The organism is Rhizobium sp. NPDC092011 (assembly GCF_044756305.1).
GTDB lineage: Bacteria > Pseudomonadota > Alphaproteobacteria > Rhizobiales > Rhizobiaceae > Rhizobium.
This window is the reverse complement of record NZ_JBIVSO010000001.1, coordinates 1,141,558-1,199,228: the sequence shown is the minus strand read 5'-3', so window position 1 is coordinate 1,199,228 and position 57,671 is coordinate 1,141,558. Positions and strand designations below refer to the sequence as shown.

The following is a 57,671-nucleotide window of genomic DNA, read 5'->3' as shown; positions in this document are numbered from 1 at the left end:
GTATCGAGATGGATTTTCGTGAAACCGGCACGCACGAAGGCGTCCATCATCACTTCGGAGCGCTGCATCGCCTCTTCTGCCGGCAGATGCTTCCACGGGTTAGGGCCGAGATGATCACCACCAAGGATCAGCCGGCGCGTGTCAAAACCGACGCGCTCCGCGATTTCTTCCACGAAGCGGCGGAAGTCGGCAGGCGTCATGCCGGTATAGCCGCCCTCCTGGTTGACCTGATTGCAGGTGGCTTCGATCAGCACATCCGTCTCGGTCGCGAGTCCCTCCAGGAAAGCGGCTTCGATGACCAGCGGATGGGCCGAGCAAATGGAAGCAATGCCGCGCCGTTCACCCGCCGCATAGCGGGCAGGAAGTGTGCTGAGGGTCTTGGTGCTGCTCATGACGATACTCCGGAAAGATTGCGGGCGGCGAGGAAGGCTTCGATCTCGGCCATGCTGGACGTGCCTTCCATCGGGCCTTTGACGCCGACGGCGCGTGCGCCGGTGGCATTGGCAATAACGAGTGCTTTGTCGGCGGCCATACCGCGCAACCAGCAGGTGACGAAAGCCGCACCAAAACTGTCGCCGGCGCCGGTCGGGTCAACCTCCTCAACCTTGAAGGCCGGGGCCATGGTCTCGCCAGAGGCATCGAAATAGCTGGCGCCTTCGGCACCGCGCTTAATCACGACGGCCTTGATGCCCCGCGCCAGCAATTCCGCGACAGCAGCCTTTTCTTCCGTTGCCTGGGTAAAGAGGAAGATCTCCGCACCACTCGGCATGAAGAGATCGGTGTTTTCAAGCGCATGGCCAAGCGCCTCGCGCATGCCCGGCAGCTCCAGCATTTCCTTGCGGATATTGGGATCGAAGGAGACCGTGCCGCCCTTCGCCTTGATACGCCTGGTCGCCTCGTGAATGGCTTCGACGATGCCGTCGGAGAAGAGCGCCGAGCCCATGATATGCAGATGATCGGCGGTCTCGACCAGCGCTTCGGCTTGTGGCGTCAAGCCTATGGCCGAGCAGGCGCTGTGCTTGATGTTGAAGATGAAATCGCGATTGCCGTCCTGCCGGTAGCGCACGAAGGCGCTGCCGGTTGCTGCAGTCGGATGCACCGTGATGGCAGAAACATCCGCGCCGTCGTTGCGCAATCGCTCGACATTAAGCACGCCGAAATCATCGTTGCCGACGGCGCTGACGATGCCGCAGGGCTGGCCGAGCTTGGCCGCCTGGTCGATGAAAATTGCCGGGGCGCCCGAAGCGAATGGCCCGATCAGCGGGATTGCGGACAGGAAGCCGTTGCCCGTTTCGACCGCCATGATCTCGACGACGATCTCGCCGATGGTGATGATCTTCTTCATGCTCACGTCCGCACCGCCTTGCTGCGCACGTCGAGCCAGACGGCGATGAGAATGACCAGGCCCTTGACGATGAGCTGGTAGAAATAGGGCACCGACAGCATGTTCATGCCATTGTTGATGACGCCGATGATCAAGGCGCCGAGAATGGTGCCGACCATCGTGCCGACGCCGCCGGCAAGTGAGGTGCCGCCGAGCACCACAGCCGCAATGGCGTCAAGCTCGTAGCCCATGCCGGAATTGGTCTGTGCCGAGGACAGGCGCGAAGAGAGCAGAATGCCGCTGATCGCCGCCATCACGCCCGAAATCATGAAAACGATGATCTTGATGCGATCGACGCGGATGCCGGAATAAACGGCCGCCTCGCGGTTGCCACCGGAAAGATAGACCTGCCGACCGAAGATCGACTTCGACAGGACGATGTGATTGATCGCGAAAAGTACGGCCATGATCCAGATGATGATCGGGAGCCCGAGGAAACTCTCCGAGCCGATAGCGAGCCATGCATCGTTGTCGATCATGGCCGGTGCGCCATTGGTCGGCAGGCTGACGACGCCGCGATAGATCCCCATGCTCGCAACAGTCACGATGAAGGAAGGAAGCATCAGCTTTGCAGACAGTGCTCCGTTCAACCCTCCCATGATGGCGCCCGCCACCAGCGTCAGAAGAACAGTCGGCAAGAAACCGAAGCCCATGGCGAAAGCCTGCGCCGCCACCATGCCGGCAACCGCAATGATCGAGCCGATCGAAAGATCGATCTCGCCAAGCAGGATGACATAGGTCATGCCGTAAGCGGCAACAGCAACCACCGCCACCTGCTGCATGATATTCATGAAGTTGTTGAAGGCTAGGAAGCGCGGGCTCAGCACCGAGAAAACAATGCAGAGCACAGCGAGCGAGATGATGATGCCACCATACTGGCGCACCATCGGCGAACGGAAGAACGACTGGCGGACCTGCGCGTCCGCGCCCCTCCCCTGTGTTGTCTGAAGATTGCTCATGCGTGCATCCCCGCTGCATAGGTCATAACGGTTTCGGGTGTCAGGCCTTCGGCATCGAGCACGGCTGCCAGGCCTCTGTTGTGCATCACGACGACACGATCGCTGAGGCCGAGTACCTCGGGCAGTTCCGAGGAAACCATCAGGATCGCCGCGCCTTCGGCCGCAAGCTCGCGGATGATGCGATAGATCTCGAACTTTGCGCCGACGTCGACGCCGCGCGTCGGTTCGTCGAGGATCAGGACGCGCGGCCTGATCTGCAGCCATTTGGCCAGCACGATCTTCTGCTGGTTGCCGCCGCTGAGCGAACCGGCTGTGGTGTCGATCGAAGCCGCTTTGATCGCGAGGCGCAGCACTTCCGTCTTGGCGGCTGCGCGCTCGGCGCTGCCGCGCATCAAGCCGAACGGGCCGGCAAGCTGCTTAAGCGCCACCATATTGACGTTGCGCTCGACGCTGTGCGCCAGAACCAGGCCCTCTTCCTTGCGATTTTCGGTCACGAAGGCGATGCCATTGCGGATCGCCTCGGAGGGCGAGGCAAGTGTCAGCGGCTTACCGTCGAGGAAGATCTGCCCTTCCGGGCGCTCCATGCCGAAGAGCGCCTTCATGATGTCGGACCGCCCGGAACCGATCAGACCGAAGAGGCCGACGACTTCGCCGGGCTTCACATCGATGGAGACATCGTGGAACTTTCCCGGAACCGTGAGGTTTTTCGTCGCCAGGACGGGTGCAATACTCTCGGCCGGACGCGGCGCCACGCGCGGCGGGTAAATGTCCTGCATTTCGCGGCCCACCATCAGCGCGATCAGCTTGTCGATGCTGGTCTCGCTCTTTTCCGTCGTGGTGACATATTCGCCGTCGCGAATGACGGTAATATCGTCGGAAAGCCGCATGATTTCTTCCATGCGGTGCGAGATGTAGATGATCGCCTTGCCGCGCGCCTTCAGCCGCTCGATGATCGAGAACAGGATTTCCGCCTCGCTATCGGAAAGCGACGATGTCGGCTCGTCGAGGATGACCACGTCCGCAGGCAGGCTGAGGCCCTTGGCGATCTCGACGAGTTGGCGCTGCGCGATGGAGAGGTCGCCCACCTTGGCATGCACATTGACCGGAAGGCCGAGATCCGCGATCAGCGCTTCGGCCTTGGCGACGAGCACACGATCGCGAACGAAGCCAAATCGGCTCGGCTCGTGGCTGGCAAAAATGTTCTGCGCGACCGAGAGATTTCGGCAGAGGCTAAGTTCCTGGAAAACGATGGAAATACCGTGCGCGCGGGCATCGCGCGGATTCTGCGGCTGATATGCCTTGCCGGCAAGCAGGATTTCGCCCGAAGTCGGCTTATAGACCCCGGCAAGGATCTTCATCAGCGTGGATTTGCCGGCACCGTTTTCGCCGAGCAGCGTATGCACGCGACCGCGGCGGACCTGAAGGTTCATGCGCTTCAACGCCTGCACGGCGCCAAAGGACTTGGCGACATCGCGGATTTCCAGCACCGTTCCCGTGCCTCGCGACGCTTCTTCCTGTGTGGCTACATTGCTTTGTGTCACGCACGCTCCTCCCTGGCCGCCCGCATCGGCAGCAGCAAGCACGGCCATTGGCGAATGAACGAATAAGATGGACTACGGTCCAGGCCGCAGACAACAGATAGCCGCCCGGGCTAGATGATCGCGGCGGCCGGAGGCCGCCGCGAAACATATTTTACTTGGTTTCGCCGTCCTTGGTCACGACGCCAGGCACGATCGGCTGCTTGGCCGGAACGGTTTCGCCCTTGATGACCTTGACGGCAGTCTCGACGGCAACCTTGCCCATCTGATCCGGATACTGGGCGATAACACCGACCATCACCGGATCGTTCTTCACGGCGTTGCGCGCCTCTTCCATGCCATCGAAGCCGATGACCTTGACCTGGCTCTCCAACTTGGCGGCCTTGACGGCAGAGGCAGCAGCAAGTGCGGCGTCGTCGCCGAAGCCGAAGATGCCGACGATATCGGGATTAGCCTGCAGCATGTTCTGCGCAGCAGCCAGCGCTTCCGGACGAGTGATGCCCGTCTGAATGGCGGCAATCTTCACGTCCGGATACTTTTCAAGACCTTTCTTGAAGCCTTCGACGCGGTCGACGACCGACTGAACCGTCGGATAGTCGATGACGGCGACCTTGCCCTTGCCGCCGATGGACTTCGCCATCAGCTCGGCAGCCTTCTCGCCGCCGGCAAAATTGTCCGTGCCGACGAAGGAGGTGACGTCAGCGTCGATAGCCGGAACGTCGACGGTAATGACCTTGATCCCAGCCTTCTCGGCCTTCTTGATCGCCGCGCGCACGCCCTTGCTGTCGACGGGCGAAATGACGATGACGTCGACGCCCTTGGTGATGAAATCCTCGACGTCAGCAAGCTGCTTGGACAGATCCTGGTTGGCAATCGCCACTTCCAGCGGCACCTTTTCCGCCTCGGCTTCCTTCTTCATCGCGTTGGCAAGCGAGATGTAGAACGGATGCTGCTGCGTCAGGAGCGACGCGCCAATGCCAGCTGCGGATGCGACACTTGCCATAAGGGCAAGGGCAGCGCCGGAAAGAAGAATGCGACCGAGCGTTTTGCGAAGCATGATTTCCTCCAATTGCCGGCCTCGCCGGCTGATTAAGAACTTGTGAAGCTGCCCTGTCAGCTGGCGGCGGCAGCCGCCTTTCCTCTCCTGCGCAGGACATATCCACCCATATCGGGCGAGGTTCCTATCGCATCGATTGGATATCGCGTCAATCAATTTATTTACACGTGAAAAAAACTTTACCGTGCTAAATTCTGTTTGTAACGGCTGGTTTGGCGGCTATACATGTGACGAACAGTTGCGGAGGTCTGTAAAACCAGCATCATCCCTCTGATAGGCCTAAAGATTTATTTTTACGCATGCTAAATGAGCGCGAGAGCGCACCGAACCGCTACGAACCTCGAAAGCGACCATGAGCGAGAGCAAAATCCGGACGATGGAAGAGTTCGCTGCGGCAAGCGGGCTTTCCCGCCCGACCGTTTCGAAATATTTCGACAACCCCGAGAGCGTAAAACCCTCAACCCGTGCCCGCATCGAAAAGGCACTGAAGGACTATGATTATCGACCGAATATCTTCGCGGTCAGCCTCAATCGCAAGAACCCGAAGAATATTGGGTTGATCGTCCCGCACATTTCAGATCCGTTCTATGCCGAGATCGTGCGCCAGATCGAGATGCGCTGTTTTGCGGAAGGCTATTGGACGATCGTTCTATCCTCTCACGGCGAACGGAAGCTGGAGGCGCGAGCCATGCGCACGCTCTTGTCGCTGAACATCGCCGGTGTCCTGATGGCGCCGCTCGGCTTCGAGACCGATGCAAGGCTGCTCGAGAACCTCGCCGATGCAATACCCACTGTCTTCCTCGACAACAGTATCGGCGACCGTCCCTTTGTCGGCACCGACAACCGCCAGAGCATCGGCAACATTACCGAATATCTCTGCCGGACCGGCGAACATCCGTGCTTCCTGGAGATGCCCGCCGTCAACCAGAACGCTCTCGAACGGCGCAACGCTTATATTGCAACGATGGAGCGGCTGGGGTTGGAGCCGGTTACATTGGCAATCCCGCCCAAGGATTGGAACTTCGAACAATTGGGTTATGAGGCCGCCGGGCGCCTGCTTGACGGATCCGGCTTTCCGACGCGCACGGTCCTTTGCGCCAACGACCGCCTCGCCTTCGGCGTCATCGCAGCTGCTTTCGAAAGGCGGATGCGCGTTGGCCATGACAGCGATTGCGACCTGCGCGTCGCCGGCCACGACGACCATCCGCTCAGCCGCTTCACCTGCCCGCCGCTGACCACCATGGCGCAAGACTACCGAGGCATCGCCGCGGCAGGAATCGACATGCTGTTTGATACGATTGGCGGAGCGCCGGACCAATCAAAAGGCCAAGGACGTATGACGCATCTCGAAGCACGGCTCATCATGCGACAGTCTGCGTGAACGAGCTCACCTCAAGCATTTCCTGGAAAAATCGCAGGGGATCCCATCCGGGCGGCGACGTGTTCACGCCAGCCGCACCCAATCCATCGCCTCAAGCACGTATGGAGCGAACAGGAAATCCCTGATCTCGACAATTCGACCTTCCGACCATTCGACCTGGACGAAATGGGCCGGCCGCTCCATCGACTCGGTGCCATCGAAAACAAGCATGGCTGGCTGCCCCTCGACCGCACCGAGCGCAAATCGCCATTTCGCCACCTCGGCATAGCGCGTGAAATAGGGAGCGATCTTGTCGCGGCCCTGCCACTTGAGGCGGTTGACCAGTTCCAGTTTCACATCATCGGCGAGCATCGCCCGGATCGCGTCGAAATCACCACTTCGGAACATATCGACATAGGTTGCGATTTTCCGGCGGTCCGCTTCGGACATCAACGGCAGCCTTGCATCTTCGCCCTCCTGGGCAAGCAATCTAAGTGCCACGCGCCCGCGCTGGAGTGCAGATTTTGCGGCTGCGGGAGAGCAATCTGCGATGCCGGCTATTTCCTCTATCGAATGTCCCAGGACATCCTTGAGGATCACCGCGCAGCGCTGCAGCTCCGGTAACCGCAGAAATGTCTGAAAGCCGATTGCGACAATGTCCGCTTCGGGAATGGGATCGGCCTTGATATCGTCCGTGAGCGGCACAACGGTATTTCGAGAGTTGCTGCGCAGGAAGTCGAGGCTTGTGTTGTGGGCGATGCGAAACAGCCAACCCTCGAGATTATCCACCTCGGCCCCTTGGTTTCGTGCGTGTAACGCCTTGACCAAGGTGTCCTGCAGGACGTCCTCGCCCTGAATGGCCGATCCTGTCATGCGCGCGCAATATCGATGAAGGCGCGGTCGCAAGGCTTGCAGTCGATCTTCGAAAGCATCCGAGGTCATGGTCGTATCGTCCTTTCACTTTCTGCTTACCCTTGATCGGGCACGGTTGTCGATCAATCCCCGAGTGGGCCTTAGATAGGACATTGAAACAATGCCAGCACCGGCAGCCATTCAACTGCCGGCTTCGCCTGCCCGCTCACCCGAACGAAAAAGGGGGAGTTTTCAAAGCGCCCAACTTTCGAAAAGATACATCTGAACACCGGAGTCGTCGGGCGCATAGATTCGGCGATCAGCGGCAGCTGCCTGACCTTCCGGGCTTGCGAAGGCCGTCTTGATGGCCGCGAGGTCGTCGAAATGCAACGTTCCGATCCGATAGACATCGGGAGCACCTATCGGCGCCGCGATGGGGCCATGATTGACATGGTAGCTCCTGAGTCCCGGAAGCTTCTTGGCAAGCGGCACGTGGATATCGAAATAATGCCGATCGAATGCCTCCGGGTCCTTAGGGGTCCGATAGATCACGACCATCTGGGCCGCTCGAGCGCCTGGCAGCGAGCCGTGTGAGGGGGATTTGGCGTGATGTTCGTGTGTGGCGGTCGCCACCGCCGAGCCCACGATCGTTTCCAGGCTTGCCAGTGCGGCGATCCTCGGGAAATAGGCTCTCATACGCGGATCCTCGCGCATTGCTGCGACTGCGGCAGGCGTCTCCCATTCCGATTGAATGACGACCCCGGTGCCGTCTTCTGCCGCGATCAACCGGGTCATCCCCCAGCCGGGAAGGGTGCGGATGACGGTCTCTATGTTCTCTTGCAGGAGTGCGATCAACGCCTCCTGCATCCCCGGTTCGCATCTCAAGAAATTGATCAAGGTGGTGGGTTCGTTGGACATGGCATATCTCCTTCTGTTTCGGATATGCCAAGGACGATCCAAAGGCTGCAAACGGATCGCAGCCCAGAAGATTTTTCCAAACCCACTACAACAGGCCCAGATAGCGCTGCTCGCCCCTACCCGGCGCGGTTCAACACATGTTCAGGCGATGCCATTCCGCCGACCTAGACGACCGTTTCGCCACCATCGACGACGAGGATTTGTCCCGTCATGTAGGAGGAGCGGTCAGAAACGAGGAAGAGAATTGGCTCGGCGATTTCCGAAACGTCAGCCCAGCGTCCGAGCGGCACCTTTTCGGCAATATAGCCTTCAATAGCATCGCGTCCGCCCATCTGCGCGATGAACGGCGCATTGAACGGCGTGTCGACCCAACCAGGGCAAAGCGCGTTCACCCTTATGCCGAACCGGGCATAGTCGCCCGCCATCTGCCGGGTCATCGCGATGACCGCATGTTTGGACGTGGTGTAGGCAATCATCTCGCGGTCGTAGAGGACGCCTGACGAAGACGAAGTGTTGAGAATGACACCCTTGCCGGCCTTCTTCATGATCGGCATGACAAAGCGCGCGGCCATGAAATGCGCCCGGACATTCAGGTTCCAGGAGGCGTCGAAGCCAGATATCGCGACGTCTTCCAGATTGCCCGCGACCTGGGCGCCCGCATGATTGTGCAGGATGTCGATACGGCCATGCCGCGCCGCAATCTTTGCGATGCCAGCCTCAAGGGCGCGATCATCCATAACGTCGACAACCATGCTTTCGGCTCTGCCGCCTGCGCCGGCAATCTGGCTTACAGTCTCCTCGGCATTTGCCAAATCGATATCGGCGACAATCACATGCGCGCCCTCGCGCGCCATGATGAGCGCGCCGGCGCGGCCGATCCCGGAGCCGGCTCCGGTGACGATTGCGACCCGATCCTTGAGTATCATGATTTTTCCCTGGTCAGTTTGTCGTTGTCTTTTCGCGCATCAAAAAGCGCGCGATGAGAATGAGGACGAGCGACGCGATCAGCACCATCGTTGCGATCGCATTGATCTCCGGCGTGACGCCGCGTCGGATGGAGGCGAAGACATAGATCGGCAAAGTCGTGTTCGATCCCGCGACGAAGAAAGCGATGATGAAATCGTCGAAGGAAAAGGTGAAGGCGAGCAGAAAGCCTGCCAGGATCGACGGCATGATCTGCGGCAGGACAATCTGGCGAAACGTCGTCAATGGCGTGGCGTAGAGATCGCTCGATGCCTCGACAATGTCGCGACCGAGGCTTGCAATACGCGCCTTCACGATCATCGTCACCAGCGCCATGGTGAAGAGCCCGTGCGCAGCGATGATCGAGCCGTAGCCGAGCGCGAACTTCGGTGGCTGATCGCCGGGCCAGACCGCTGCGATCAGCGGATTGACGATGCCGAAGACTTCGACAAGTGCCACCAGCGTCGCAATGCCGATGACCACACCCGGGACGACGATCGCTGCGGCAAACAACCCGTCGAAGATGGCACGCGTGCCAGGGCCGAGCCGCTCCAGGCCAATCGCCGCCATCGTGCCGAAGATCGCGGCCAGCCCTGCACTGGTAAAGGCGATGATCAAACTGTTTTGCAGCGCTTCCATGAGGAAAGTGTTCGACAGCGCCCGCCCGTACCATTGGGTCGAAAAGCCGGTGAACTCGCTCGCATTGCGGCCGGCATTGAAAGAGAACAGAACGACGAGCGCGATCGGCGTATAAAGGAAGAGATAGACGAAAGTGACGAGTGCGCGCATCAGACGAGATCCACCTGGCGGGTGCCTGCAACGCGCCAGGCGATACGCATGGCAACAAGCAATATAATGACGACGACAGCCACCAGCGTCACAGCGATCGCCGATCCGAACGGCCAGTTGCGCGACTGCAGGAAGAGATCGACGAGCGCATTGCCGATGAAGAAGACCTTGCCGCCACCCAGCAACTGCGGGATCAGATACTCGCCAAGCAGCAGGATGGTTACGAGGGCAACGCCGGTCATGACACCCGGCAGTGATAGCGGCAGCGTAATGGAAAAGAAGGTCGAGATAGGCTTGGCGCCGAGATCGGCCGATGCCTCCAACAGTCGCCGATCGAGCTTTTCGAGGCTGACATAGATCGGCATGATCATCAGCGGCAGATAACCGTAGACGATGCCGAGCAGCACCGCACCAGGCGTATTGATGAGCCTGATATTCTCGATCCCGACATATTCGAGCAGATGCGGAATGCCGCGTGCGCCAAGCAGGTACATCCAGGCATAGGTTCGCACGAGAAGGCTCGTCCAGAAGGGCACGACGACAAGCGAGACGAGCAGCAGCCGGCGCTGCGGGCTCGCCTTAACGGCGAGATAATAGGCGACCGGATAAGCAACCAGCAGGCAGGCTGCAGCGCCGATCGGCGCAAGGGTCAGCGTGTTGACGAAGGCTGCCGAGCGCGAGCCGAGATTGGCGAATTGCGCGAAGGTGAAGGCAGCCTGATAGCCGCCTTCCGGCGCTCGCTCGCCAAAAGCAAAGACGATGATGGCGATGAAGGGCAGCACCAGAAAGACGAACAGCCAGATGCTTGCCGGGCCGACGAGGGCAGCGGTGACAAGGCGCCGTTTGGTGGCAGAGGTAAGGGGCATCGATGGGTTTCTTTATCCGCCGGTTCGGAATGCGAGCCCGGCCCCTTCACGTAATGACGCTAGGGACCGGGGTGGGGCAAGGACGATCAGGCCGACTTGAAGCGGGCCATCAACTCGGCACGGCTCGGATCGGTGAGAGTGACGGCGGCGCCGAATTCCAGCGGGGTCAGCGCGGCCTCGTCGGGATAGACGATCTTGTTCGAGGTGATGTCCTTCGGCAGAAGGGCGATCACGCGACTGTCTGTGGTCGGAGCACCGTTGGCGATATGCTCCTTCACCGCGTTCTTCGGATCCATGAGATAGTTGAGCAGAGCGTAGCCGGCTGCCTTGTTCGGAGCATCCTTCGGGATCGCGTAATAGTCGGTCCAGATTTCGCCGCCGTCCTTGCCCAACACATAGGCAAGTTCAGGCATGTCGCGGTTGAGCTGCGCGCCGTCATTGGTCCAGCACATCGTGAGCCAGGCATCCGTCGAACGCATGGACGGCTGGTAATCGGAGTTAATCGCAAAGAGATGCGGCTTGACCTTGATCAGCAGTTCTTCGGCCTTGGCGAGCTCTTCCGCCTTGATCGAGTTGAAATCATAGCCGAGGGAAACGAGTGCGCTGCCGATGGTCGTCAGCTGATAGTCGTGCACCATGGCGCGCCCATCGGCCTCGGTCTGCGCAATCTCGAAGAAGTCTTTCCAGCTTGCGAGCTTCGTCTTGATCTTCTTGGTGTTCACAGAAAAGCCGGTCGTGCCCCAGTTCTTCGGCACGGCATAGGTCTTGCCGTCGATCTGCCCTTCCTTGGTGAATCGCGGGCTCTCGGTGGTCTGGCTGAAGTTCGGAACCTTGGATAGATCGAGCTCTTCGACGAGGCCGAGCTTGTGATAGGTCGAAATCGTATAATTGGTCGGCACGTAGAGGGACCAGCCGGAGGCGCCGGCCTGGAGCTTGGCGAGCATTTCCTCGTTCGAACCGAAGACATTGACCTCGACGGCGACGCCGGTCGCCGCCTTGAAGTTCTCGAAGGTCTGGGGATCGTGATAGTTCGGCCAGGTTGCGATCGACATCTGCGTGCCAAGTTCGCCTGCCGCATAGGCCGGCGTCGAAAGCGCGCCCGGAAAGCGCGACAGAACCGCTGTCGCAAGGCCGAGACCGGTGATGCCGAGGAAATGACGGCGGCTGACGGAGCCGCGCTTCAGGCGCATGAATTCGTCCATGAAGCCTTCGGCTGATATAGGGAGATTGTCCTTATAATCCTTGCTCATGATGCTGTTCCCTTGTTTTGGTTTATGCATTCGATGCTGGAAAGACATGTAAGGCTTTAGGGTCGAAGCCGAGGAAAACCTGCTCGCCCGGCCCCACGAGATCACTCTCGTTCATGCTGCCGCGATCTGACGTGATCAGGAAGTCGCCGAGACCGGGAACAGTGACCGCATATTCCGCGGATGAGCCCAGGAAGATGCGGTGCGTCACTATACCTTTGAAAGATCTGCCTGATGCCGCCATCTCGCGGCTCAGATGAATAGCCTCCGGGCGCAATGCCGCAATCGCAGCTCCGGGCGCGACCCGCTTGCCGGCCGAAAATGCCGAGCCGTCTGCAAGGCGGAGCGTTTCGCCATCAGCTTCCATCGTCGCTTCGATACGGTTCGTCTTGCCGACGAAATCGGCGACGAAGAGATCGGCTGGGCGGTCGTAGACCTCCTGCGGCGTGCCGAGCTGCCGGATGCGGCCGGCGCTCATCACGCAGACGATATCGGCCATCGACAATGCTTCCTCCTGGTCATGGGTGACGAGAACGAAGGTTATGCCGAGTTCGCGCTGCAACGTCTGCAGCTCGATCTGCATGGCCGAGCGCAGCTTCTTGTCGAGGGCAGCAAGCGGCTCGTCGAGCAGGAGCACGGAGGGCCGATTGACGATGGCGCGAGCGAGTGCCACACGCTGCTGCTGCCCGCCCGACATTTCGTGAATACGGCGCTTGGCGAAGCCGCCGAGGCGGACCATCTCGAGCGCTTCGGCGACACGCCGGTCGATCTCGGCGGCACCGACCTTCGGGCGCATCTGCTTCAGGCCGTAGGCAACATTCTGCGCGACGTTGAAATGCGGAAACAGCGCATAATGCTGGAACACCATGTTCACAGGCCGGCGGTAGGCCGGAACGCCGTTCATCTCGCGCCCGTCGATCAACACGGTGCCTTCGCTTGGCTGCTCGAAGCCGCCGATCATGCGCAGACACGTGGTTTTGCCGCAGCCGGAAGGCCCGAGAAGCGCCAGGAATGCGCCCTTGGGCACATTGAGGTTTATGTCCGTTACGGCGGTCACGGCGCCATAGGCTTTTGTGACCGAACGGAATTCGATGTCGTTCGTTGAAGCGGATGCCACGTCTGTTCCCTGCGGTTGGTCGGCAGTCTTTATCTGCCTTATTGCCACCGTCGTTAAGGAAAGAGTAAGCCTGAGCTTCCTGCGAGGTATATACCCCGAAAGAGGTATTTTCGATCAAACTGCTTCGTGGGAGGTGTATATAGGGGCTGCGCTTGATAGTGCAGGGCGGCAGAGGGGATCCGTCATATGAGCACCGACCTTGAAGGGCTTTTTGCCGCTTTCAACACCACGATCGGCAGATCGGCGATGGCCGATTTGGAATTCGGGGAGACGTTCCGCCAGATGATGGCGGCGCTGGTGCGGTTCGACTACGTCGTTGTCTTCGCCTATCGCGGCAAGGAGCGGCCAATCGATCTCTACAGCACCTTCGATCCTGAGGAGCATATCGTCTTCGTGACGCTCTATCAGGCCGGACCCTACTTGCTGGATCCGTTCTACCACACGGCGCATGGCCGCCGCGAAGGCGTGCTCAGAATGCGGGAACTGGCGCCGGATCGCTTCTTTTCGAGTGAGTATTACCGAACCTACTATGTGCAGACCGGTCTTGCCGAAGAGATCGGTTTCTTCGTCAATGCCGATGAGGATGTCACCGTCGTCCTGTCACTGATGCGGCGCGAAAAGACCGGCGTTTTTCCGCCAGCCGAATTCCTGACGCTTAAGAAAGTCGAGCCGCTCGTTGCAAACATGGTGAGACACTATTGGTCCGGCCTCGCTCCACGCTTCGATGCGCAACTGGCAGCCGGTGGCAGGAGCCGCCGCCGCCAGGGCCAGAATGGGTCCCTCGCACCGGCCGAAGCGGTCTGGCGGGATCTCAATCTGACAAGCCGCGAGACCGCTATCGTCGAACTCGTCTTGCAGGGACATTCGTCTGAATCGATCGGGTTGAAGCTCAATATCTCGACGGGCACGGTGAAGGTCCATCGGCGCAACGTTTACCGCAAGCTCGGCATTTCGTCCCAGACCCAACTGCTTTCGTTATATCTCAAGAACCTCGCATAGGGGGTATTTTGGTCTTCCCAAATTTGCTTGGCGGCAAGATTTGCAAAGCTGTGCGCGCAAAACCGAACGACATGCATAGAGGCCAGTCCGCCTCTATGACGCTAGCCCGTCGGCGCCGATAGAAATTACCGCGACATTGCCCATAAGAGAAGACCGGCTTGGCTATGCAACGATGCGCAAGGCACGTTCCTCCCCGAAAGGCCTTGGTGTCATTAGCGCCTGAAGCGTTTCCGCTTTTCTTTGTATCGCGGAAACGCTTAATCTTCTTGCGTTCTTACGCACTACGAACGGAAGGGCTCTAAGCTGCCTTCAGCGCCAAAGTCGCGATGAACGTCGGCAGGAATTTGTCTATGAGAAAGCGCGGCGTGGGTTGCCGGTCTTCCAGAAAGCCGGCGATGTGGAAACCCGCCTCGATCTGTCCTGCAATCTGATCGGACAAACTATGCCCCGACACCAGGGCTTCGCCCCGCGCCAGTTTCGCTTCCAGCGTGGCCGCGTCGAGATCCGTCACATCGGCATAAGGTATCGTGAAGACAGGCCGGATAAGCCCCTCCTTCATCAGGGCCGGATCGCGATCTCCGATAAAGACGACGGGGTTATAGAAGCTGCTCAGCAAACGTCCCTGCGGCTTCAGCACGCGATGGCATTCGCGCCAAATGGGCCTGATATCGGGAACGTAGAGATTGGAAATCGGATTGAAGACGATATCGAAGGTCTCATCGGCAAAGCGGGAGAGATCGCGCATATCCCCCTGAATTGCTGTCAGTTTCAACCCATCGCGCGCCGCAACGCTGCGATCCAGATCAAGCTGCTTTTCGGAGGCATCGAAAACCGTCACCTCGCCGCCTGCGGCCGCCAGCACAGGCGCCTGTTGGCCGCCGGCGGATGCCAGGCACAAGATGCGCCGGCCCTTCACGTCTCCCAACCAGTGGCTCGGCAATTCGCTGGGGGTCAACCGAACCGACCACGCCCCGCGCTTGGCGGCGGCCGTAATTTCCGGCGCGACAGGGCGCGACCACTCACAATCGCTGACGGCGAGCCTGTCCCATGCGGACTGATTGAGAGCATAAACATCCAATGATGCTGAATTTGAAGATGGCATTGAAACCTCTATATCGTTGCCAAGCCGTAACGGGCGCAAACGCCCTACCCGGCATATCTGCTTGAAAAGTGAAATGAGCCGTAGGATCGACGAACACACGCTTCGCTCAGCCTAAAGGCTGCCGCGCTGAGATATGTGCGTTGATCTAAGCTTAGAGGATCACTGTCAGGGCACTCCGATATGGAAGCCCGGCCTATCATCGATGTTCGGCGCATTCAAGGTCGAGCGCTTTGGTAATCGTCTCGTCACGAGCGAGTTCGCACGAGAATTCTTGTTCCCGACCCGGACAGCTTTTCGGCCATGGTCCGCAGCGCCGTCATATTGGTGTCTGTCAGCCGGAGATGGCTGTCCATGATCGGCTCCCTTATCCAAGGCTCGATGACGACCTTGTCGTCGATCAACACCTGTGTTTGCCGACCGAGCGCCGCCAGAGTGAATTTGCGAAACGTCTCGGCACTTTCCGGCGTAAGGACGATATCCAGTTCATATCCATAGCCGTTGGACGCTTTGACAACCTGCGCACTCTTCGCCTCGAGCCACACAGGCGCGATCGTCTTTTCTGCATCATTGCCTGCCGCCGTCACCTGCTCTTGCGATGTTGTCGCAGCAGCGGGCGATGTAGACGGAAGGTCAAGACTATCTGACGCGGCATCGGCCGGCTTTAGTGGCTCGATCTGCAAATTCGGCACGCGCAAGTCTGCTGCTGTCAAGATGGCCGGAACCGGCAGAGTGGCTGTCACATCCTCGCGTCTGATGTGCAGGTAGGTCCGGAACGTCGATCCTGCTGACATGATCGTTATGGTTTCTGTTAGCTCAACGGCGGAGCCGTCGTTGAGGGACACAACGAACTTCGCGCTTCGCGTCTTGCCGGCCCGTTTGACGGACGCCAGCTGATCGGTCGTCAGGCCTTTCACTCGCTCATCAAAAGCAGCCAGGAACTTGTCGATTGCCCCCTTTTGCGACTGCGCGAATGCTGTTGGATCATATTCGTCCAGGACCGAAACAGTTGCCGTGTGCGCCGCTGCATCGGTGGATTCCAGGATCCAGGTCGATGTGACGGGGATGCTGACATCGCCATATTCCTCGGTTCTGGAAGCGGTCAGGGGCTTCCCGATCTCCATAACCTCATCTTGATAAGCCTGCCCTGCGGCAAGCGACTGCGCTTCCGGCGCCAGGGCAGTGACAATTTGAATGGGGTTTTCCTGAATACCCTCGATGATGTCATAGACGCCGCTCTGTGGCGAGGCGGCGACTCCACCCGGTCCATTCGTCGCCATCTTGCGCATATTCGCCAATATCTGGTCGGCACCGGGCAAACCGTTTGGAAAGCCGTTCAGATCCGTTTCCACTTCAAGGGCATCAACGCCATAAGCGGTGAGAGAATTCCGATAAAGCGGGTTCATTTGATAGGTGTCAGCGGCACCCGCGACGCCGTCCGGCAGATCAGCGCTGAGGGACCAGCGAACCCGCATACCGTTGCTATCGCGCGCGAGAACGGTCATGCGCTGACGAAACTCGCCGCGGGTGATCACGGCGGCGGCGTCTGGCTTGTCGAACCAGAGCGACATGTCGCTTTCGGTCGCCTTTTGAATACGGTAGCTGCGCTCGACCCCGGTTACCGGTGCATAACCCGGAACCGTCACGCTATCGCCGGCCCAGGCGGGGCTCGACAGTGCCGCAAGGACGCAGAGCGAGGATAACGTCTTTCTGAAGTCCGCGATCTTCATTCGGCGCTCCATGGCTCAGCTACCGTGGCAACGCCGAAGGGATTGAATTTATATTCGTTCTCCTCGTAGCGCGTGTCGTCAGACAGTTCGATGTGACGACGCCTCAACGCGACCTCGACGCCATCCTTCACCATCTCATCGGCGATCTCGTCGATCAGGGCGGCAATTTTGAGCTGTTCGGCATTGGTGGTCCCCGGCTGGTCGTCCTTCCGGCCGACGGTAATCAAAACATCAGGCAAGCCGACCAGATGAAATCCAACGCTCGCCATTCCATCGGCATCGTCGCCGATGGGCCGGCGCGCAAGGGCGAGGCGACAAGCCCGCGCAACGGCTGGCAGATCATCGGAGGCCGCAGCCTTTCGCATTTGTTCGGAAAGCTCCTTCCATCGCTGCACGCCATGGGCGACGCCCGCGCTTTCTCCCTTTGCAGCGACAGCACCATGGTCGAGCATGTGTTGTACGAACAGCAGGGCTTTTGCCGATGTTGCCACCGCCGTCTCTGCTGTCATCGACGGGCCAAGGACGTACAGCACCGATCCGTGCGTGGCGACCGCATCCTCGTCAGTCTTCTGATAGGCTTCGGGATCGACACGATCCCAACAAATATTGAAGGACCGAACCATACGATCGTCGGGCTTGTCCCGCGAATAGTCCTCATCGACGGAAAAGCCGTCGCCGAGCGCGTCGATACCGGCGCGAGCACTCTGCTCGAGCGCCTCAAGGCCGTTTTCCCCACCGAGAAAACAAAGGACGTGACGCGGCTTGTAACTGGAACGGGCCGTGGCAAAGACTGAGGATTTGCTCGATGCACTGCTGGAGGACGGCTGCCCCAGGACAAGCCCGGCCAGGAATGCAAGAACGCCGCGACGCTTCGAATTCATTCCAGTGCCCCCGTGGCTTTCACTGAGATGAGACTGGACGTTCCCGCAACACGAAATCCAGACCCGCATATTTGCCTAGCCTATTGCCCTCGCAACTCGATTTCAACATGCCGCCGCCCTTTGGTTGTGACCAGGGCGGCAGATGGTCTGTCCTTGCTTCGATGGCCTGTTCAAAGATGGGCGAGAATCTGCTCTCTCTGAGCTCTCGATCCGGCCATGCGCCGTTGCGCCACGGCGAGAATATCGGACGTTACCTGCCTCGGCAGGCCGGCCTCGAATGGTGGGGCCGGCGCATATTCGAGGGACAGCTGTACGGTGCGGGCTTCGGTCTCGCCAAACAATTCAGCGATGACGGTCAGCGCGAAATCGATACCCGAAGTAACACCGCCGGCGGTAATCAGGTTGCCATCGCGCACGACCCGCTCATCGACTGCGGTCGCGCCAAAGCGGGGCAGAAAATCCATGGCATTCCAATGCGTCGCGGCTCTCTTGCCTTTCAGCAGTCCGGCGGCGCCGAGGACCAGCGATCCCGTGCAGACGGAGGTGACGAAACGCGCCGATTGCGCTTGGTGACGAACAAACTCCAATACGACGTGGTCGCGCAACAATGCATTGATGCCGCTGCCGCCTGGCACGCACAAAACATCCAGTTTCGGGCAATCGGCGAAACTCACGGTCGACTTGAGTTCGAGGCCGGTTGACGAAGTGAGCGGCTCCACTGCCTTCCAAACGAGATGAACCTTTGTGCCCTGCGCGGAGGCGAATACTTCGTAGGGTGCCGTGAGGTCGAGCTGCTGAACGCCGGGAAAAGCGAGGAGGCCGATATGCAAGGTCATTTGAGATCTCCGGGTTGACTTTCGAAAGCCTAGCAGGTCAAGCTTTGGCGCGATTGCCATTTACCCCTCGGTTTACGCCAAAATGTCACGACGCATCGAAATTCTCACCTTTGCCGATAGCCAACTTCTCGACGTCGCTGGCCCCTTGCAGGTTTTCGCCTCGGCAAACGATATGGCCAGGATAGCCGGCCGCGCTGCGCCCTATGAGCCGGTCGTCGTCGGTCTGGCCGACCAGATGAAAACCTCGTCCGGCCTTTCGATTGTTGCCCAACCATTGTCGCCGACGGATGCGCCACTCGATACGCTGATCATTCCCGGCGGCTGGGGCGTCTATGCCGCCTGCGACGACAACCGGCTGGTCGAGTGGATCAGGATGCGAACGCAGGCGGCACGACGAACCGCCTCCGTGTGCAGCGGCGCCTTGCTGCTTGCGACCGCCGGCCTGCTCGACGGGCGGCGTGCGGTCACGCATTGGCAACGCTGCGAGGAGTTCAGATCCCGCTTCCCGAAGGTGCGATTGGAAGCAGATCCGATCTTCATCCGCGACGGCAATATCTGGACCTCTGCCGGTGTCACGGCGGGCATCGATCTCGCGCTGGCACTGGTGGAAGCCGATCTCGGCCGTGAGCCTGCATTGACCGTAGCGCGTCAACTGGTCGTCTTCATGAAGCGGCCCGGCGGGCAATCGCAATTCAGTGCCGCGTTGCAGCTTCAGGACAAAGCCAACCGATTCGACGAGCTGCATGCCTGGATCGTTGAAAACCTGGAGCATCCGCTGTCGCTTCCGGATCTCGCCGAGAGGGCAGGCATGAGCGTGCGCAGCTTTTCACGCCATTATCACCGCACGACCGGACGCACCCCTGCACGCGCCGTGGAGGAAATGCGGCTGGAAAGCGCCCGGCGGCAGCTTGAACAGGGAGCGCATATAAGTCGCGTCGCATTTCGCTGCGGCTTCGGGGCAGAGGAAACAATGCGACGCGCCTTCCAGCGACAATTCGGCGTCAGTCCACAGGCCTATCGAGAGCGCTTTTCTCTTTAGCCATCCGGCAGCGTCTCGGGAGCGAACCTGTCTCTGCGGTCGCACTTGCGAATGAATGCCAACTGAATGGTCCCTTCAGCATCCATTCCAACTGCCGGATCTAAAAAGAGATCGTTCAAACGCGGTCCCGTCCGCCAAAGGAGACGCAGTCATGATCCGCAATTCTTTCATCGCAACCGCACTCGTCGCTCTCGTCGGCTTTACCGCCGCCGCCCCGGCCATGGCCAATGATGTGCGTATCGAACAATATGGTTGGTCCAACTCGGCCGGTGGCGCCCAGCATGGATATTCGAACCGGATCAGGACCTATCAGAACGGCGGCTACAATAGAATGGTCGGCCAGCAATATGGCCGCCACAATCTCTCAGCCGTCGGTCAGGAAGGCAACGGCAACTACGGCGCCACCTATCAGAATGGCGACCGCAACGTCGCCGGCATCGGCCAGTTCGGTTCCAACCACACAACCATCCTAACCCAGGACGGCAATGGTAATATTGCAGCCGGCGTTCAGGTCGGGAACGGCTGCAGCGCCAATGTCAACCAGGGCGGCAGCGGCAATGTCGCCGCCTTCGTCCAGGCTTGCCCGTAACCCGTAGCAACGGCCGCGCGGGCCGGGAAACACCCCTCGGCCGCGGTGACGGAACGTCAAGGAGACGAACCATGCCACATATCGTCAACTCCCCGCGCCGTCTTGCGACTGCGCTCGCCCTGATACTGCTTCCGGCCGGCGCACTGGCGGCCATGGCAACTTCCGGGCAATCCGAGGGTCCCCTGCGTTGCGAAATCCGCGTCACGCCGCAAGCGGGCATGGTAGCCCTTCAGGCTATCGCAAGAACCGATGCGCCCATCAGCGGCACCTATCGCTTCCACGTCGAAAGCGTGGGCGGTACAGGTGGTTCCAACATCGATCAAAGCGGCGCCTTCGATGCCGCTCCGGGGCGTGCCGCCACGCTCGGCTCGGTCTCGCTCGGCTCCAATGGCGCCGGTTATCGGGCGACGCTCGATGTGACTGCCGGCGGCAATAGCGTCCGCTGCACCCAGCGGATCGGCAGCGCGATCTGACCGGATATTTACTTCGACCCACGTCATCGCGAAGGGCGCCGGCAAACCGGCGCCCTTCGCGATATCAGCCTCCCGGCGAGAAATTGAACGATAACTGAACAGCCAATTCCGTTTGGGTTCAGCCGCAGGATGCGAAGGTTGGTTATCGGCTGATGGAGCCGGGCAATGGAGATCAGGATGACCCGCAACATGTTCAAGATCCTAACCGTTACGCTTCTTGCCGGCTGCATCGGGCAGGCAACCTTGTCCACGCCGGCTTATGCCGGAGGCCGGATTTCTGTGAATGTCGCTCCGGACAACGCCGAAGATGCCGACCTCTTCTCGACCGGCCTTCGTGTCTATTCGCTGTATCGCGGGTTTCGCGATGCCGATATCCGTCAGCTGGGTCGTGGAAACCTCGCCGGCATCGCTCAATATGGCCGAGGCAACCTCGGCGTTATCGAGCAACGCGGCAACGGACACTCCGCCAGCCTGCGTCAGAACGGCAATGACAACGCCTATGGCATCTTCCAGTTCGGAAGAAATACCAGCACAGATGTGGTTCAGGACGGCAATGGCGGGAGCGGCGCCACCTTCAGCTATGGGTGGTAACCGCTTTTCCGTTCCGAAGCAGATAGGCGATTGCGCGGGCATCGCCACTGCCGCAGGGCTGACTGGCCCGGCATGCGACCGACGGTTGATATCGCTTCATCGGCACGGATGGTGAACGGCTTGAATTTCCTTTCAGTATCGTTTGCCCACATCTAATGTCCTCTCCCTGCCTTGGAGATATGGAGTAGCGCGGCTGCACCCTTGTCTTGATGAAAGATAGCCCATATTGACTAGCAAGCTGGCATCTTCAAGGACGAGTTATCCATGGCCTCCGCCTCCAACCTGCGCGTGCTTGTTGCCCTTGGTTGTGGACTTTTCTCGGCAGTTTGCCAGGCGCAATCCTTTGATTGCGCCAAGGCTCAGACTGCCGTCGAAAAAGCAATTTGCGCCTCACCACCCTTGATTGCTCAGGACACGAGCCTGGCGGCCGCCTATCGACAGGCGACGAGCGATCTCAGCGGCGATCCGGCAAAGCTTGCCGAACTGAAGCAGCAGCAACGCCGCTGGCTGTCGGATCGAAACAAATCCTGCACGGATTCCAATCCGGCTCATCTGACCAAATGCTTGCTGACGATCTATCAGGCACGGATTGTCGAACTGAACGCGCCGCATTCATTGGCGAGCGACAACGCGTCGAATCCGAGCCCATCTGTCGAACCGTCGAAGTCAACGGTGAAAGAGACGCAAGTCCCCGGAGGGCTTTATCGGGTCACATCGGCACCCGCGGCAGCGCCACAAGTCTCTTCCCCGCGCTCCCTTCCGGAGCCTTTACCCCAACCGCAGTTGGCGTCGAACAGCTTCCCGGCCGACCAGGACGGCAGCACGCTGATGACCGTCGCTGGGCCGGGGCGCGTCGCCATTCGCGCCCATAGCAGTTCGGGCGTCGCGCTCCAGCTCGTCGACATGATGACCGGGCCGGGGGAGCGAATGGGCGCACCCGGCGTCAGCGACGGGCGGATCGATGCGCTGCTCGATAAGGGGACATACAAGATACGCGTTTTCGGAGCCAAGGGAGCATCCGGCAAGGTTGAACTCACCGCGGAGGCCTATCAGGAGCTTGAACAATCTGACGCGGTCCTGACCGGCGACACCCCGGTAAATGCGGATCTCGGCGATCTCCAGCAAAGATCATTCTGGATCGATGTTCCCGAATCCGGACGTGTGGATGTCGACGCCGTCGGGCGGTCCCTTCACGATCTGCGGCTTTGGCGCCAGGGCGCCAACATCGTTCCGCTTTCGCCGACGATTTCGGTCTTTGAAGTGAAGCCCGGTCTCTCGATGACACGCGCCACGTTGACCGGCACGACCGAGCCGGGACGTTATCTCGTTACCGCCTACGGCGGCGAGAAGCTGGCCTGGGCAAATTCGGATACGGCACAACCGTTCCACATTCGCACCGGCATCCCGATGTCGCTTGCCGCCGGGATCGCGGAAGGCGTCATCGGACCTTTTGGGTCGGTACGCTTCGAGGCACCCGCAGATTTCGACCGATTCCGACTGGATCTGCCGCAATCGGCGCCGGCCACTCTTCGCGCAGGCAGGATATCAGGCAACACCTACGCATTTCGAAGTGCTGCCATCGGCAAGTCCAGCCGCGAGCCATCGGCCACGCTGGCGCTGCCCACGGACGCCAAGCCCGGCATCGTCGAGATATCGGGCTATGAAGGCCAGAATTTCAGAGTTCGCGGTCTGCGTTTCAGCACTCAAACCCAATTCGATGGCTCGGTGCCCAATCTCATCAGCATGGATGTTGCGGGAGAAGGCGGCGACGAGATTCCTGCCACCGCCTTGCTCGTGCGCAACGACAGCTCCGGCAAAGCCAGCGTCGTCGCCACGGACATGCCTCTTCTCGGCCCCGGGCAAGCCTGGCGGCAGCGCTTCAATTTGCGTGGTCCGACCTCGCTCCTGTTCGAGATGGCGCAAGCAGGTCAAATCGGGGTTCATACCTCGGGCGTGGCCCTGCACGCCGATATCAGCCCGATTCTTCTCGGCAACGCGCCTCGCGCGGACGGAAAGAACCCCGAGCGCTATGATCTCGACGCAGGCTATTATCTGCTGCGCCTTTTGCCGAAAGATAATGCAAGCGGCATCGTCGATCTGACGCTTGGGACGCCGGGTCTCACAGTGCCAGTCCAACCCGCCTCCCCGGCTCGCACCACCGTTTCCTTCGGCATTCAGGAAGCCCGGTCGGCGACAAGTCTGGAACTCCTCACCAATGCTGCCCCGAACCTGTTGACCGGACCGCGCGCTGTCGCCCTCCCGGCAGATCTGGCGGGCAGACCCCTTGCTCTTTGGCAAGCAGCCGGCGCTTCCTCACCGAGCTCAGACCAATCCGATAATGGCGGAGCCGCGCTTCAACGCCCAGCCTCGCCGGCCGATCTGCGCATCGACGTTGATGCGCCTGCCGGTGGCGTCATATCCGCCATCGACACGCGCAACGCACCCATCGCTTTCGCCGTCAGCAACGAACATGCCGATGCCACGGGGCGAGTGCTTACCCTGCGCTTCCCCGCCGTTTCCACGGCTCGCGCCATCGCCGTCCGCTGGCAGCCGGACACGGCAGCTCCCGGCAAGATCGTGCGGCCGTCCGCTCCTTCCGTCCTGAATGCGGGTCAAAAGCAATTTCTCGATCTCGCGGAAGACGCACACAAATCCTATCAGCTCAATGTGGGCGAAGGCGGCCTCTATCGCATCGAAACATTCGGGCGATTGCAGACATCGCTTGATCTGGGGACGTCGACCGTGCCTTCACTCGGGGGTGCCTCCGACAATGGTGATGGCCACAATGCCTTGCTGCTGACCTACTTGCGGGCCGGCAGTTATCAAGTCGATGTCTCCGTGCAAAATTCCTCGGGCCATCTCGGCATCGGAGCGATCCAAGCCTCGCTTGCGCAGGCGGCGATGCTGGTTCCCGAAGGCAGCAGTCGCGGTGTTTTGTCCAGCGCCAGCGGCGGCATCGTACCGATAGAAATCGCCAAGGCGGGGTCCTATCAGCTTGATCTCTATGCACTCGGGGGCGATCTTGCGGCCCGTCTGGAGGATGCCGACGGTTGGCCGCTGACGGCTCCCGGTCCTCTCTCCACCATCACGCAGGATTTCGCGCCGGGACATTATCGCCTCGTGATCCAGCCGCGCGAGGTCGACACCCGGTTTGTCGCCCGGTTGACGACCATCGTCGACCCGCCGCAACTGCAAGGTCACGGACCGCATGCACTGGCCTTCAACCAAGCCCAGAAATTCCAGTGGCGCGAGCCGCAGGGCAAAGGCGACGCCCGCACTCCAGACAGTTGGACATTCGATCTCGCCGCCGATGCCGATGTCAGCATCGACCTGACCGAGGGCATGATCGGCACCCTGATCCGCGGTGACCAGGAGCAAATTGCGAGATTTGCCGCCAGCCCGAAATTCAGCGGAAAATTGAAGCCAGGGCACTATCGCATCGAGCTCAGCAGCCTCGCCCATGACGACCGGCTGGACTATGAAATCACCCTGAACACCAGGGATCTGCAGCCTGGCGAAACGCGCTTCGTCGACCTGCCCGGCGTGCTCTCCTTCAACGTCGAAAAGGATCGCGTCGTCAGCCTCGGCACCTTCGGCCGCAGGGAGCTGAAGGCTGTCCTGAAAGGCTCGGACGGAACCGTGATAGAACGGCTATCCGGCCGCAGCGACGACTGGAATATCGCCCTTTCACGCCGGCTGGCGGCTGGATCCTATACGCTCAGCCTGGAACAAGCAGCCGCCGCGAGCAGCCCATCGGGCAGCAGTTCGGACGATCAGACGACATCAAGCGATGGCGATCAGCAGGCGGAAGGCGACGATCAGTCGAACTCCTCGAATATAGAGGTTCAATTTGCCCTGCCGAAGGAACTGCCGCAGCCGGCGCTAGCAGCAAACGGCAGCGTCGACGTCACCGGCAACTCCGTTTTCACCTTCCCGTTGCCGACGGAAGAGAAGGATGGTCTCGCGCTCGTAGCCGCGCAGTCCACCAGCGAGCTGGTTCTGTCAGTCGACACATTGGCAGCCGATGGAAGCTGGAAGCCGCAAGCCTTTGCCCACGGCCATACGCCTTTTATCGCCTGGCCCAGCTCCGGGAGCGGAACCAAATGGCGCGCATCCGTGTGGACCCTCGATGGCGGTTCGGCTCCGATCAAAATCGGCACGAACAGCGTCTCCCGCCCATTGGGCGCGCTCGGCGACGTCGCGCTCGAACCTGCGTCCATCGAAGGCCTTGGCTTGACTGTGAACGTCGCACTCGCGCAAGTGCCGGCCGCAGGGCTGGTCCAGCTGGATGCCGCCGGGGATCTGCTTGCCGGCGCAAGTGCTGATCGCCCACTTACCTCTGTCACCTCGGGACTCTTTGCTCCGCAATCGGACCATTTATGGTTGGTCTCCCGCAAGGACGGCTCGGTGCGAGCAACGCCGGCAAAGCTCGATGGCGAGATTGCGCTGACGCTGCCCGCAGGCGATCAGGCCAATCTTCCTGCCGAGGCGCCGCCGCAAGGCAAGGTCCGGCTGTGGTTGGCGCAATCAGCCTTTGGACAGCCTGGGCTCAATGCCGGACGCGGCATGGGTGTCGGCGCCAATAGCGCCGTTGCCCTGGCTGGTGGTCAGGATCTCCATCTATGGAATGCCGGAAGCGATGAAAGCCTGCAACTTCGGCTCAGCTCCATCGATGCGGCCGAAATCGAGGGAGTCACGCTCGACGGCAGCTATGCCGCCCCCATACCGGCCCTCAGCGCGCGGCCCGTCAAACTGCCGGCGGGAGCGAAGCGGCTGACGCTCGATCTGGCACCCGGCATAGCGGTGGTCGCCGGCCCATCCGATCCTGAGCCGTTGAATGTCTGGTCAGGCTCCACGCCGCTGTCACGCACCGTCGCCACATCAGCCAATGAGGTTCGGCTGGTCAACCTGAGCAATGCACCGGCATCTGCCCGCATCGGCCTGTCGCCTGGGCAAACCATGACACTTGGCGCCGATCAGATCCTGCGTCGCTTCTTCGGCACAGCAGGGTCGGAGGCCATCCCCGTGGACGCGACGAAAGGCGACATCCTGAATGTTTCCGGTGGCAACGCGACCTTTGTCGCGAGCGACAGCAAGGTTCTGCGTGGGCAAAACATCGCCCTATCAGGCCCCGGCCAGCTGATCCTCGATCATGGGGCCGGGCTTGTGGCATTGTGGCTCGAGCGCGACGGCAATTCGCCCTGGCCCAAACCTGAGCCGAAATCGATCGATCTTCCTCACAGCGCCGTGCTGGAGGGCCAGGCCATGGCCTTCCGTCTCGCTCCGGCCCAGCCGATGGTTCTCGATGTCAGCACCGACGCGCCAGTGATCGTCGATCTCGCGCAGAATGGGCGCCATGATCTGCAACTATTCCCCATGGGCGCTGCGTTTCATCGTTATGTCGCGCCCGGCGGAGCGGTGCTGACACTATACTCAACGCACGAGGGGCCACTGTCCGGCACTGCGGATATCCTGGCGACGCCTGTCATTCCCCTAAGCGACGGTGTCGGCACCCCGACAGTGCTCGCGCCTGGCGCAACCGCCCTCTTCGGATTTGACGTCAAGAGCAAGGGAAATATCGGCGTCGGCCTGCGCTCCGATCCCGATCGGGTTATCGGCCGCTTGCTCGATGCCAAGGGTCAGGTCCTCGGCGAAAGCGTCAACCAGCTGAAGGAGCTCGAACCGGGCACTTATCTGCTGGAAGCACGCGCCCCCGCGGATGCGCCAACGCTCGTCGTCAGGCCCGCTGTCGTTGGGCTATCACCACCACCGGCGGGTCCTCCGCCTGAGGTCGTCAATGACTATCTGCAAAATGCCGGTTTGAAGCCCTCGGGATCGAAGTGAAGCCAATGAAAAAGCCAATCCAGAAGCTTGCATTTCTCATCGCCCTGTCCGTGGCCTCTTCCGCACTGGTGGCGACTGCCCAGGCGCAGCAACCGGCCGCACCGCTGAGCCTCGATGTTTTGCAGCGAGCCGATGGCGTCAAGATTGTGCCCGAGAGATTTCTGCGGGCCTATGACCCAGTGACGATTTTCTTTCCGAGCGACACTGGCTCGAAAGCGGGCGGCCCCGAAGACGCTCCCGATCGCCTCGTTACGATGGAACCGCAAGCTGCGGGCGCCTGGCAATGGCTTGGTCCCCGCGCCCTGCAATTCCGCCCCGCCGACAAGTGGAAACCGCTCGATCGCGTCAAGGTGAAGATGGTCGGCCATAGTGGTGAGGCCGGCAGCGAAGCCGAACTGATACCGCTGCTGCCGCTGCCCGTCGCCACCATTCCCGCCGCCGATGCGGATCCGGTCAACGACCTCGATCAGGTTACGCTGACATTTGCCGAACCCGTCGATACTACCGCGCTAAAACGCCTGTTGTCGATCGAGGTGCGGCCGTCACCGGGAATTGGCGACGAAGGCGGTTTGACTTTGGGTGCGCAAGATTTCGACATCCAACCACTCGAACGCGCAGCGCGCAGCGCTCAGCAATCCTATGTCGTGAAGCTTCGCAACGCCGTGCCGGATGGCCGTGTCGTTCTTGTGCGGCTGAAACTCGCCGACACTCCGGACTTTGCCGATCAGATCTTCGAGCTGCGCGTGCGCACCACTATTCCTTTCACCATGACGGGTTCGGATTGCGGGCGAGGCTTCGACACCGCGACGATCGACGGCATCATGCGCTGCACGTCTGGCGCGACGGCCAGCAGCTCGGATGGCGACGGCGACTCGAGCGATGAGGGAAATGCGGAAGCGCATACGGCCCGTTCGGCTCAGGGCCGCAGCCTGATCTTCCGGTTTTCCGGCAATCCCGTCGCCGGGGACCAGCTCTCCGCCCGCGATGCCCTGCGCATCACTCCCCCCGTCGACGACCTGACGGCGCAGGCGAGCAACGGACGGCTTTACATCCACGGCCGCTTTTTGACGGACAAGGTCTACACTCTCAACGTCGCCGCCGGCGCCGTGCACGACGACCGCGGCAGGCCGCTGGCTGCTGCGTTCAATCGGAAATTCGCGTTTTCGCCGGAGCCGGCATCGCTCGCCTGGGACGCCTCGCAGGGTGTGGTCGAGCGCTTCGGTCCGCAGCTTGTCCCCTTGCGCGGTCGCGGCTATGACCGGGCCGACATAAGGATCCATGCAATTGATCCGCTGTCGCGCGATTTCTGGCCTTTCCCGCAAGCGGGCCTCGATACGAAGGATGACGACCAGCCGCCGCTGCCGGGCAAGGAGCCCCAGAAGTGGTCTGGGATCGACGATATTTCGAGCGACGCGGTCGCTGCGCGCATCAAGAATCTAGGCTCGCCTGCCGTATCGCAGCTCGTGGACTTGCCAATCCGAAAAGGTGGCGTGAATAGCAAGTTTGGCCTAGACCTCAAGCCGCTATTCGCCAAGGTTCTCGGCCCCGATCAACCCGGTACATATCTGATCGGGCTGCGCGCAGTGGACGACCAGAGCCGCCACTGGCTACGTGTCCAGGTGACCGACCTCACTCTGAGTGCCGTCGAAGAACCGGACCGCGTGCGCTTCGCAGTCACCTCGCTTGCGACGGGCAATCCGATCGATGGCGCACAGATTCGGCTTGATGGCATGCGCGACGGCAAATTTGTCATGCTTTCCACCGGCACGACGGACCCCAAGGGCTTCTTTTCCTGGGATCTCAAGCAACGCACCGAAGCCAGAATTCGCCGCGTCATCGTGACGAAGGGGCTGGATACGCTTGTCATCGATCCCGATCACGCCCCGGCTCAATATGCCCAGAGCAACTGGACCAAACCATCGACCTCGTGGCTGGACTGGACCACCAATCCGGACGCGGATCGCACCGAACAGGCCCGTACGCTTTGCCACGTCTTCACCGAGCGGCCGATCTATCGCCCCGAGGAACCGGTCCATATCAAGGGCTATGTCCGCAGCTATCTCGGTGGTCATCTGAACCTTGCGCGGACTGGCGGCCAGCTTGTGATTACCGGCCCCGACAAGCAGGAATGGCGCATACCCGTCAAGTTGGACGAATTCGGCAGTTTCTATCACAAGTTCGACGCTGCGACGCCGGCAACGGGCGACTATCAGGTTCATTTCGAGCCGGATGATCCGACCAAGGCGACGAACGACGATCAACCGGCACAGAAGTCGGACGATGGCGACGATTCGGGTGACGGACAGACAAACGGCAACGGCGGCGATGACGGCGCGGCGCAGGACAGCCAACCCGATAGCGCCCAAGCGGCGGCGGCCGACAGTGCCGATGCGAGCGACCAAACGCTCCAGTGCGGCAGCATTTCCTTCAAGAAGGAGGCCTATCGGCTGCCGACTTTCGAGGTTGTACTCAACAACCCGCAGACCGTACCGCTCGATGCGTCCTTCAACGTCGATCTGATCGCCCGCTACTTTGCCGGCGGATTGCTGGCAGACCGGCCAATCCATTGGCGAGCTGTCCAATATCCCTACAACTGGACGCCTCCCGGGCACGATGGTTTCCTTTTCTCAACGGACTCCCGTTACGCCGGCGGCAGCGAATTCAAATCCTCGCCGGCACTTGAGAAAGACGGGAGCACGGATGCCGGCGGCGCTTCGCGCATCAGCTTCGACACGACGATCGAACCTACCGCGCAGCCGCGCCGCTATATGATCGAGGCAACAGTCACAGGCGATGACGATCTGCAGGTGCGTAGCATCACCAATGTCTACGCAGTTCCGCCGTTCGTGCTTGGCCTGAAAGTGCCCCGCTATGTGCCGGCGCCCGGCGCTATAGAGCCGCAAATTTTGGCGGTTGATGGCAACGGCGAGCCGGTCGAGGGGCTCGAAATGACCGCACGTCTGATCCATCGCAACTGGACTTCGACCCTACAAGCGAGCGATTTCAGCCAGGGTTCGGCGAAATATGTCACGCAGGAGATCGACGAGACGCTGCTGGAACGCAAGATCACCAGCACCAAGGATATTCAGACACTTGCTTTGGAAGCCAAGGAGGCTGGCGTCTATATTATCCAGCTCGAAGCCAGCGACCGCATCGGCCGTCGACAGCAGGTGAGCGTCGACTTCTTCGTCGGCGGCTCCACGCCGGTGACATGGGCGCAGCCGCCGGCACGTACCGCAATCGTCACGACAGACAAGGACAGCTATATTCCGGGCGAGACAGCCAACCTGCTGATCCAGTCTCCCTTCCAGTCGGCGCACGCTCTGGCGATCGTCGAAGAGCCCGAAGGCAAGTTCAGCTATAATTGGGTCGATATTGCCGACGGCTACGGCCATTATGCGCTACCAGTCCGAAAGGAGCAGATGCCGGAAGTGCCAGTCCACTTCCTCATCATGCGCGGACGACTCGATAACAGTGCACCCTCGCCGAGCGCGCCTTTCGACCAGGGTAAACCGGTCACGATCGCCGCGACGAAGACGGTTACCGTCAAGCCGGTCAAGAATACGGTTACCGTCAAGCTGGACTATCCGAAGAAGGCCCGCCCAGGCGACGAGGTGGAAGTGACGCTGCATCTGGCTGACGATCTCGGCCAGCCGATTTCGGGCGACGCGACTTTCTGGATGGTCGATCAGGCCGTCCTGTCGCTGGCGACCGAGCAGCCGCTGGATCCGTTGCCGAACTTCATCGTCAAACGCAAATCGACAATGGCGTTGCGCGATACCCGCAACATGGCCTTCGGCATCATTCCTCTCGACGAAGTGCCCGGAGGTGACGAGCGCGAGGACTGGGGCACGGATAACAATATTTCCGTCCGCAAGAACTTTACGCCAGTGCCGATCTATCTTCCCGATGTGAAGGTCGGCCCTGATGGTACAGCCAAGATCAAAGTCAAGCTTCCGGACTCGCTGACCGTGTTCAAGTTGCGGGCAAAGGCGGTTAGCGGACCTGATCGCTTCGGTTACGGCACCGGCGAAATGCTCATCCGCCAGGAAATCGTGGCGCAGCCGGCGCTACCCCGCTTCCTGCGCGAAGGCGATCAGTTCGAAGCCGGCGTGATTGCCCGCGTGGTCGAGGGCGGCGGCGGCCAAGGGGCTGCCAGCATAGAGTCCGATGGCCTGGCACTTGCCGGCGACAAGGATACTTCCTTCGCCTGGGAACAGAACAAGCCGGCGCATATCGGCGTGCTTGCTTCCGTGCCGCAGCAGACGCCCGGCAAGGACGATGTGCGCCTGCGTTTTGGCGTCGAGCGCCTTGCCGACCACTCGCGAGATGCCGTCGAGATCACGCTGCCGGTAAAACCCGACAGCATTCCCACCAAGCATTACGAGATTGTCGAAATCCCCGCCGGTGGAGAAAAAACTCTGGCGACGCCGCAGGGTAGCATCCGCCCGGGATCGTTCCAGCGTGTCGTGACGCTGACCTCCGATCCGACCATGGTCAAACTGGTCGCGGGGCTGAACAGCCTGGTTGCATCTACCTACGGATCAACGGAACAGCGGATATCGCTGGCATCGTCTGACCTTGCCTTCAAGAACTTCACGCCCATCCTCGCTGCCGCACGGCTCGACAAGCGTATCGATAGCGACGTTCACAACACCGTTCTGGCCATCACCCAGGCGGTCGATGCCGATGGGCTTGTCGGCTTCTGGCCCCACAGCAAAGGCAATGTCACGCTGACGGCATGGGCCTATTCGTTTCTGGTTGCCGCAGACAAGGCCGGCGAGCCGACGGACAAGGCTCTGACGGAGCGTCTTGCCAATGTGCTCAAACTATCTCTGAGGTCGGACTATCCGCACCTGCTGACCGGCAACGAAATCCGCGAGCGTGTCGAGGCGCTGACGGCACTTGCGGATGGCGGCAAACTCGATCCGGCCTATGCTGCGGAGTTCGCTCGCGCCGCGGCCCAGATGCCGAATGTCAGCGTTGCTCGAATGACGGCTGCGGCGGCAAGGGCGGCGGACGCCGATCCGCGCCTGGTCGCCGGTTTGGCCGATGCAATGTGGTCGCGCGTGCGCATTCTCTCTCGCGATGGCCAGCTGGTCTACAACGGCCAGACCGAGGATGACGGCAATCCCATCATCCTGCCCTCGGAAACCCGCAGTCTTGCCGAAATGGTGCGTGCGGCGGCTTTGACCTCCGAAGGCGATCCGCGTTACCCCGCTCTGAAAAATGCCCTGCTGCAATTGGGTGAAGGCGACGGCTGGGGTTCGACCAACGCAACAGCCGCCGCGGTCCGTGCACTCGCAACCGTTTGGCAGCGGCCAACCGCGCCGTTGCCATTGACGATGACGCAGAACGGCAACGCGCAGTCCCTGACGCTCGACGCCAATACGCCTGTCTTGCGGCAGGTTTCGCTGGATTCGGGCAGCGTCACCATCCGCAACGGCGGAGCGGCGCCGGCGCTCGCGCTGGTCGAGACGAGCTACCTGCCCGCCGAACCCGGCTACAAGGCACAGGCCCGCAGTGAAGGCTTCGCCCTCACCCGCACGCTCTACCGCGTCCCCGCCGGCAATGCACCTCTGGAGAAGCTCAGCCCCGATGCCAACGGCACGATCGCACTGAAGGTCGGCGATGTGCTGGAGGAGCGGGTTGATCTGGTCGTCTCCGAAGATCGTACGCATGTAGCCCTCACACTGCCGCTTGCCGCAGGGCTGGATCCCCTTAATCCAAACATTGCGACCGCACCCGCCGAAGCCACACCGTCGATAGCGCCGACTTTGGCGGCGGACTGGGTTTCCTATGGCGACGATCAGGTCTTCTGTGCCTATGACACGCTTCCGAAAGGCAATTACACATTCGCCTACCGGACGCGCGCCCTGATCCCGGGCACATATACCCAGCCTCAGGCGCTCGCAGAAACGATCTATAGAAAAGGCGTGGAGGGAACGAGCGCTGCTACTCAGATCGTCGTTGCAAAGTAGCGGCATGGAACAGGGGAGAACTCTGGCCGGAGGCTCCGGCTAGTCGAGCAATGGCATTGTTGAGAACACGCCGCTCAAAACTTACGATTCTGTCGATGCTGGTGGTCGCCGCCGGCGTGCTTGCCTATACCTACCTCATCGCTCAAAGAGCACAGTTCCTCGTACCTGCGCCAACTCCCATCCTATACGATCGCAATGGAGCCTTCCTGGCGCAGATCGGCCACAGCGACGGCAGCGGACGCATCGACTATGGCTATTGGCCACTTGACGATCTGCCCGATCGCTTCGTCAAGGCGACGCTCGCCCTGGAGGACAAGCGGTTTTTCAGCCATGCCGGCGTCGATCCCTATGCCGTGGGTCGCGCGGCCTGGCAAAATCTGAGCTCCGTCAGGCGGCGTTCCGGCGCATCCACCATTGCCATGCAGGTCGCGCGCATGCAGCAGCCGGAAGCACGCACCTTCGTCCACAAGATCCTGGAGGCCGGCACCGGGATTGCGCTGACCCTGCGCTATGGTCACGATGCCGTATTGAATCAGTATCTGCGGCTGGCTCCCTATGGCAATGGCAGCCATGGAATCGCCCATGCGGCGCGGTTCTATTTCGACAAGCCGGTCGCCGACCTGTCCTGGGCGGAAATCGCCTTGCTCTCCGCCATCCCGCAATCGCCGACGCGCATGAACCCGCTCAGGCCCGACGGGCTGCGCCGGGCGGTCCAGCGCGGACATCAGGTGCTGGATGTGCTGCAGGCGCAAAGGATCGTCGGAACCGATGAAGCGGAAATCGCACATCGTCAATTGAATGAGCTGCGGATGCCCGATCTGCCGCGTCGCCCCGATGCTTTGCATGTGATCTTGCGCTATCACGGCCTTATCGCAAGCGGCCAGATAGCGCCTGCTTCCGCCAGCACGCCGCTGATCCACACCACGATCGACCTCTCCCTGCAACGTGATGTCACGGCGCTCTCAAGACGCTTCCTTGATAGCTGGCGACCGGCCGGAGCCCTGCAGGTTGCCGCCATGGTCGTATCGCGAGAGACGGGCGAGGTTTTGGCCCAGGTGGGATCGAGCAACTACTATGGCAGGCATGCCGGCTCGTTTGATTACACGCAGATACAACGGTCCCCCGGGTCCACCCTGAAGCCTTTCGTCTATGCGCTGGCCCTTGAGCGCGGGGTGCTGAAGCCAACCGACATGCTGCTGGACCTGCCGGAGGGAGCATCGGGCATTGGCGATGCCGACCGCGAATTCCTTGGCCCCATGCTGCCGCGGCAGGCGCTTGCCAACTCGCGCAATGTACCGGCGACAAACCTGCTACGCAGCGTCGGGCTTGAAACAACCTTCCACTTTCTGCGCGATCTTGGCCTGCACGATCTGGAGATTCCAGCCGATCATTTCGGCCTGTCGATGGCGATTGGCTCGCTGCCGACGCGCCTCGACAGCCTGATGCGAGCCTACCGCGCGCTCGCCAATGACGGACAATTGCAGAACTTGCGTTGGGCGAGCGAGCAGCCGCAGCCGCCACCTGTGCGGGTCGTTTCCCTTGATACGGCGCGTCTGATTACATCCTTCCTGTCCGATCCGCAGGCACGTCTCCCGAGCTTCCATCGCTACGGATCGCTCGAATATCCGTTTCCGGTCGCGATCAAGACCGGCACATCGCAAGGATATCGCGATGCCTGGGCAATGGCCTATTCACAGAAGGTGGTGGTCGGCGTGTGGGTCGGGCGCGGCGATAACGGCACCATGAACAGGATGACCGGAGCCGGCAGCGCCGCGCACCTCGTTCACGCCATCATGGATCGCGTCCATGGCAACAAGCCCGGAGACCTCGCCGACGCCCGTTTTCCAACGCCGCCGGAGCGCAAAGTCGTGGATCTTTGCATCGTCAATGGCGCAGCAAACGACAAGACATGTAGCCAGACGCTCGTCGAATGGCTGAAACCCGGCGAAATGCCGGCATTGACGACGGTTGCCCCGCATATGGTTGCGAGCAGCGGCGCTGTGACCGCATTGGCCTCCACGACGGGGGCCTCCATGAAGGGCCTGTTCGCCGGGCGCGAGGGCGGCGATCCGCAAATTCATCTCGCTATTTCGACGCCTGCCCGCAACAGCCAGATCTGGCGCAACCCGGAGCAGCCGGCCGCATACAACCGCCTGGCCCTGAAGGCAGAGGTGAAGCCTCATGTGCCGCAGATCGTCTGGTATGTCGACGGTCAGCCCTTTGCCGTCACGGATCCTGACCGCCCGGTTTTCTGGCCAATCCAGAGCGGCGAACACCGTTTCCAGATCCGCCTGCCCTATCGCGACGAAACCTCGGCCGTCATCCCCGTTTACGTGCAGTGAAGAAAGCCGGCGCATTGCCGGTTAAAGCCGCCCTCAGCGTTCTTTTCACTCGTTTGCGACATGTTTATTCCCGTCGAAGCCGCAGCGTCAGGAAACCTGCAACAAGAGCGGCGACCATGCTGAACAGGATTGGTCCGAGATAGCTGCCGGTTTTGTCGAAGACGAGCCCAGCCATTGTCGGCCCCAGCAAGGCAGCCACACCGACGGCCGTATAGAGATAGCCCAGCATCGTTCCGATATTGCGGGTACCGAAAAGGTCAGCGGCAACGGCCGGATAGAGCCCGACGCAACCGCCATAGCTCATGCCGAACGTCAGGGTGAAAAGCACCAGCATGGTCATGCCATTGGCAACGGACCACAGCAGAAACGAGCCGGCAACACCAAAGGTAAGAATTGCCAAAAGACGCACCGAACCAATGCGATCACCGAGGCCGGCCAGAACGAAACGCCCGAAGATATTTCCAATGCCGATCAGAGCGATGAGGATCGTGCCGCTTTCGAGCGACAGGCCCATATCGTGCGCCGCCGGCACAATATGGACATAGGGAATGAAGGTGCAGAACGAGGCCAGGAGCAGCATGAGATAGAACAGGCGGAAATGACCGTTGCGCCAGACCGTGAAAGGGTTGGGCCGGTCTGCAATTCTCGCCCCGGACGGATCGCTGTTGTCCTGGCGCTTGCGCACCAGCATTGCGGCCGGCAGACCGACTGCGGCAATGATGACAGCCAAACCGATGAAACATCCCCGCCAGCCGAGCGTCGGGATGAGTTGACCAATCGCAAATGGCAGCAGCAGCGTACCAAGGCCGATGCCGGCTGTCGCAATGCCCGATGCACGGCTTCGCTTGAGGATGAACCAGGACTGCACGGCGCCAAGCGCCGGGACGTAGGAAAGGCCGATCCCAACTCCCACGCCTGCGCCATACCACACATAAAGCGAGGCCAAGGACTGCGCCCGGCTGCCTCCGGCATAGCCGATAATCATCGCCAGCAAACCTGCTGCGATGACGACGCGAGACGACCAGCGATCAGCAAGTGGGCCGGCAATCGCACCCAACGAGTAGAACACGAAAGCCGAGATGGAAAAGACGAGCGCAATTTCCCCACGCGATGCCGCGAACTCCTGGGAAAGGCCGGGAAAAACGGCCGAGAACCCGTAGGCAGAACCGAAAGTGACGGCGGTCAGCGCATGCGCTCCGCCAACCACCCTCCATCCGCTTGGCGAGTCTGTCGTTTCGGGCAGAGAAACATCTGAAGATGCAGACGACATAGCAATCGACCTTTCAAAACATTTCCCGCCGGCTTATCCGTGCGTGGCCGCCGCGATTGCCTCGCCTCTGATCTCCTCCGTCAACTTCAACCGCAACTCCGAGAATTCCGGACTTGCCTTGATCGTGTAGTGGCGCGGATGAGGAAGGTTCACAGGTGTGATCGACTTGATGCGGCCGGGGCGCGCCGTCATCGTCACAACGCGCGATGCCATGAACACCGCCTCCTCAATGTCGTGCGTCACGAAGACTACCGTCTTCTGCTCGCGCTCCCATATGCCGAGCAGAAGCTCTTGCATCAGCCCGCGCGTCTGGTTGTCGAGCGCGCCGAACGGCTCGTCCAGCAACAGGATCTTTGGATCATTCGCAAGCGCACGAGCGATCGCCGTTCGCTGTTGCATGCCGCCGGACAGTTGCTTCGGCCAATGCTCCTCGAAGCCGCGCAGACCAACCTTGTCTATATAGCTCGCGACGATATCGTTCCGCTCCTTCTCGGCGATACCGCGCTCGCGCAGGCCGAAGCCGACATTCTCGCGGATCGTCAACCATGGAAACAGTGTGTAGGACTGGAACACCATGCCGCGATCGGCGCTGGGACCGGTGACTTCCTTGCCATCCAGCATCACCGTGCCTGATGTCGGACGATCGAGGCCGGCAATGATCCGCAAAAGCGTGGATTTGCCGCAGCCCGAGGGGCCGAGGATGGTGACGAAATCATTGCGGGGGATATCCAGCGTCGTCGGCTGGAGAGCAAGAGTTGGCGCGCCACCCTTTACGCCGGGGAAAGTACGGCTGACATCCTTGATGCGAAGTTCGCCGGGAACACTCATGCAAACCTCCATGCAAACAGCTTTCGGTTCACGCGCTTGAAAGCGAAATCAGAAACAAGGCCGATCAGGCCGATGACGATGATGCCGAAAATGATCTGGCCGGTCGCAAGGAGTGCCTGGCTGTTGATGATCATATAGCCGATGCCCGAGGATGCACCGATGAGCTCGGCAACGATGACATAGGTCCAGGCCCAGCCGAGAACGAGCCGAAGCGTTTCGCCGATGTCGGGCGCGGCGGCGGGGATCAGCACGCGCCTGACAACGCCACGATCGGAGGCTCCGAGCGTATAGGCAGCCTCCACCAGATCCCGCCGCGTCCCGGCGACCGAGACGGCCACCATCAGAATGATCTGGAATACAGCACCGATGAAGATGACGAGCAGCTTTTGCGTTTCCCCGATACCAGCCCAAAGAATGAGCAGCGGCACGAAGGCCGAAGCGGGCAAATAACGGGCAAACGAGACGAAAGGCTCAAGAAGGGCCTCGACCGGCTTGTAGGCGCCCATGAGGATGCCAAGCGGCACGGCGATCAGCGCCGACAGGACGAAACCGCCGAGCACGCGCCAGATCGTCATGCCGATATCGAAGGCAAAGCCTTGATTGACAAGCAGATCATAGCCGTCCTTCACCATGGTGATCGGATCGGCAAGAAAGGTCTTCGAAACAAAGCCGCCGAGCGTGAGGCAACCCCAGCCGACGAAGAAAAGAATGAAGAAAAGCAAGCCGTATAGAAGCCGGCTGCCGGAGCTGATGGGTTCGAGCGGGCGCATTGTGTCTCTTGTCGTGAGAAAGGCGTGCCGGGTGCTCGACACGCCCAGGAATTGCTTTTGGCCTTACTCGATGAAGGAGGGATCAGCCAGTTTCGAAAGATCCGGCTTGTTCTTGATGACGCCGGCGTCGAGCAGGATCTGGGCAGCTTCCTCGCTGAACGTCTTGAAGGTCGAGCCGAAGAACTTCTTGGCCGCGGCCTTATCCTGCCATTCAAGATACGCGGCGGACTCGCCGAATTCCTTGCCGGACTGCTTCACGTCCTTGCCCATGATCTCGTAGGACTTGTCCTTGTCCGTCTTGATCATCTCGAGCGCTTCGTAATAGCTCGCGGCCAGCGCCTTGGCGGCATCCGGATGATCCTTCAGGAAGGCGTTCGTGCAGCCGAAAGTGTCCATGACGGCCGGATAGTCGACCGTGGTGGCGATGATCTTACCTTTGTCCGGCGCTGCGCGAACTGCCGAGAGATAGGGCTCGTAGGTCACGGCTGCGTCATTCTGGCCGGCGAGCAGCGCCTGGGCGGCGGGACCCGGCTCCATGTTGACGACCTTGACGTCCTTCATGCTCATGCCGTTCTTGACAAGGATATAGGCGAGCAGGAAGTAAGGCGACGTTCCCGGGGCAGATGCCGCGACCGCCTTGCCCTTGAGATCGGCAACCTTGTCGATCCCCGGCTTTGCGGCAATGCCGTCCGCTCCGTGCGAAACGTCCAGCTGGAACAATTGCGTCGTGGCAACGCCGGCGGCATTCCAGACAATCCATGTTTCCACGGTCGTTGCGGCGCACTGGATATCGCCCGAGGCAAGGGCCAGGTGGCGGCTTGCCTGCGGCACTTTCACCACCGAGACGTCAAGCCCGTGTTTCTTGAAGATGCCGGCTTCCTTGGCAAGCGTCAGCGGCGCAAAGCCAGTCCAGCCCGAAATTCCGATCGATACTTTCGTGTCTGCCGCCTGTGCTTGCGAGAGGCCGGCCAGGGCCGTAAAGGCGGCGAGAAACAATGCCTTTTTCATGATGTGAAGTTCCCTGCTCTTTGTTGAGGCAGCTGACGATACTGCCGTTTTTGGCAGCAGCATATTGCGTGCGCGACTTTTTCATGTCTAGACAAAATAACTCGCGACGCTGCGGATTTTGCGGGTTTCCCCGTTTGATCATCCCATGTCGAGCAGCCGTCAGTGCACAAAGCACAACAGGAAGCTACACCGCTGGCGCGACGTCGGTTAAAAGTTGTAGCTGCCTATTGCGACAACAGTTCTCCCTCAAACGCGCTTCGGCAAAATATGCGCCTGACCGGTCCTGAAAACTGTCGCGCGCCCGCCTTCTCATGAGGCAACCCGCAGAACATACACGGCAGGTTTCCGTCTGGGACATGAGAAGAAGCAGGCAGATGGAGCGTTTCTGAAACTTAGGCTTTGTGGAGGACATGGGCGGCCTTCACAGCGGCCGATGCCCGATTCTCGACGCCGAGTTTGACGTAGATCTGCTCTAGATGCTTGTTCACTGTGCGCGCGGAAAGGCCGAGGATTTCACCGATGTCGCGGTTCGATTTCCCCTTTGCAAGCCATAGCAGCACCTCAGACTCGCGCTGGGTCAACGAGAAATGCTGGCGCAGTATGTCATCGTCAGGGCGCTGATCCCTGGCGGTCAGCCGAAAGAGATACTCGTCTGTGCCGATGGCACCGAGAAAGGAGAATTGCAGGACCGATTGCCCGCCACTGCTGATCGAAAGAAGGTTATCCCGAGCAGAGCCCAGCCGCTCACGTTCAAGCATGAAGGCAGCAATGTGTTTCGACGCCAGATCGAGGCCGTCGTCGCTGCCGGTAGCGGCATTGATGAGGCGGGTTGCCTGTGGGGTCGACCAATGGATCGAGCCGTTTCCCTTGACTGCAAGCAGATGCCGGCCCGCAGCATCGAGCGCCACTCTTGCACTTTGCGCAGAGCGGGCATTGCGAAGATGAACGCGAATGCGGGCGCGCAATTCGTCGACGTTGATCGGCTTGGTAAGATAATCGACACCGCCGGATTCCAACGCATGCACGACATGTCCCGTTTCGGTCAGGCCGGTCATGAAGACGACGGGGATCTGGGCCATGCCCGCATTGGCCTTCAGCCGACGGCAGGTCTCAAAGCCATCCATCAAAGGCATGACGGCATCGAGAAGGATGAGATCGGGCGTGATACGCTCAACGATGTTCAATGCGGCCGACCCGGATGTGGCGATCAGCACCGAGAAGCCGGATTGCTCGAGCGCGTCCGTGAGGAAGCCGAGCGCCTCGGGAGAATCGTCCACCAGCAAGACTATGTCGCGGGGAAGGTTGGGCTCAGCCAATCTATTCTACCTTTTCACTGTCGAAGGTGCGCAGCATAATGAGAAAGCCATCCAGGTCGAAGGCCTGAACACGAGCGCGCAAGGCGTCGGTAAACGGCTTGTTCTCCTCAAATCTGGCGAGGTCCGCAAGCTTTGCCTCGATGCCCCTGACATAGCCGATTTCGCCAAGCCGCATCAGCTCCCTAACATGCTCTAGTCCTGGGCTTTTCAGTGCCGGTGGCGGCTTCGGCGCGACCGGGCTGCTGGCGTCGATATAGATCCATTTCAGGGCGAGATGCAGCGCAAGCTTGTCACGCAGCTGACGGATATCAACGGGCTTGGCGATCGCATCATTATGGCTGTCGTCACTGTCGGTTGCAGCGGCGGCATCGCCGATATTGGCCGACAACATCAGGATCGGCGCCATCTGACCATTTTCCCGGAGCCGCGAGACGAGTTGCCAGCCATTCATCCCAGGCATGGAAATATCCACCAGGAAAAGATCCGGCTTGATGCCTTCGATCAGCGTCAGGCAGTCGGGACCGCCGGCGGCAGTCAGCACAATGAAGTCGAGCGGCGACAGGATCTCGCGCATCAGTTCACGATGGTCTTCGTTGTCGTCGACGACAACAAGGGTCCGTCGCGGCCCCTCATAACCGACGATGCGCTGCTCCTGCGCCGGCGGCTTCATCGGGCGGATCACCGCCGATAGCATCAGACGCACTCGGAAGGTCGACCCTATGTCCTTCTCGCTTGTAACGGAGATTTCGCCGCCGAGCGTATTGGTCAGCAACCGTGTGATGGTCAGCCCAAGACCGAGGCCTGGCATCGGCCTCACGCTATCGGCTTCGCCGCGCTGGAAGGGCTCGTAGATGCGCGTGATGTCCTTTTCGGCAATCCCGCGACCCGTATCGGAAACCGTGAAGGTGGCAACCTGATTGCGGTAGCCCACCTCAAAGCGAACGCTGCCCATATCGGTGAACTTGATGGCGTTGGAGAGCAGGTTGACGAGGATCTGGCGCAACCGCTTCTCGTCGGTGCGGACATAATCGGGCAAGGCGGCGGCGCGCTCATGGACAAAAGTCAGCCCTTTGGCCTGCGCCTGGGGACGAAACATGTCGATGATCTGGTCGAGGAAATCCTGGATATTGATCTCGTTGGAATAGACCTGCAATCGGCCTGCCTCGATCTTCGAAATATCGAGCAATCCATCGATCAGCCCGGAAAGATGTTCGGCGCTGCGGCGAATGACCTTCAGGGAGGATTGGCGCGGCGCCGGAATCGTCTCGTCGCGCTCGAGGATCTGGGCATAACCGAGCACGGCATTGAGTGGCGTGCGCAATTCGTGGCTCAAGCCCACGACATAGCGGCTCTTGGCCCGGTTTGCGGCCTCCGCCGCTTCCTTGGCGCCCTGCAGGGCGGCATCCGTCTTCTTGTGCGCGGCGATTTCTTTCAATAGCAGCGTGTTCTGACGGGAGGATTCCTCCTCGGCGACCACACGGCTGTCATGGGCAAGCACGTAAAACCAGCAGGCGACACCTGCGATGACGGCAAAAACAAAGAAGACAATCAGGATCGTTCGATCGACGACCGCGGCCGTCTCAGGAGAGGCAGCGCCGACCTGATGCGCGATCATCGCAAGAATGGCGCCCATGGCGGTCAGCGCCAGGACGACAGCGATGCCATAGCGACCGAGGCGTGTGGCAAGCCGCGCGACGATGCTTTCCGGCAACAAGGTCTTGGCGACGGTGGTTACCTGCGTATTGAGCCGCGCTTTCGGCTTACACATGTCGTGACAGCGACTGTCGAGTGAACAGCACAGCGAGCAGATCGGCGCGGCATAGGCCGGGCACCAGGCCATGTCCTCCGGCTCGAAGGGATGTTCGCAGATCGAGCAGGTAATGGTGCTGAGGTTCTTCCAGCTCTGTCGCGGCTTGCGGGCAAGATAATATTTGCCCTTGGTGGCCCAAGCGATGAAAGGCGAAGCGATGAGCGCCACAACGAGGGTGATATAGGGCGCAAGCGAAGCGGCGACCGCACCGAATGCGCCGAAATGGGCAATCAGCGAGACGGTCGCCGACATCGCCATCGCGCCGAGGCCGACCGGATTGATATCATAGAGATGGGCGCGCTTGAATTCGATACCTGGCGGCGCCAGCCCCAGCGGCTTGTTGATGAAGAGATCAGCCGAGATGGTGCAAAGCCATGCCATGGCGATGATAGAGAAAATGCCGAGCGTCTCTTCAAGCAAGCGGTAAATGCCGAGCTCCATCAACAAAAGCGCGATGGCGACATTGAAGATCAGCCAGATGACGCGGCCGGGGTGGCTATGCGTCAGCCTCGAAAAGAAGTTCGACCATGCGAGCGAGCCGGCATAGGCATTCATGACGTTGATCTTCAGCTGTGAGATCATCACGAAAGCGACCATGAGAAGCAGCGCGGCATTGTGCCAGGGGATCATGTAGCCGAAGGCCGTCAGATACATCTGGGCGGGATCGGCGGCGTGATCGGCCGGCACGCCCGAGGTCAGCGTCAGGACAACAAGGAACGAACCGGCAAGCAGCTTCGGCGCGCCGATGATGACCCATCCCGGTCCGGCCAAGAAGACGGCCAACCGGTGGCGCCATTTGCGGTGACCGTCCGGCGGCAGGAAGCGCAGGAAGTCGGCCTGTTCGCCGATCTGCGACATCAGCGCCAGAATGACCGCTGAAGCGGCGCCGAATTCCACCAGATCGAAGGGGGCGGCACTGCCGGGAGCACTCGATGCGTGATGAATGCCGGCAAAGGCCCGCCAGAGATCAAATTTGCCCCAATCGGCAAAGGCGATGAAGACGAAGGGCAGGATGTTGAGAACGATCCAGAAGGGCTGAGTCAGCAGCTGAAACCGGCTGATGAGACGCACGCCATGGGTGACGAGCGGGATCACCATGACGGCACTGATGATATAGCCGATCCAGACGGGTATGCCGAGCGTCAGCTCCAGTGCGCCCGACATGATCGACGCCTCGATCGCAAACAGCATGAAGGTGAAGCTGGCATAGATCAGCGAGGTGATGGTCGAGCCAATGTAGCCGAAGCTCGCGCCGCGGGTCAGGAGATCGATGTCGACGCCGTGGCGGATGGCATAGCGGCTGATTGGCAAGCCCACGGCCAGCATGACGATACTGGCAACGATGATGGCGTAGAACGCGTTGGTGGTGCCGTAGGAGAGCGTAATCGCGCCGCCGATCGCTTCCAGCGCGAGGAAGGAAATGGCGCCGATCGCCGTTTGCGAGATACGCTGCGACGAGAATTGCCGCGCGCTCTTCGCGGTGAAACGCAAGGCATAGTCTTCCAGCGTCTGGTTCGCGACCCAGCGATTATACTCGCGTCTCACAGGAATGATGCGTTGCCGCGCCGCCATGCTTACCCTTCAGCAGTCCCGCCATGATCACTCCGGCAGTCCAGAGGTGTCGTAACATGGATCGGCGCTGCGCTTAAGGGCGCTAGGGCAGCCAAAGCTGCAGATTTCGCCCCGGCACCTACGTCATTCTACGTATGTGGTTTCCTCGGGGGCTGCCGAATAGTCACCTCAGGCAACGGTCCAATTTCTTTTACCGGCCGTTGCGGCAGACAAAAAGAGGGGAACCACGGATGAAACTCAAGACTCTCGTCTCCGGCGCGCTGCTTGGCGCCATCATGTCCACGAGCGCATTCCACGGCGCTTTCGCTGCCGACGACACCATCAAGGTCGGCGTCCTGCATTCGCTTTCCGGCACCATGGCGATTTCGGAAACGACGCTCAAGGATGCTATGCTGATGCTCATCGACGAGCAGAACAAGAAGGGCGGCGTTCTCGGCAAGAAGCTCGAGCCTGTCGTCGTCGACCCCGCCTCCGACTGGCCGCTCTTTGCCGAAAAGGCGCGCGAACTGATCCAGAAGGACAAGGTTTCCGCCGTATTCGGCTGCTGGACCTCGGTGTCGCGCAAGTCGGTTCTACCCGTGTTCAAGGAATTGAACTCGATCCTGTTCTATCCGGTGCAGTTCGAAGGTGAAGAGTCCGAGCGCAACGTCTTCTATACGGGTGCTGCTCCGAACCAACAGGCTATCCCGGCTGTCGACTATCTGATGAAGAACGAAGGCGTACAGCGCTGGGTGCTCGAAGGCACCGACTATGTCTATCCGCGCACGACCAACAAGATCCTCGAAGCCTATCTGAAGTCCAAGGGTGTCAAGGACGAGGACATCATCATCAACTACACGCCATTCGGCTTCTCCGACTGGCAGACGGAAGTCTCAAAGATCAAGGCTTTCGGTGCAGCCGGCAAGAAGACCGCCGTCGTCTCCACAATCAACGGCGATGCCAACGTTCCCTTCTACAAGGAACTCGGCAACCAGGGAGTCAAGGCGGAAGACATTCCAGTCGTCGCCTTCTCGGTCGGCGAAGAGGAGCTGGCCGGCGTCGACACCAAGCCACTTGTTGGGCATCTCGCCGCCTGGAACTACTTCCAGTCCGTCGACACGCCCGCCAATGCCGCCTTCATCAAGGAATGGCACGCCTATACCAAGAACGACAAGCGCGTGACCAACGACCCGATGGAAGCCGCCTATATCGGCTTCAACATGTGGGTGAAGGCTGTCGAGAAGGCCGGCACCACCGATCCGGATAAGGTCATCGACGCCCTCGTTGGCGTTTCCGTTCCGAACCTCACCGGCGGCACTGCCACCATGATGCCGAACCACTACATCACCAAGCCGGTCTTGATCGGCGAAGTGCAGGAAAACGGGCAGTTTGACGTTGTCTCGCAGACTCCTGCGGTGGTCGGCAAGGAATGGTCGAATTACCTGCCTGACAGCAAGGATCTGATCTCGGATTGGCGCATGCCGATGAACTGCGGCAACTTCAACGTCACCACCGGCAAGTGCGGCGGCAAGGGTTCCTGATATCAGCTGATTGAATGCAAGACCGCCGCTGGCAGGCTTTTCTGCCCGCGGCAGCTTGAGGGGACAAAGCCCAATGTTCGACAAATTCACTTACCGCATGGCCTTGGTGCTCATCGCCGGCTTCTGTCTCGTGCTGGCGCTGACGGCGACTAGCCTACGCGCCCAGGAAGATGCCCACGGCCTCGTCAATTCGCTTGGCCAGGCCAATTTCCAGCAGGCCGCTGCGATCGTCCAGAGCCTTGCCAAGACCGGCGACACCAAGGTCGTGCCGGCACTGCAGGCCTTCTCCGATGGCGATCTCTATGTCCGCAAATCCGACAACAAGGTCTTCATCGCCAAATCCTCCGGCGATGCGATGGCACTGATGGACCCGCTCACGGGACAGGCGGCCGGGCAGGAAGCCCAGGACAATCTCGGCAAGATCAAGATCAACAATAGTCTCCGCCGCGCCGTTCGTGCGGCTCTCGGCAGTTTGACGCTGATGAGCCCGGATCGCGGTGTCCGGCTCGAGGCAGCGCAATCGGTGCTGAAATCGCCGAGCGCGGACTCGCTGGAGACCGTCGAGACGGCACTGCAGAACGAGAAAGACGGAGAAATTCGCACTGTCCTCGAACGGGCACGAGCTGTTGCCGTGCTCGGCTCCGACCGCCCCTTGGAAGACAAGAAGGCCGCGATCGAGACGATCAAGGTCGAGGGCGGCCGGGATGCCATCGGCATCCTCTCCTCGGTTTCCGTCGACGACAGCCTCAAGCCGGATGTTGCCGCCGCCATTGCCGGTATTCAGGACCAGTTGAAATTCTGGGATGCGGTGCAGAATGTCTGGTACGGCTTGTCGCTTGGTTCGGTGCTGCTGTTGGCCGCCATCGGCCTTGCCATCACCTTCGGGGTTATGGGCATCATCAACATGGCGCATGGCGAGATGGTAATGCTCGGCGCCTATTCCACCTTCATGGTGCAGAGCGTCATCCGCAATTCGTACCCGGAACTGTTCGACTGGTCGCTCGCGATCGCTCTGCCGGTTGCCTTCATCGTCACCGGTGCGGTCGGCCTCGTCATCGAGCGCGGCGTCATTCGTTTTCTCTATGGTCGACCGCTGGAGACGCTGCTTGCCACCTGGGGCATCTCGCTGATCCTGCAACAGGCGGTGCGCTCGATCTTCGGGCCGACCAACCAGGAAGTCGGCAACCCCTCGTGGATGTCCGGTTCCTTCGATCTCGGCTATCTCTCCATCACCTGGAATCGTCTCTGGATCATCGTCTTTTCGCTCGGCGTCTTTGTGGCGCTGCTGCTTCTGCTCAAGCGCTCCGCCTTCGGGCTGCAGATGCGGGCGGTGACGCAGAACCGGCGGATGGCTTCTTCGATGGGCATTCGCACGCCCTGGGTCGATGCCTTCACCTTTGCGCTCGGATCGGGCATCGCCGGCATGGCCGGCGTCGCGCTCTCGCAGATCGACAACGTCTCGCCGAACCTCGGCCAGAGCTACATCATCGACAGTTTCATGGTCGTGGTCTTCGGTGGCGTCGGCAATCTCTGGGGGACGCTGGTCGGCGCCTTCTCTCTCGGCATTCTCAACAAGTTCCTTGAGCCCTATGCGGGAGCGGTGCTCGGCAAGATCCTCGTGCTCGTTCTCATCATCCTCTTCATCCAGAAACGTCCGCGCGGGCTCTTCGCGCTCAAGGGAAGGGCGGTGGAAGCATGATCACCGCCTTTATCCTGCGCTCGCTTGACCGCCGCATCAGCATCGCCATCGCGATATTGCTCGCCGTCGCCTTTCTCGTGCCACTGTCGAACCTGGCTCTGCCGGAAACCAGCGCTCTGCATGTGCCGACCTATCTGATGTCGCTGTTCGGCAAGTACCTGACCTATGCGCTGCTCGCCTTGGCGCTTGATCTGGTCTGGGGCTATTGCGGCATTCTCTCGCTCGGCCACGCCGCCTTTTTTGCACTCGGCGGCTATGCGATGGGCATGTACCTGATGCGGCAGATCGGTTCGCGCGGCACTTACGGCAATCCGCTCCTGCCCGATTTCATGGTGTTCCTGAACTGGAAGGATCTGCCGTGGTTCTGGTACGGCTTCGATAACTTCTGGTTCGCCATGCTGATGGTGCTCGTCGCACCCGGCCTGCTTGCCTTCATCTTCGGCTGGTTCGCCTTCCGCTCACGCGTCAACGGCGTCTACCTGTCGATCATCACGCAGGCGATGACCTATGCGCTGCTGCTTGCCTTCTTCCGCAACGATATGGGCTTTGGCGGTAACAACGGCCTGACAGACTTCAAGGATATACTCGGCTTCAACATCCAGGCCGATGGCACGCGCGCCGTGCTCTTTGCCATCACTGCGCTGATCCTGGCGCTGGCGCTGATGCTGTCCTCGGCCATTGTGCGGTCGAAATTCGGCAAGGTGCTGGTCGGCGTGCGCGATGCCGAAAGCCGCACGCGCTTCCTCGGCTATCGCGTCGAGCATGTGAAACTCTTCGTCTTCGTGGTGTCGGCGATGATGGCGGGTATTGCCGGCGCGCTCTACGTGCCGCAGATCGGTATCATCAATCCCGGTGAATTTGCGCCAGCCAATTCCATCGAAGTCGTCATCTGGACGGCGGTCGGCGGTCGGGCAACACTGATCGGGCCGATTATCGGCGCCATCCTCGTCAACGGCGGCAAGACTGTTTTCACCGGCCTGTTTCCGAGCTTCTGGTTGTTTGCGCTCGGTGGCCTGTTCGTCGCGGTCACGCTGTTCCTGCCCAAGGGCATCGTCGGAACGATCGGTCCTTATATTGCGAGGAAACCAAAGCCGGCCAGTCCGCAGCCCAAGGCCGCGGAAGACGAAGCCAGCAAGCCCGTACAGGCGGCGGAGTGAGATCATGATCCCGGATATCAAGCCCAACAGCATGCTTTATCTCAATAATGTCTCGGTCTCCTTCGATGGCTTCAAGGCGTTGAATTCGCTGTCCATGGTCATCGAACCAGGAGAGCTTCGCGCCATCATCGGCCCGAACGGCGCCGGCAAGACCACGATGATGGATATCATCACCGGCAAGACGCGGCCCGACGAGGGTGAGGTGTTCTTCAATGGCCAGATTGACCTCACCAAGAGGGACGAGGCCGACATTGCGCAGCTCGGCATCGGTCGGAAATTCCAGAAACCGACCGTCTTTGAGAGTCATACTGTCTGGGACAATCTCGAACTGGCTCTCAACCGCAATCGCGGCGTCTTCGCGACGTTGTTCTATCGGCTGACGCCTGAAGATCGTGATCGCATCGACGAAATCCTTAAGACGGTGCGCCTGTCGCATCGCCGGGAAGAGTTGGCAGCCAATCTTTCCCACGGCCAGAAGCAATGGCTGGAGATCGGCATGCTGCTCGCGCAGGAGCCGAAATTGCTGCTGGTGGACGAACCCGTCGCCGGCATGACCGATGCCGAGACGGCGGAGACGGCTCTATTGTTGAAGGAGATCGCCAAGACGCGTTCGGTCGTCGTGGTCGAGCACGACATGGGCTTCATCCGCGACCTCGGCGTCAAGGTAACATGCCTGGCCGAAGGCTCGGTGCTGGCGGAGGGCTCAATCGATTTCGTCAGCAGCGATCCGAAGGTGATCGAGAATTATCTGGGGCGATGAGATGCTGACAGTCGAAAACGCAAATCTGCATTATGGCGCCGCACAGGCGCTGCGCGGCATCTCGATCAAGGCGGAGATGGGCAAGATCACCTGCGTGCTCGGGCGTAACGGCGTCGGCAAGAGCTCGCTCTTGCGTGCCGTCACCGGCCAGCACGCGCTGTCGGCGGGAACGGTTGCCTTCAACGGCGTGACGCTGAACGGCATGGCGCCCTTTGCCCGCGCCAAGCAAGGGATCGGCTACGTGCCGCAGGGCCGTGAGATCTTTCCTCTGCTCACCGTCAAGGAGAATTTGGAGAGCGGATATGCGCCGCTCTCTCGCCGTGATCGCAATATTCCCGACGATATCTACAGCCTCTTTCCGGTGCTGAAATCCATGCTGTCGCGACGCGGCGGCGATCTGTCGGGCGGCCAGCAACAGCAGCTGGCAATCGGGCGGGCGATGGTGACACGGCCGAAGATCCTGGTGCTGGACGAGCCGACCGAGGGCATCCAGCCCTCGATCATCAAGGATATCGGCCGGGCGATCCGGTATCTCCGAGACTCCACCGGCATGGCGATCCTGCTGGTCGAGCAATATCTCGATTTCTGCCGCGAGCTTGCCGATTACGTCTACATCATGGACCGCGGCGAGATCGTGCATGAGGGGCTGGCGGAGACATTGGACACGCCGGAGGCCCGGCGGCATTTGACCGTTTGACTGGCTGCAAGCGCGATCGGAGTAACCTCTCGTCGCGCAGCATACGCCAATCGGCAGCGGATAAGATGTTCTGAGCCCCATCGAAATTCGGCACGGGGGCGATGAGTTCGCGCGTGCACAGGTGTTGCGGAAGGTTGAGAACCTCAGGCGTCAAACGGGAGGTCGGAACTGCTCTTTTCGCCCAAGCGATCGCTAACCAACCAGCGGACGATGACAGTGCAAGAGCCCAGTCAAAACAGGTTAGATCCTGAACGTCGACGGAACTGTACCATCGCGCAGATGCCGAAAGTCGCTTTGATCAGCGTTTTGGCGTGATGCGATCGTCGGAGCGTTCGATGAGCTTGGGCATGATGAGGGCCTGCAGTGCCTGCGGCTTCTCGCCTTCCATGCGCCTGAGGATGTAGCTGCCCAGAAGCTCGCTCGGCTCGTGGATCGGCAGGAAATAGGTGGTGATCGGCGGCGCGAAATACTGGCTGACATTCAGGTCGTCCGTCGCGTTGATCACCGCATCGCGGCCATGCACCAGACCACGCTCGTGAAAGCCGGAGAAGGCGCCGAGCGCCGAGGCTTCGTTGGCGCAGATATAGGCAGTCGGCGGATCGGGCAGACGCGACATGACAAGCACGCTTTCGCGCCCGAACGCCGGCGTCAGCCGGTCATGCGCCACCAGCACCGGATCGAAGGCAAGGCCGGCGACATCGAGCGCCTGCCGATAGGCTAAAAGCCGGGTGATGGCATAGCTCAGATCGGCCATCGGATTGATGAGCGCGATACGGCGATGGCCACGCTCGACCAGCCGCGCCACCGACCGGCGGATCATCTGCTCGTTGTCGGCATCGACGAAGGCATGCGCATCATTGTCGATCGTCGTGCCATAGGTGACGAAGGGAAAATCCGCCGCCTGCATGATGCGGATGCGCGGATCGTCGGCGCGTGTGCCCGAGACGATGATGCCGTCGGCCTTCTTCAGCGAGACGATCTGCCGGATGGTTGCCAGGCTCTCCTCGAAATTGCGCACCGCATAAAGCGAGACGCGATAGGGGCTGTCCTCCAGCGCCCAGGAAATGCCGCTCAAGAGCTGGGCATATTCGACGCCTTCCCATTCCTGCTGCTTCGGCCCGGGTGCCGTCATGATCGCGGCGACCTGATAGGTCTTGCCGGTGCGCAGCTGCACGCCATGCATGTTCAGCTCATAGCCGACGCGCTCGGCAGCGGCAACGACGATCGCCCGCGTCTCCGGCCGCACCTGCGGCGAACTCTTCAGCGCCTTCGACACGGTGGCAATCGAAAGGCCGGTTTCCTGCGCGATGGTCTTGATCGTCGGTCTCTGCATCCGGTCCGGCTCGCTACGACTGTGACTGGCTAGAGCGTGATGCCGAAAAGTGTAAGCGGTTTTCGGACGACATCACGCTCTACTTCTTTGATTTTAGAACGGATTCAGATTTTAGGTCGAACAGACCTAAAATCATCCGGCTCTAAGGGCGTCGGCCAGCAGGATATAGACCGCCGACGTCCAGGCGAAGGCCCGGTCCCGCAATCCTACCCCCGACACTGCCTCGAAGTTCTCCGCCATACCGCTTCTCGCCGCAACTGAACAGAACTTTTCCGCGATACCACACGATAGTTCTCGTTCCCCTTGTCGGCATTCGGATCTGATGCATCGCCCAATCATTGGCATGCTGGCAGAATCCGCGCCGCTCGGCACGTGCAAACGCGCCCTTGCGAGACGGGACAGCGGTCAGGGCCAACATGAGGCGCGAAACAGAGGGGGTGAAGGGATCCGGTTCTTCATTCGAGCCCGGAAATTGAGGCAGTCAGCGCCACGGCGATATGGCGCCTGCAGATCAATTGCAGACGCCCCACCAGAGATGACATGGCCGGCATTCCAGCACCGGCCACGCCAAAGATTATCAGGCGGCACGCTTCAGTGCATCACCGATAATGGAGACGATTGTCTCGATCTGGGCACGCTCGATGATGAGCGGCGGCGAGAGCGCAATGATATCGCCGGTCACTCGGATCAAAAGCCCCTTGTTGAAGCAATCGACGAACACATCATAAGCGCGCGTGCCCGGTGCTCCGTCGCGTGGTGCCAGCTCGATTGCACCGACAAGGCCGAGATTGCGGATGTCGACCACATGCGGCAGGCCCTTCAGCGAATGCAGCGCATTTTCCCAATCGCCCGCCAGCTCGCTGGCGCGCGTCAGAAGGCCTTCTTCCTCGTAGACTTCCATCGTTGCCAGACCGGCGGCGCAGGCGACGGGGTGGCCAGAATAGGTATAGCCGTGGAACAGCTCGATCTGGTTGTCCGGGCCGGTCATGAGGCCATCATAGACCTTGCGGCTGGCGAAGACCGCGCCCATCGGGATGGCACCGTTGGTGATACCTTTAGCCGTCGTGACGAGATCGGGGACGACGCCGAAATATTCCGTTGCAAAGGGCGTCCCCAGACGGCCAAAGCCGGTGATGACTTCATCGAAGATCAACAGGATGCCATACTTGTCGGCGATCGCCCGCAGCCGCTCCAGATAGCCCCTCGGCGGCAGAATGACGCCGGCGGAGCCGGACATCGGCTCGACGATGACGGCCGCGATCGTTTCTGCGCCATGAAGGGCGACCAGCCGCTCCAGATCTTCCGCAAGCTCGATGCCGTGCGCCGGCAATCCCTTGCTGAAAGCATTGCGCTCGACGTCAAGCGTATGACGCATATGGTCGGCCGGAATCTGGGGGAAGACGCGGCGGTTGTTGACGAGGCCGCCGACGGAGATGCCGCCGAAACCGACGCCATGATAGCCTTTTTCGCGGCCGATGATGCGGGTACGGGTGCCCTGCCCGATCGCACGCTGATAAGCGATGGCAATCTTCAGCGCGGTATCAACGGACTCGGAGCCGGAGCCCGTGAAGAACACGCGATCAAGCCCGGCCTTGGGGCCGCCGGGTGCGTGTGCAGCAAGTTTTGCGGCAAAGTCGAAGGCGATCGGATGGCCCATCTGGAAGGTCGGGGCAAAATCCATCGTCGAAAGCTGACGCTCGACTGCCTGGGTAATCTTCTTGCGGCCGTGGCCGGCGTTCACGCACCAGAGGCCGGCCGTGCCGTCGAGCACCTTATTGCCGTCGACATCCGTGTAGTACATGCCCTCGGCGGCGGCCAACAGACGGGGCGCCGCCTTGAACTGGCGGTTTGCCGTGAACGGCATCCAGAAATTGTCGAGAACCGGGGTGTTGGTGTGGGTAATCTTGTCCATCGTCGCCTCCATTGCGCTCACACTGAAATCAGTGATTTCCTCGCGCGTAACAAGTCCTTTTCTGTTGCGATTTAAGCCATTGATATTATTTGCAACGCATGTAGAGTTTTCGATATTTCGAACAGCTGAAACGCGAGATCACAATGTCTGTCGATATCGGCAATCGCCTTCGCCATCTGCGACTGGCACGCAATCTTTCGCAGCGCGAGCTCGCCAAACGCGCCGGTGTCACCAATTCGACGATTTCCTTGATCGAATCCAACTCCGCCAATCCGTCAGTCGGCGCTCTCAAACGTATTCTCGACGGCATCCCGATCGGTCTCGCAGAATTCTTTGCCTTCGAGCCGGAGACGCCGAAAAAAGCATTCTATGCAGCTGAAGAGTTGGTCGAGATCGGCAAAGGGCCGATTTCCTATCGCCAGATCGGTGACAATCTGTTCGGCCGCAGTCTTCAGATTCTAAAGGAATGTTATCAGCCGGGGGCTGATACCGGCAAAGTACCGCTGGTGCACGAAGGAGAAGAAGGCGGCATCGTCCTGTCAGGCCGCCTGGAAGTAACCGTCGATGACGAAAGGCGCATTCTGGGGCCGGGCGACGCCTACTATTTCGAAAGCCGACGGCCGCACCGGTTCCGTTGCGTCGGGCCGGTGCCTTGCGAAATCATCAGTGCCTGCACGCCGCCCAGCTTCTGATCGTGCCGGCCGACGTGCAAGGAGGCGCGGAAACCCGTCAGCCAAATGTAAAGGCATAGGCCTGCGCGCCGGGATCGAGGAACTTGATCTCGAACGTATGATCCGCAACGGCACCACTTGTACGAACGAGCTGGTAAAGCCGCTGTCCTGTCACGACACCATTGCCGTTTGCATCGGTATCCACCCCGTGACTATCTCCAGGCGGCTTGCCGTCGATGGTGATCTGGAAGCGGATGGGCTTTCCATCTGCCGCCGGTCCAAGCACCAGATGCAGATCACGCGCATGGAAATGATAGTACAGGCTGGCATCGGCGCCGTTGGAGGTTGCCTCCTGCCCGCCAACGGTCCAGTTGCCGGAAAGGCCCCATTCGTTCAGTTTCGGCGTTGCCGCCACATAATCATGAGCTGCGTCGTTTACCGTGCCGGCATCGTCGACGAAGTTCTGCGAGCGCAGATAGCCGACATAGGTTTCCGGCGATTGGACATCGGCCTCATCCGAGGCCGCGGCTTCGGCACCCGTTGCCTTCACATTGACGATGTCGCTGGAAACATGCGCCTTGCCGGCTTCCGCTAGGAGCTGCTGGATCACCCGCTCAGACTGGTCATAATCGCCTTCGCCGAAGTGATGATGGCGTACCTGACCCTGCGCATCGATGAAATAATGAGCCGGCCAATACTCGTTGTCGAAGGCGCGCCAGATGGCATAGTTGTTGTCGATGGCGACAGGATAGGTGATGCCGAGATCGCCGATCGCCTTTTTGACGTTGTCGACATTCTTCTCGAAAGCGAATTCGGGTGCATGCACGCCGATGACGACAAGGCCCTGGTCTTTATACTTCTGCGCCCAGGCTTCGACGTAGGGGATAGCGCGCAGGCAGTTGATGCAGGAATAGGTCCAGAAATCGACAAGGACGACTTTACCCTTCAACCCGGCAGCCGTCAGCGGCTCCGAATTGAGCCATTGCACCGCACCGTCAAGCGACGGGACATGACCTTCGACGGGCAATTGCTCGGCCGCAGGCTTCGCCGTCATCGCCATGGCGCCTCCTGCCCCGGCTACCGCATCGGGTTTGGCGCTCATCATCATCGTATTGGTGGCACTCATCATCGCGCCGCCCTCGCTCTTCATAACCACGGACGAGGGCTTGTCTTGGTTCAGCGGATGGAAGCGATCGACCAGACCCTGCTCCAGCGAGGCGGTGCTGGCGAGCGAGGCCTGTGTCAGCAGACCCGTATCAAGCCCCATCGCAATCGCCACGACGGCGAGCAGCACGGCGACTCCGACGCCACGCCGCAGCCATTCGCCAACGCCAAGGGATCGCTTCATCGCCTGATAGACGCGTCCGCCAATGAGCAGCGCAAGAGCAAGCGACGTGGCGGCGCCCAGGGCATAAGCCAGCAGCAACAGAGTCGTGCCGACGCTTGCCCCCTGCAGGGCCGCACCCGTCAGAATAAGGCCGAGAACAGGTCCCGCGCAGGGCGCCCACAGCAGCCCGGTGGCGACACCGAGCAGCAGCGAGGCTGCGATCGCCGATCCACCGCTGCGGCTCGAGCGATCGGCCGATTGCGACAGACGGGCACCGAGCGAAACCAGCGGGCGTGTCAGGTGGTCCGAAAGCGATGGGAACAGGAGGATGACGCCGAAAATCGCGAGCAACACCAGTGCTGCATAGCGCCCATATTCATTGGCTTCGACCGCCCAGCCGCCGCCGAGTGCGGCAAGCGTTGCGACGGCCGCGAAGGTCGCCGCCATGCCGATCAGCATGGGCAGCGTGCTACGCAGAAAGGGCTGCCCCGCCCGTGCGAAAACGAACGGTAAAACCGGCAAGATGCAAGGGCTGACAATCGTCAGGACGCCGCCGAGATAGGCTAGGATAAACAGGATCATAGGTCAGTCTCTGATTTTCAGGCCGAAGCCCTATGGAATTTCATGGCAACGCCGTTCATGCAGTAGCGCAGGCCGGTCGGCTTTGGCCCATCATCGAAGACGTGGCCAAGATGGCCACCGCAGCGGCTGCAATGCACCTCATTGCGCACCATGCCGTAGGAGGAGTCGCGCGACGTCGCCACGGCGTGATCGAGTGGTGCCCAGAAGCTTGGCCAGCCGGTGCCGCTATCGAACTTGGTGGTCGAAGAGAAGGCGTCCTGATCGCAGCCGGCACAGGCGAAGTTTCCTTTGCCATGTTCGTTGAGCAAATCGCTCGTAAATGGCCGTTCCGTTCCCTCTTCCCTGAGTACGGCATATTGGTCCGGCGTGAGGATCTTTTGCCATTCATCATCACTGTGCGTCACGGCAAAACTCTCGGCTGCCTTCGCCGTCGTTCCGCCGACACCCAAACGCAAACCAACGCCGCCAAGCGCGGCGGCAAGAAGCAACAATCGTCTGTTCAGCATCGCACTCTTCTCCTTGGCGGAAAACCCGCCGGTTCGCAGAACGCTTGAGCCACCCGTCTTTCCGGTGCCATCCATGTCCTGCCGCTAGGGATACGAGAGCGGATGCGATCCTGTTACACACATGCCGGTGAAAACACCGAAACGTGATTGATCGTCATTCGGCGGCCGCCAACGGCTGCACGATCGCTGCAGCAAAACTGGCCAGACTTGCCGAGCGGAGGGGCAGATAAGGTTTTTCGTTTTCTCGGCACAGGCGCTTCACCATGTCAGCGGCCGAATGGCTGATGCAGTCGACCGGAAAGATCGCCCAAGAGACGCGGCCAACCATCGCCGGCAGCAGCGAGAGATTATCCTCAACGCCGCCGTCATGAAGCACGAGATCTATGTTCCGGCTCTCGGCCAGCTTGCGCAGCCGCTCAAACAGGCTTTTGCGGCCACCGACATAAAGGAGCGTATGTGGCTCGATCGGCTGCATCCTGACCGCGCCGGCGGTATCCGGCATCGCCAAAGCGCCCTCAAGGATATCCAGCTCGCGTTGCAGGGCGCTGTTTTCGTCGGCAAAAGCGGTCGCACGCCTTTCGGCTTCGACAAGCTTCGCCTCCAGCGCCGCAACGCGCCCGCCATATTCATCCGCCCGCCGCTCGGCCGCTTCCAGCCTCTGCAGCAATCTTGCCTCATATCGCTGATCATAGTTCATGGGCTCGATGGCGACGGCCTGCTTGCGCGACAAGTCTGTTTCCAGATCATCGATCCGCCTCTGCAAAAGCGCATGATCCTTGGCTGCTGCCTGAAGTCGCACTTCCTGTCGGGCAATCTTCTCGTCGCTGGCTTCCAAATCGAGCTGCAGCTTGCGCAAGCGCGCGAGATCGAGACGGCTTGAGCTGCCGACCAGATGCGAGAGCATGTGCACTTCGCCGAAGACGTCCTGCACCAAGGGGCGATCACTCGCAGGATGGCTCATCACAGCCCAATAAGCCCCCGATATGTCCCCCTCATCGACGGCTAGGTTCCACTGCGCCCTGATCTCTGACGATGTCGAGAGCCTGGAGAACTGTTTGAGGATCCGCTCATGACGACGGTCGAGCGCCTTGTTCAGCAGCTTGCCGGCGACATCACGCTGACTGGCGGCCCGAACACCGCGGCTATGCAAGGCGTGCTCACTCGCCACCTTCGCATCGATGTCGCCAACCTTGGCCAGGACCTGCCGCAGCTCTGATGTCGTCAGGCACGTCCCGACGATCGAGCAGTGGAACATCGGTGCCAGATCCCAAGTCTTTAACTTCTGGGCTCTGACTGTCGTCGCCTGCTCCACAGCCGGTCGCTCATCCAAGCGTTTGATGGCGTTCGGAAGTGTGAGCGGAAGCGGTTGTTTATGGTTGAGCAGAACTGACATATCCGCACTAGCGTTATATTTCACTGAATATTACGCTAGTGCGTCTTCTGCCTTCAGGCAAGTCCGCTTGTCAGGGCCAAAGCTGC

At 60.5% G+C, this 57,671-nt stretch carries 43 protein-coding genes (2 of these 43 only partly in view); 15 read left to right on the top strand and 28 right to left on the bottom strand.

Annotated features, from left to right (window positions below; translation table 11 throughout):
• From ACIQJ2_RS05510 to ACIQJ2_RS05490, 5 genes are all read right to left on the bottom strand, one after another.
• A protein-coding gene (locus tag ACIQJ2_RS05510; RefSeq protein ID WP_400675522.1) for a D-tagatose-bisphosphate aldolase, class II, non-catalytic subunit crosses the window boundary here: on the bottom strand, positions 1 to 392 show its 5' end (the start). The gene continues 883 nt to the left of window position 1, outside the view; 392 of the gene's 1,275 nt are visible here — the first part of the coding sequence; the start codon lies at positions 390 to 392; its stop codon lies beyond the left edge, outside the window.
• Positions 389 to 1,345 carry a sugar kinase gene (locus tag ACIQJ2_RS05505; protein WP_199147754.1) on the bottom strand — a complete coding sequence of 319 codons (957 nt, stop codon included), beginning with the start codon at positions 1,343 to 1,345 and terminating at the stop codon, positions 389 to 391. The genes ACIQJ2_RS05510 and ACIQJ2_RS05505 overlap by 4 nt, the downstream gene beginning before the upstream one ends.
• Positions 1,346 to 1,347: 2 nt before the next feature.
• Positions 1,348 to 2,271 carry an ABC transporter permease gene (locus tag ACIQJ2_RS05500; RefSeq protein ID WP_400675579.1) on the bottom strand — a complete coding sequence of 308 codons (924 nt, stop codon included), beginning with the start codon at positions 2,269 to 2,271 and terminating at the stop codon, positions 1,348 to 1,350.
• Positions 2,272 to 2,339: 68 nt separating this feature from the next.
• Positions 2,340 to 3,884, bottom strand: a complete 1,545-nt coding sequence (locus ACIQJ2_RS05495; protein ID WP_400675524.1) for a sugar ABC transporter ATP-binding protein — start codon at positions 3,882 to 3,884, stop codon at positions 2,340 to 2,342.
• 151 nt (positions 3,885 to 4,035) lie between these two features.
• A complete protein-coding gene (locus ACIQJ2_RS05490; RefSeq protein WP_400675526.1) occupies positions 4,036 to 4,938 on the bottom strand; it encodes a substrate-binding domain-containing protein in 903 nt (300 codons plus the stop codon).
• 352 nt (positions 4,939 to 5,290) lie between these two features.
• Between ACIQJ2_RS05490 and ACIQJ2_RS05485 the strand changes: the two genes are divergently transcribed.
• Positions 5,291 to 6,319 (top strand): LacI family DNA-binding transcriptional regulator, encoded by a 1,029-nt coding sequence (locus ACIQJ2_RS05485; RefSeq protein WP_400675528.1) that lies wholly within the window; start codon positions 5,291 to 5,293, stop codon positions 6,317 to 6,319.
• Between the two features lie 63 nt (positions 6,320 to 6,382).
• Here the strand turns inward: ACIQJ2_RS05485 and ACIQJ2_RS05480 are convergent, their stop codons facing one another.
• From ACIQJ2_RS05480 to ACIQJ2_RS05450, 7 genes are all read right to left on the bottom strand, one after another.
• Positions 6,383 to 7,240 (bottom strand): sigma-70 family RNA polymerase sigma factor, encoded by an 858-nt coding sequence (locus ACIQJ2_RS05480; protein WP_400675530.1) that lies wholly within the window; start codon positions 7,238 to 7,240, stop codon positions 6,383 to 6,385.
• A 162-nt stretch (positions 7,241 to 7,402) separates the two neighbouring features.
• The gene (locus ACIQJ2_RS05475) at positions 7,403 to 8,068 is read right to left on the bottom strand and encodes an EthD family reductase (RefSeq protein WP_400675532.1); all 666 of its coding nucleotides are present in this window, start codon (positions 8,066 to 8,068) and stop codon (positions 7,403 to 7,405) included.
• Between the two features lie 164 nt (positions 8,069 to 8,232).
• Entirely contained in the window at positions 8,233 to 8,994 is a 762-nt protein-coding gene (locus ACIQJ2_RS05470; protein WP_199147719.1) for an SDR family oxidoreductase, read from the bottom strand.
• Between the two features lie 13 nt (positions 8,995 to 9,007).
• The gene (locus ACIQJ2_RS05465; protein WP_199147721.1) at positions 9,008 to 9,820 is read right to left on the bottom strand and encodes an ABC transporter permease; all 813 of its coding nucleotides are present in this window, start codon (positions 9,818 to 9,820) and stop codon (positions 9,008 to 9,010) included.
• On the bottom strand, positions 9,820 to 10,686 hold the full coding sequence (locus tag ACIQJ2_RS05460; RefSeq protein ID WP_400675535.1) for an ABC transporter permease: 867 nt from the start codon (positions 10,684 to 10,686) through the stop codon (positions 9,820 to 9,822). The genes ACIQJ2_RS05465 and ACIQJ2_RS05460 overlap by 1 nt, the downstream gene beginning before the upstream one ends.
• 86 nt (positions 10,687 to 10,772) lie before the next feature.
• On the bottom strand, positions 10,773 to 11,936 hold the full coding sequence (locus tag ACIQJ2_RS05455; protein WP_199147725.1) for a spermidine/putrescine ABC transporter substrate-binding protein: 1,164 nt from the start codon (positions 11,934 to 11,936) through the stop codon (positions 10,773 to 10,775).
• Positions 11,937 to 11,958: 22 nt separating this feature from the next.
• Positions 11,959 to 13,050, bottom strand: a complete 1,092-nt coding sequence (locus ACIQJ2_RS05450) for an ABC transporter ATP-binding protein (protein WP_400675537.1) — start codon at positions 13,048 to 13,050, stop codon at positions 11,959 to 11,961.
• Positions 13,051 to 13,236: 186 nt separating this feature from the next.
• Here ACIQJ2_RS05450 and ACIQJ2_RS05445 point away from each other — a divergent pair, with 186 nt between their 5' ends.
• Positions 13,237 to 14,049: a LuxR C-terminal-related transcriptional regulator gene (locus ACIQJ2_RS05445; protein ID WP_400675539.1), complete on the top strand. Its 813-nt coding sequence runs from the start codon at positions 13,237 to 13,239 to the stop codon at positions 14,047 to 14,049.
• A gap of 298 nt (positions 14,050 to 14,347) precedes the next feature.
• Here the strand turns inward: ACIQJ2_RS05445 and ACIQJ2_RS05440 are convergent, their stop codons facing one another.
• The 4 genes from ACIQJ2_RS05440 to ACIQJ2_RS05425 all read right to left on the bottom strand — a co-directional run bounded on the left by ACIQJ2_RS05440 (position 14,348) and on the right by ACIQJ2_RS05425 (position 18,595).
• Positions 14,348 to 15,151 carry a class I SAM-dependent methyltransferase gene (locus ACIQJ2_RS05440; RefSeq protein WP_400675541.1) on the bottom strand — a complete coding sequence of 268 codons (804 nt, stop codon included), beginning with the start codon at positions 15,149 to 15,151 and terminating at the stop codon, positions 14,348 to 14,350.
• A 245-nt stretch (positions 15,152 to 15,396) separates the two neighbouring features.
• Positions 15,397 to 16,878 (bottom strand): hypothetical protein, encoded by a 1,482-nt coding sequence (locus ACIQJ2_RS05435; protein ID WP_400675543.1) that lies wholly within the window; start codon positions 16,876 to 16,878, stop codon positions 15,397 to 15,399.
• Positions 16,875 to 17,759, bottom strand: coding sequence for a hypothetical protein (locus ACIQJ2_RS05430; protein WP_400675545.1), 885 nt, complete (start codon positions 17,757 to 17,759; stop codon positions 16,875 to 16,877). Before ACIQJ2_RS05430 ends, ACIQJ2_RS05435 begins: the two co-directional genes overlap by 4 nt.
• A 170-nt stretch (positions 17,760 to 17,929) precedes the next feature.
• Positions 17,930 to 18,595 carry a DJ-1/PfpI family protein gene (locus ACIQJ2_RS05425; protein ID WP_400675547.1) on the bottom strand — a complete coding sequence of 222 codons (666 nt, stop codon included), beginning with the start codon at positions 18,593 to 18,595 and terminating at the stop codon, positions 17,930 to 17,932.
• Positions 18,596 to 18,677: 82 nt separating this feature from the next.
• Here ACIQJ2_RS05425 and ACIQJ2_RS05420 point away from each other — a divergent pair, with 82 nt between their 5' ends.
• The 7 genes from ACIQJ2_RS05420 to ACIQJ2_RS05390 all read left to right on the top strand — a co-directional run bounded on the left by ACIQJ2_RS05420 (position 18,678) and on the right by ACIQJ2_RS05390 (position 35,454).
• Positions 18,678 to 19,634: a GlxA family transcriptional regulator gene (locus tag ACIQJ2_RS05420; protein WP_400675549.1), complete on the top strand. Its 957-nt coding sequence runs from the start codon at positions 18,678 to 18,680 to the stop codon at positions 19,632 to 19,634.
• Positions 19,635 to 19,785: 151 nt separating this feature from the next.
• The gene (locus ACIQJ2_RS05415) at positions 19,786 to 20,223 is read left to right on the top strand and encodes a curlin (RefSeq protein ID WP_199147741.1); all 438 of its coding nucleotides are present in this window, start codon (positions 19,786 to 19,788) and stop codon (positions 20,221 to 20,223) included.
• Positions 20,224 to 20,294: 71 nt separating this feature from the next.
• Positions 20,295 to 20,696, top strand: coding sequence for a curli-like amyloid fiber formation chaperone CsgH (gene csgH / locus ACIQJ2_RS05410; protein ID WP_400675551.1), 402 nt, complete (start codon positions 20,295 to 20,297; stop codon positions 20,694 to 20,696).
• A gap of 177 nt (positions 20,697 to 20,873) precedes the next feature.
• On the top strand, positions 20,874 to 21,287 hold the full coding sequence (locus tag ACIQJ2_RS05405) for a curlin (RefSeq protein WP_199147745.1): 414 nt from the start codon (positions 20,874 to 20,876) through the stop codon (positions 21,285 to 21,287).
• A gap of 264 nt (positions 21,288 to 21,551) precedes the next feature.
• A complete protein-coding gene (locus tag ACIQJ2_RS05400; protein ID WP_400675553.1) occupies positions 21,552 to 27,131 on the top strand; it encodes a lysozyme inhibitor LprI family protein in 5,580 nt (1,859 codons plus the stop codon).
• A 5-nt stretch (positions 27,132 to 27,136) separates the two neighbouring features.
• Entirely contained in the window at positions 27,137 to 33,112 is a 5,976-nt protein-coding gene (locus ACIQJ2_RS05395) for an alpha-2-macroglobulin (RefSeq protein ID WP_400675555.1), read from the top strand.
• 50 nt (positions 33,113 to 33,162) lie between these two features.
• Positions 33,163 to 35,454 carry a transglycosylase domain-containing protein gene (locus tag ACIQJ2_RS05390; RefSeq protein ID WP_400675557.1) on the top strand — a complete coding sequence of 764 codons (2,292 nt, stop codon included), beginning with the start codon at positions 33,163 to 33,165 and terminating at the stop codon, positions 35,452 to 35,454.
• 64 nt (positions 35,455 to 35,518) lie between these two features.
• Here the strand turns inward: ACIQJ2_RS05390 and ACIQJ2_RS05385 are convergent, their stop codons facing one another.
• The 6 genes from ACIQJ2_RS05385 to ACIQJ2_RS05360 all read right to left on the bottom strand — a co-directional run bounded on the left by ACIQJ2_RS05385 (position 35,519) and on the right by ACIQJ2_RS05360 (position 44,028).
• Positions 35,519 to 36,661 (bottom strand): MFS transporter, encoded by a 1,143-nt coding sequence (locus tag ACIQJ2_RS05385; protein WP_400675559.1) that lies wholly within the window; start codon positions 36,659 to 36,661, stop codon positions 35,519 to 35,521.
• A gap of 96 nt (positions 36,662 to 36,757) precedes the next feature.
• Positions 36,758 to 37,552, bottom strand: coding sequence for an ABC transporter ATP-binding protein (locus ACIQJ2_RS05380; protein ID WP_400675561.1), 795 nt, complete (start codon positions 37,550 to 37,552; stop codon positions 36,758 to 36,760).
• Entirely contained in the window at positions 37,549 to 38,322 is a 774-nt protein-coding gene (locus tag ACIQJ2_RS05375; protein ID WP_400675563.1) for an ABC transporter permease, read from the bottom strand. The genes ACIQJ2_RS05380 and ACIQJ2_RS05375 overlap by 4 nt, the downstream gene beginning before the upstream one ends.
• 63 nt (positions 38,323 to 38,385) lie before the next feature.
• Entirely contained in the window at positions 38,386 to 39,330 is a 945-nt protein-coding gene (locus ACIQJ2_RS05370; RefSeq protein WP_400675565.1) for an ABC transporter substrate-binding protein, read from the bottom strand.
• A 392-nt stretch (positions 39,331 to 39,722) separates the two neighbouring features.
• Positions 39,723 to 40,646, bottom strand: a complete 924-nt coding sequence (locus tag ACIQJ2_RS05365; RefSeq protein WP_400675567.1) for a response regulator — start codon at positions 40,644 to 40,646, stop codon at positions 39,723 to 39,725.
• 1 nt (position 40,647) lies between these two features.
• Entirely contained in the window at positions 40,648 to 44,028 is a 3,381-nt protein-coding gene (locus ACIQJ2_RS05360) for an ATP-binding protein (RefSeq protein ID WP_400675569.1), read from the bottom strand.
• Positions 44,029 to 44,258: 230 nt separating this feature from the next.
• Between ACIQJ2_RS05360 and urtA the strand changes: the two genes are divergently transcribed.
• From urtA to urtE, 5 genes are all read left to right on the top strand, one after another.
• Positions 44,259 to 45,548, top strand: coding sequence for an urea ABC transporter substrate-binding protein (gene urtA / locus ACIQJ2_RS05355; protein WP_400746460.1), 1,290 nt, complete (start codon positions 44,259 to 44,261; stop codon positions 45,546 to 45,548).
• Between the two features lie 73 nt (positions 45,549 to 45,621).
• The gene (gene urtB / locus ACIQJ2_RS05350; RefSeq protein WP_400678198.1) at positions 45,622 to 47,247 is read left to right on the top strand and encodes an urea ABC transporter permease subunit UrtB; all 1,626 of its coding nucleotides are present in this window, start codon (positions 45,622 to 45,624) and stop codon (positions 47,245 to 47,247) included.
• The gene (urtC, locus tag ACIQJ2_RS05345; RefSeq protein WP_400678196.1) at positions 47,244 to 48,404 is read left to right on the top strand and encodes an urea ABC transporter permease subunit UrtC; all 1,161 of its coding nucleotides are present in this window, start codon (positions 47,244 to 47,246) and stop codon (positions 48,402 to 48,404) included. Before urtB ends, urtC begins: the two co-directional genes overlap by 4 nt.
• 4 nt (positions 48,405 to 48,408) lie before the next feature.
• Complete coding sequence (urtD, locus tag ACIQJ2_RS05340) at positions 48,409 to 49,164, top strand: urea ABC transporter ATP-binding protein UrtD (RefSeq protein WP_400678194.1); 756 nt, start codon at positions 48,409 to 48,411, stop codon at positions 49,162 to 49,164.
• A 1-nt stretch (position 49,165) separates the two neighbouring features.
• Positions 49,166 to 49,861, top strand: a complete 696-nt coding sequence (urtE, locus tag ACIQJ2_RS05335; RefSeq protein WP_199150318.1) for an urea ABC transporter ATP-binding subunit UrtE — start codon at positions 49,166 to 49,168, stop codon at positions 49,859 to 49,861.
• 298 nt (positions 49,862 to 50,159) lie between these two features.
• Here urtE and ACIQJ2_RS05330 read toward each other — a convergent pair whose 3' ends face one another.
• Complete coding sequence (locus ACIQJ2_RS05330; protein WP_400746457.1) at positions 50,160 to 51,194, bottom strand: LacI family DNA-binding transcriptional regulator; 1,035 nt, start codon at positions 51,192 to 51,194, stop codon at positions 50,160 to 50,162.
• A gap of 577 nt (positions 51,195 to 51,771) precedes the next feature.
• Positions 51,772 to 53,106 carry an aspartate aminotransferase family protein gene (locus ACIQJ2_RS05325; protein ID WP_400665032.1) on the bottom strand — a complete coding sequence of 445 codons (1,335 nt, stop codon included), beginning with the start codon at positions 53,104 to 53,106 and terminating at the stop codon, positions 51,772 to 51,774.
• Between the two features lie 143 nt (positions 53,107 to 53,249).
• Between ACIQJ2_RS05325 and ACIQJ2_RS05320 the strand changes: the two genes are divergently transcribed.
• Positions 53,250 to 53,798 carry a cupin domain-containing protein gene (locus tag ACIQJ2_RS05320; protein ID WP_199150811.1) on the top strand — a complete coding sequence of 183 codons (549 nt, stop codon included), beginning with the start codon at positions 53,250 to 53,252 and terminating at the stop codon, positions 53,796 to 53,798.
• A gap of 37 nt (positions 53,799 to 53,835) precedes the next feature.
• Here the strand turns inward: ACIQJ2_RS05320 and ACIQJ2_RS05315 are convergent, their stop codons facing one another.
• The 4 genes from ACIQJ2_RS05315 to ACIQJ2_RS05300 form a co-directional block, all read right to left on the bottom strand.
• Positions 53,836 to 55,686 (bottom strand): cytochrome c biogenesis protein DipZ, encoded by a 1,851-nt coding sequence (locus ACIQJ2_RS05315; RefSeq protein ID WP_400665035.1) that lies wholly within the window; start codon positions 55,684 to 55,686, stop codon positions 53,836 to 53,838.
• A gap of 17 nt (positions 55,687 to 55,703) precedes the next feature.
• Positions 55,704 to 56,192: a peptide-methionine (R)-S-oxide reductase MsrB gene (msrB, locus tag ACIQJ2_RS05310; protein WP_400665038.1), complete on the bottom strand. Its 489-nt coding sequence runs from the start codon at positions 56,190 to 56,192 to the stop codon at positions 55,704 to 55,706.
• Positions 56,193 to 56,346: 154 nt separating this feature from the next.
• Positions 56,347 to 57,447, bottom strand: a complete 1,101-nt coding sequence (locus tag ACIQJ2_RS05305) for a DUF2325 domain-containing protein (RefSeq protein WP_400665041.1) — start codon at positions 57,445 to 57,447, stop codon at positions 56,347 to 56,349.
• 208 nt (positions 57,448 to 57,655) lie between these two features.
• A protein-coding gene (locus tag ACIQJ2_RS05300; RefSeq protein ID WP_400746454.1) for a pyridoxal 5'-phosphate synthase crosses the window boundary here: on the bottom strand, positions 57,656 to 57,671 show its final stretch. The gene runs 629 nt beyond the window's last position; 16 of the gene's 645 nt are visible here — the last part of the coding sequence; its start codon lies beyond the right edge, outside the window — the gene reads right to left on this strand; the stop codon is at positions 57,656 to 57,658.

Bases quoted from the DNA above. Each gene is read 5' to 3' on its own strand.
- ACIQJ2_RS05505 (WP_199147754.1), bottom strand. From the start codon at position 1,345: ATGAAGAAGATCATCACCATCGGCGAGATCGTCGTCGAGATCATGGCG.
- ACIQJ2_RS05500 (WP_400675579.1), bottom strand. From the start codon at position 2,271: ATGGTGCGCCAGTATGGTGGCATCATCATCTCGCTCGCTGTGCTCTGC.
- ACIQJ2_RS05490 (WP_400675526.1), bottom strand. From the start codon at position 4,938: ATGCTTCGCAAAACGCTCGGTCGCATTCTTCTTTCCGGCGCTGCCCTT.
- ACIQJ2_RS05485 (WP_400675528.1), top strand. From the start codon at position 5,291: ATGAGCGAGAGCAAAATCCGGACGATGGAAGAGTTCGCTGCGGCAAGC.
- ACIQJ2_RS05480 (WP_400675530.1), bottom strand. From the start codon at position 7,240: ATGACCTCGGATGCTTTCGAAGATCGACTGCAAGCCTTGCGACCGCGC.
- ACIQJ2_RS05475 (WP_400675532.1), bottom strand. From the start codon at position 8,068: ATGTCCAACGAACCCACCACCTTGATCAATTTCTTGAGATGCGAACCG.
- ACIQJ2_RS05470 (WP_199147719.1), bottom strand. From the start codon at position 8,994: ATGATACTCAAGGATCGGGTCGCAATCGTCACCGGAGCCGGCTCCGGG.
- ACIQJ2_RS05465 (WP_199147721.1), bottom strand. From the start codon at position 9,820: ATGCGCGCACTCGTCACTTTCGTCTATCTCTTCCTTTATACGCCGATC.
- ACIQJ2_RS05460 (WP_400675535.1), bottom strand. From the start codon at position 10,686: ATGCCCCTTACCTCTGCCACCAAACGGCGCCTTGTCACCGCTGCCCTC.
- ACIQJ2_RS05455 (WP_199147725.1), bottom strand. From the start codon at position 11,936: ATGAGCAAGGATTATAAGGACAATCTCCCTATATCAGCCGAAGGCTTC.
- ACIQJ2_RS05445 (WP_400675539.1), top strand. From the start codon at position 13,237: ATGAGCACCGACCTTGAAGGGCTTTTTGCCGCTTTCAACACCACGATC.
- ACIQJ2_RS05440 (WP_400675541.1), bottom strand. From the start codon at position 15,151: ATGCCATCTTCAAATTCAGCATCATTGGATGTTTATGCTCTCAATCAG.
- ACIQJ2_RS05435 (WP_400675543.1), bottom strand. From the start codon at position 16,878: ATGAAGATCGCGGACTTCAGAAAGACGTTATCCTCGCTCTGCGTCCTT.
- ACIQJ2_RS05430 (WP_400675545.1), bottom strand. From the start codon at position 17,759: ATGAATTCGAAGCGTCGCGGCGTTCTTGCATTCCTGGCCGGGCTTGTC.
- ACIQJ2_RS05425 (WP_400675547.1), bottom strand. From the start codon at position 18,595: ATGACCTTGCATATCGGCCTCCTCGCTTTTCCCGGCGTTCAGCAGCTC.
- ACIQJ2_RS05420 (WP_400675549.1), top strand. From the start codon at position 18,678: ATGTCACGACGCATCGAAATTCTCACCTTTGCCGATAGCCAACTTCTC.
- ACIQJ2_RS05415 (WP_199147741.1), top strand. From the start codon at position 19,786: ATGATCCGCAATTCTTTCATCGCAACCGCACTCGTCGCTCTCGTCGGC.
- csgH (WP_400675551.1), top strand. From the start codon at position 20,295: ATGCCACATATCGTCAACTCCCCGCGCCGTCTTGCGACTGCGCTCGCC.
- ACIQJ2_RS05405 (WP_199147745.1), top strand. From the start codon at position 20,874: ATGACCCGCAACATGTTCAAGATCCTAACCGTTACGCTTCTTGCCGGC.
- ACIQJ2_RS05400 (WP_400675553.1), top strand. From the start codon at position 21,552: ATGGCCTCCGCCTCCAACCTGCGCGTGCTTGTTGCCCTTGGTTGTGGA.
- ACIQJ2_RS05395 (WP_400675555.1), top strand. From the start codon at position 27,137: ATGAAAAAGCCAATCCAGAAGCTTGCATTTCTCATCGCCCTGTCCGTG.
- ACIQJ2_RS05390 (WP_400675557.1), top strand. From the start codon at position 33,163: ATGGCATTGTTGAGAACACGCCGCTCAAAACTTACGATTCTGTCGATG.
- ACIQJ2_RS05380 (WP_400675561.1), bottom strand. From the start codon at position 37,552: ATGAGTGTTCCCGGCGAACTTCGCATCAAGGATGTCAGCCGTACTTTC.
- ACIQJ2_RS05375 (WP_400675563.1), bottom strand. From the start codon at position 38,322: ATGCGCCCGCTCGAACCCATCAGCTCCGGCAGCCGGCTTCTATACGGC.
- ACIQJ2_RS05370 (WP_400675565.1), bottom strand. From the start codon at position 39,330: ATGAAAAAGGCATTGTTTCTCGCCGCCTTTACGGCCCTGGCCGGCCTC.
- ACIQJ2_RS05360 (WP_400675569.1), bottom strand. From the start codon at position 44,028: ATGGCGGCGCGGCAACGCATCATTCCTGTGAGACGCGAGTATAATCGC.
- urtA (WP_400746460.1), top strand. From the start codon at position 44,259: ATGAAACTCAAGACTCTCGTCTCCGGCGCGCTGCTTGGCGCCATCATG.
- urtB (WP_400678198.1), top strand. From the start codon at position 45,622: ATGTTCGACAAATTCACTTACCGCATGGCCTTGGTGCTCATCGCCGGC.
- urtC (WP_400678196.1), top strand. From the start codon at position 47,244: ATGATCACCGCCTTTATCCTGCGCTCGCTTGACCGCCGCATCAGCATC.
- urtD (WP_400678194.1), top strand. From the start codon at position 48,409: ATGATCCCGGATATCAAGCCCAACAGCATGCTTTATCTCAATAATGTC.
- urtE (WP_199150318.1), top strand. From the start codon at position 49,166: ATGCTGACAGTCGAAAACGCAAATCTGCATTATGGCGCCGCACAGGCG.
- ACIQJ2_RS05330 (WP_400746457.1), bottom strand. From the start codon at position 51,194: ATGCAGAGACCGACGATCAAGACCATCGCGCAGGAAACCGGCCTTTCG.
- ACIQJ2_RS05325 (WP_400665032.1), bottom strand. From the start codon at position 53,106: ATGGACAAGATTACCCACACCAACACCCCGGTTCTCGACAATTTCTGG.
- ACIQJ2_RS05320 (WP_199150811.1), top strand. From the start codon at position 53,250: ATGTCTGTCGATATCGGCAATCGCCTTCGCCATCTGCGACTGGCACGC.
- ACIQJ2_RS05315 (WP_400665035.1), bottom strand. From the start codon at position 55,686: ATGATCCTGTTTATCCTAGCCTATCTCGGCGGCGTCCTGACGATTGTC.
- msrB (WP_400665038.1), bottom strand. From the start codon at position 56,192: ATGCTGAACAGACGATTGTTGCTTCTTGCCGCCGCGCTTGGCGGCGTT.
- ACIQJ2_RS05305 (WP_400665041.1), bottom strand. From the start codon at position 57,447: ATGTTCCACTGCTCGATCGTCGGGACGTGCCTGACGACATCAGAGCTG.